We start from the raw sequence: 57,671 nt of genomic DNA on the forward strand, positions 1-57,671 counted from the left end.
CTACTTTTTTTTCAAATGCTGGCAGATGCCGGACAGTACGTAAACCGTTGCTCCCTTTAAGCGTGACGGCTTCATCTGATAGACAAATCGGACAGCATTGCTTTGAGGCCATAGGCACCGCTTCAATCTGTATTTCATCTGCATTCATCGGCAAAATCTGGTGAATCTGTAACTCTGGTATGTTAAGCATTTCACTGATATACTGGATTTGCATCTGTCTATTCCTTTTGTTGTTTGGTAGGACTTACAACAATACTGGATTGGCAGATGTTTTTCCATTTTCAACCGTAGTTCATACCGTCAAGCACTGATTTCTGTTTTGAGCCTGTTTTTTTGCTTTTTATTTATTTTTCGACAAAATGCTACTTTATTCCATTCAAGGCGTATTAGTTATGGACATATAAACTTACAACAGGATCGAAGGGAGTCATCTTCATTTGAAAATCACTAAAAAAAGAATCGGAATTATGACGTTGGCTGTAGGAATTATCGCAGCTAGCCTAGCAAGTGCACCAGCACCTGCTCGTGCAGATGTCGTATGGGATCATTGGCAAAAAGCGGAGTCGCTTCGAGCAAGTGGGAATAAAGCTGAAGCTGTACCGCATTGGCAATTTCTGGCTAATTACTATGCAGGCGCCGGAGAGTGGGAGAATGCAGCTTTATTTTATGGAAACTTGGCCGCCTACTACGATGCAATTGGTGATTACGATCAAGCGATTAGCTTTTACGAATCAGAAAATGAATATTGGGTGAAAGCTGGAAAGGATTGGGGGGCTGTTAAGCTTCAGCGAGCCGATCAAATTCGAACAACGGTCGAATTGTATAGACTGGATCGTAATGAGTCGACGGTACAGCAGTTAGCCCTGCCGAAGAACAGTCAACTGGCTAAGTTTGAACCTACATACGGTACTTATCTTGGGGTGTACTCCGAACAGGATCCTAAGGTGGGTAATATTTTCACGAAGATGGAAACGGAATATGGCAAAAAACACGCGATTTATTTGGCTTATGCACATTGGGGTCAAGGATTCCCTGCTATGTATGCGAAGAGAGCAAAAGATGCGGGTGGCGCTTTACAAATCGCTTGGGAACCTGACGATGGTTTAGATCCTGTTACTGATAGCGCCTATTTGCGAAAATGGGCACAAGATGCTAAGGCGGCAGGCATCCCGATCTTCTTGCGTTTTGCTGGGGAAATGAATGGTGCTTGGGTTAAATGGCACGGAAACCCTGCCCAATATATTGCGAAATTCCGTATGCTGCACGATGTATTTGCTGCTGAAGCTCCGAATGTCGCGATGGTTTGGAGTCCTGGCGATGTACCGGCGAATGATATTGACCCTTATTATCCGGGAGATGCTTATGTAGATTGGGTTGGGGTTAGCTTATATATTGAGCCTTATGAAAATGGGGATCCGTCTCTGCCTTCCATGATTTCTACGAGCAATGTAGAGAGGTTAACGAGGCTTTATAACACCTATTCGGACCGTAAACCGTTAATGCTAAGTGAAACGGGTGTCCCGCATTATGCGCACTCGGCAGGCGAGGATTTCACGGAATGGGCGAAGCTTAATCTGCAGCGATTATATGAGATTATGCCTTATAAATATCCAAGATTGAAGGCGATCACTTACTTTAACGTCGATCAAAAGATGGAAAACGCGAAAAACGACTACTCACTTTCCACTTCATCTGAAATCCAAAATTACTACAGCAAGCTGATTGCTAATCCTTATTTGCTATCCAATGTAACAGACGCAGCTAAACCTACTGATCATCTGGGTTATGTACCCGTAGATGCGAATCATCAGGTTTTTACGAAACAAACCAAGTTAATCCCTTTTGTCAAAATTCCTGACGTTTACATTGGCAAAGTAGAGTACCTCTTAAACGGACAAGTGATTGCCTCTCAATCAGATTTGCCTTACGGTCTGGAGCTGCGAGCCGGTGATGTTCCGGAGGGTTCTGTTATTCAGATCAGGGTTTATAATAAATCCGGTAAACAGACAGCTTTGCGTACCTTCGGTTTATCCTCGCAAGTATCTGTTGAAATTGATGGGAAAGAGCAGAAATTTGAGCAAGCACCTGTCATTGTAAAAGGATTAACATTCACACCGCTTCGTGCGATTTTCGAAGCGATGGGTGCAACGGTGGATTATGAGGCAGCAACTCGAACAGTTACAGCCAAAAAAGGAAGTACCACATTACGCCTAACTCTTGATGAGAAAACGGTGTATGTGAACGGCCAGGCTGTTCAGTTAGATGAGCCGGCACAGCTGGTTAACGGTTATACACTCGCGCCTGCTCGATTCGTCGGGGAAACATTTGGCGGCAAAGTCGCGTGGGATGGCACAAGCAGAACGGTTACGATTACTAACAAATAGAAAATATCTTCAAAAATAGTAGCTGTTTCATCGCCTGAGAAGAAAGTCAGAGCGTTGGAGCAGCTTTTTTCCTATGTATTAGGAAGATGTAGATAACCATGTTGTATTCTAGAATAGGGATTCATTCATACGGTAACCTCAATTAGTTGGAGATGGGGGAGGCTGCAGCGCTATGTTCAAAACAAGCAGGTGAATTTCTAAATAAATAGACATTAATAATAATTTAGTTAAACGCGTAACTGATAAATCAATTTAATGGTAAAAAGGTAGCGCTATCATATTGTAATATTGGATATTATGTCTTATAATCTAGTTAAACGTGTAACTAAAGAGGGTTGAGGAATGAAAAAACCAACAATTAAAGATGTAGCCAAAGTCGCAGGCGTTTCAGCAGCCGCAGTATCCTATGCATTAAACGGCCGAACGGATAAAGTCTCCAATGAGACGATCGAGCGAATTAAGAAAATTATTGAAACCTTAAACTACATACCGGATTTCTCGGCAAGAAGTTTAGTAAAGAACCAATCCAAGTTGATTGGTATCGTGATTCCACAGACAGAATCTCATAAGCAGCTTATACTTGAAAACCCTTTCTACAGCGAAATGATAAGCGGCATTGAGGGCAAGCTTCGCGAGTATGGGTACCACCTCTTGTTATCTGGTGTTAACCAAGGGGAGAGTTATCTGGATTTATCCGTTCAACGTAATCTGGATGGTGCCATTATGATGGGGATTTATCCGGAACAGTTTTATGACGGCTTCAAGAAAATTAATATTCCGATTGTCCTGATCGACAGTTACATTAACGACAGTTATTTCAAGCGAATCGGCATTGATGACGAATATGGCGGATATTTAGCGACGAAGTATCTGATTGATAAAGGTCACTCCAATATTGGACTCGTGACCGGAGCGATTCGTAAAGATGGTGTTGTCGAGAAGCGTTTCCTCGGCTACAAACGTGCGATTCGTGAAGCGAATTTCTTTTATAATCCAGACTATGTATTTGAAGAATCCATGAGTTATGAACATGGTATGGCTGCAGGTCAGCTCATCGCAAACAAGTTTCCCGAAATTACCGCAGTATTTGCTACGGGGGACATGGTCGCATTCGGAGCGATTCGGAGCTTGATGGACATGGGGAAAAAAGTTCCGGAAGACATCTCCGTTATTGGGTTTGATGATATCACGATGTCGAAGATGTTTATCCCGCCTTTAACAACAATCCGGCAAAATATCACCGAAAAAGGGGCTATTGCGGCCGAGCATCTCATCAACATGATTCAAGGCGGCGCCCAGCAAGAAGCGAATGAAATCATGCTGCCGCTAACGATTGTGGAGAGAGCAACAGTTAGAGCCAAGGAATAATTAACACGTAGGAACCGGAAAAGGAGAACGTCATGGTCGGACAAAAGAGATTTTCCAAAGCAGTTGTCATTATTGGATTTTTATTGCCAAGTTTAGCGGGATTGCTTCTGTTCCAACTCATCCCGATGCTGTCATCGGCGGTCATCTCCTTTACGAATTGGGATTTGTTAACCCCGGCGAAGTTCGTTGGGGTGGATAATTACACAGAAGCTTTGCAGGATGAGAAAACGCTTACATCACTTAAGAATATTCTTCAGTACATCCTTGGTTATTTACCCTCTGTTCTTGCTTTTGGTTTACTGTTCGCGGTTTTACTGAATAGGAAGCTAAGGGGAATTAAGCTCTATCGGATCTTCATCTTTGTACCCGTCATCACCTCATGGGTAGCTGTTTCCATCGTATGGCGCTGGCTGTTGAATGGACAGAGCGGACTCATTAACTACCTGCTGTCGCTAATCGGAATTCAAGGACCTGTATGGCTGCAGGACTTTGTATGGGCAATGCCTTCGATTATTGCAGTGAGTGTATGGAAGGATATCGGTTATGTGACCGTCATTCTTCTTGCGGGACTGCAGGATATTTCGGACGATTATTACGAAGCGGCGACGATTGATGGCGCAGGCGGGTTTCAGCAGTTTTTCCGTGTAACACTGCCGCTGCTTACGCCTAGCATCTTTTTCGTGCTTGTCATATCGCTCATCAATGGCTTCCAGCTTTTTGATCAGGTGCTAGTCATGACAGGCGGCGGTCCAGCTGGGCAAACGAGCACGCTTGTGCAGCAAATTTATGGGAATGCTTTTCAAAGCTATAAAATGGGCTTTGCCTCTGCGCAATCATGGATCTTATTCGTCATTATTTTCGCCGTCACCATCGTTCAGCAGCAGCTTCAGAAAAGGTGGGTTACCTATGACAGATAAATATATGCCGTATCGGAACTTGCTTTCACACCTTATTTTGATTGTGGCGGCTGTCGTTCTCATGTTTCCTTTCGTTTGGATGCTGTCGGGTTCCTTTAAGGATAACTTGGAAGTCGTCCGAATGCCGCCTAATTTAATACCGGATACATTTAAATTCAGCAACTACGTCGAGATTACGAAATACTTTCCGATCTATCGCTTTTTGGGCAACAGTGTAGGTGTTTCCTTAGTGACGACCGCTGCGCAGATCGTTGTGTGTGCGATGGCTGCATTTGTTTTTGCTAAAATACCGTTCCGAGGCAGGGAGACTTTATTCGTTCTCTATTTGATCACGATGATGATTCCCATGCAGGTGACGATGACGCCACTCTTTATCGTGTTTCAAAAACTGCACCTGACGAATACGTATCTCGGTCTCATTTTGCCAGGAATCTTCAGCGCTTACGGGACTTTCCTGCTTCGACAACACATCATGACCATTCCTGATCCATTGATTGAAGCAGCCAGAATAGATGGAGCTTCTTATGTGAGAGTATTTATGAGCATCATTCTTCCGCTTAGCAAACCTGCTCTTGCGACGCTAGCCATTTTTGCTTTCATGGCATCGTGGAACAATTTTTTATGGCCGCTTATTATTACGAGCGATAAGGAGTTGATGACACTTCCGATTGGACTAAGCAAGCTGCAAGGCAGATGGGCGACGGAGTGGAACATTTTGATGGCGGGGAATGTAATCAGCTTTATACCGATTTTCATTGTGTTTTTATTCGCGTCGAAATACTTCATTAAGGGAATGACCATGAGTGGGGTTAAAGGATAATGAGAGGGGTGATGGAAGTCGTTTGAGAAGCAAGTGATGAAACAGAAAAGGGTAAGTTAACTAAAGAAAATTCATAAGAAGAGAGGGTTTAAAGATGGTTACTAAAAAAACAGGTTGGGTCGTAACGTTAGGTGTGGTTGTTTCTCTTGCAGCTACGGGGTGTGGAACGGATACGAAAAAAGAAGCTACGCCGACGTCAAAACAAGAGCCTACAGCAGCTGCTACGGCAGCAGCAACACCAGAGACAAAGAAGGAACCGGTTACCCTTAAGTTCATGCAGTATACCGCAAGCGGTTCTCAAGAGCAGACGCTAGGCGATATGGTGAAAGCGTTCGAGTCGGCCAATCCTGACGTGAAGGTCAAAGTGGATATCGTCGATTACAACAACTACTACACGAAGCTCAATACACAGCTCGCATCGGGGGATGCGCCTGACGTATTTGAGGTCGGTTACGAAAACTTCGTCTCTTATGCCGCCAAAAATACACTAAAAGACTTGACGCCGATCATTGCGAAGGACACGACGTTCAAGCCGGAAATCTACAAAGGTCTTGCCTATGACTCATTCAAGTATAGCGGTAAGCAATACGGAGTCGTAGAGTCATTTTCAGACGTAGTTCTTTTCTATAATAAGGACTTGTTTGACAAAAAGCAAGTTGAGTATCCGAAGGCGGATTGGACGTGGAAACAAGAATTAGAAGCGGCTCAAAAGCTCACCGACGCCAAAAGCGGCGTATGGGGAACCTATTCGCCAATTCAATTCTATGAGTTTTACAAAACCATTGCTCAGAACGGCGGAGGTATCTGGAGTGCAGATGGCAAACCTACTGTAAACAGCAAAGAAAATATCGAAGCCCTGAACTGGATGCTGGATAAAGCGAAAAAGTATAAAGTGTCTCCAGCGCTTAACGACGATACTTTTAACCAGCCAGATGCTGACTTAAACGCATTTAAAGCAGGTAAGATTGCTATGTTGCGTGGCGGAATTTGGAACTTTGGCCGTTTTGCGGATGCTCCGTTCAAATGGGATATTGCACTGGAGCCTGGTAACACGAAGAAAGCACATCATTTTTTTGCGGATGGCCTTGTTGTTTCTGATAAAACGAAAAATGCCGAAGCGGCCTGGAAGTTTATCAAATTCATGTCTTCCGATCCTTCTGTTGTCAGCAAACGAATTGAGAAAGGCTGGAGTGTACCGGCTGTTTCGGATGAAAAAGTCATGGAGGCTTATTTCAAACAAACGCCGCCAGCTTCGAAGAAAATCGTACTTGAAGCATTGAATTCACTTGTACTGACGCCAGTAGGTCCAATTCCGGATAAATGGAACGATTTGACCAAAGCGATCGGCGACGAGCTGGACAAAGCGAAATTGAAATCCGATTACACAGCGGAAAAAGCGCTCAATGAAGCGCAAGCTAAGATTGAAAAATTAGTAACTAAATAGCATAGTGCGGACATAGAGTCGGCAGGGAAGGGGCATTGTTGCGGCAACGGCCCCTTTCTCATTCATACACGGATGGAGTAGGAGGATTTATGGTGCAAACAATAGATTCAAATCAGAATGTTAAATACTTTTTAGATGAACATACGGGCCAGGTTACAATTTCGGGGCAGCTTGCCACTTTTCGAGATATTGCATTTTTGAGTTATGCGCTAATTCAGCGAGGTGAAGCGGAGCGTGTATTGCCTGTACTGCGTTTGATGAACAGTGATCAATTTAAGGGTAAGTTGGCACTAACGGATGCGGCGCTCCGGATATGGGCTTTCGGTGAATATCTCAAGGTAACGGAAGATCAGGATTTCAAATTGGAGATAGAAGGGATTATCGAGGATACCACCTTACTACTAGACAGCAATTGGCAAAAACCGCAGCCTCATTGGCTGCAGCACGGGAACGAAGGCATTTATTTGAGCCATTTAGCGATGTACTTCTCTGCGGTTCAAGCGAATATTCAGAACGGGGTTGGCGAGCGGGGTGTGCGTTTACTGAAGGCGATTCGTGAACTCGTCTTTGCCAGCTTCATTAAAGAGGGCCGAGTCATTAGCGAATTGGGTGATACAGCAATTCATGGGGATATCCTCACAGCAGCAATTCCATTCGGTATGCTGGGTATTGAAGACCGCATTTTAATCGAAGCGTTGTATAAATTGGAAGAAACACTCGTAAGTAAAGGGGTAAGATTTAAAGCTGGAGACACCTTTTATGGAGGCTGTGAGCGATCTGATCTTACCTGCCTGTTAGCGTGGTACTACGCTAAAAAAGGGGACACAGTTCGAGCAAAAGAACTGTTAACTCATGTAGAATCGCTTCGGAAGGAAAATGCGAAGCTGTATGAAGTAGAAGCTTCTACAGCCAAGGAGCCTTTATTGCTGGCTTATTGGTGTGAACATGCAGGGGAACCACCCGTCAGTACATGGGGTGGCGTACTGTTGGAGCTAGCACAGGCTGCGCTTATTTCAAGTGATGTCCGTAGTGAAAGCTTGGACAGCGTCACTCTGGTGCATCAACCAACGGGTTACGATGACCCTTACGTCATCCTGCCTTACGAGCGGTTTCCTCGTCATCCCGAAGCGGGGGATTCGGTGCTTGTGCGCCTCCTGACTCAGCCTTTTCAGGCGAGTCAAGTAGTGACTGTGCAGGCCGCCGTTAATGGCATTCCGGCGGCCGAAGCCGTGACCGCCGTCATGAAAGTGACAGACGGCGGGGAAAAGGTCTGGGAAGCGCAGCTTGGCCCTTACCTCACAGGTGACGAGGTCAGCTATGCTTTTGCGCTTCAGAGCGGAAGCAAGTCGCTGAGTTCAGCGACTTACAGCTTTCAAGTGCGGGCATGGACGGCGCTGGAGCGCGTCCATGAACTGTGCGAGAAGACGGATGGCTTCGTCGTCGAATTGGGTTACGGTGCGGAAGCCACTCGCACCGCACAGCTATCTTTCCGCTCCGACGAGAGCGGCGCTATCAAGCTGACGTTCGCCGCAGACGGCGAACGCTTGCAGGGCGCGCCGGCGCAGCAGGCGGCGCTGGCGGTTGGACGCGCACGGCTGGAAGCCGAGGTGCGCGGAGGCAAGCTTGCGCTCGCGCTGCGCAGCACGGAGGGCGTGCTGATGGAGGGCTTCGCCGCCGAAGGGAAGCCGCTTATCGAGGCTTTAACCGACGGCTCGGGAAGCCTGCATAAGCTTCGCTTGAATTTGCGTACGAGACCGGAGCATCGCTGGTTCGGCATGGGGGAACGCTTTTCCCATTATGAATATTCGGGTCATGAAGTCGATCAATATGTGTACAATCAGTATCGGGATCAAGGTTTGAAGACTTACATGCCTGTTCCTTTTGCCATATCTTCTGGCGGCTATGCGATTTTCGTGGACACGGCTCTTTACTCGACCTTCCGCTTTCATACGCGCTTATCTGATCTTGTTGAAGTGGAAGCGGACGTGTCGCAGGCAAATCAACAGCTGGTTGCCTATTTATTTGCGGAGGATCCGCTCGCGATGGTCGGACAGTTTACCCAGTTATCAGGCAAACCTGTATTGCCGCCGAAGTGGTCGTTTGGACCATGGATGTCGAGCAATAACTGGGATTCCCAGGCTGAGGTTTTGAAACAGGCCGAGCTAACAGCGAAGTATCAGATCCCGTCCACGGTGTTAGTTATAGAGCAATGGAGTGACGAGGCGACGTTCTATATTTTTAACGATGCGCAGTACACTGTCAAAGACGGTAATCAACCGTTTCGCTATGAGGAATTCCAGTTCCCGGAATGGGGCAGATGGCCGAATCCGAAGGGAATGGTTGAAGAGCTGCATGAGCAGGGTTTGAAGGTGCTGTTATGGCAAATACCCATTCATAAACATATGTATGGCGTGGCTCACGGTCAGCGCGATCAGGATGAAATTACACTGCTTGAGCAAGGTTACGGTGTGAAAACGGCAGATGGGGAACCGTATACATTGCCTTATAACTGGTTCAAGGATTGTCATATTCTTGACTTTACGAATCCAGAAGCGGCGAAATGGTGGTTTAATAAACGCCAATACCTCGCAGATGAAATCGGTGTGGATGGTTTTAAAACCGATGGCGGCGAGTTCGTGTTCGGTCACGATTTGCAGTTCTATGACGGCTCTACAGGACGCGAAATGCGCAATCTGTATCCGAATTTGTACGTGGGCAGCTATTACGATTTCATCCAGAAATATGCCAAAGACGGAGGCATTACCTTTAGCCGGGCGGGCTATACTGGAGCGCAGAGTTACCCAATGCACTGGGCTGGCGACGAGCGCTCGACCTTCCAAGCCTTCCGCTCTTCGATGATTGCCGGGTTATCCAGCAGTATGTCGGGCATCCCGTTCTGGGGCTGGGATTTGGGTGGCTTTCATGGCGACATTCCGACGGCGGAGCTGTTTATAAGATCCGCCCAAATGGCCGCGTTTTGCCCGGTGATGCAGTATCATGCCGAAACGAAAGGCGAGTTCAACCAAGACCGAACGCCGTGGAACATTGCTGAACGAACAAATCAGCCTCTTGTTATCGATTTATACAAAAGGTACGCGGACATTCGGATGAACTTATTGCCTTACATCTATGATCAAGCGATTCGTACCAGCCGAACGGGGCTGCCTATGATGCGTGCAATGTCCCTTCAATTTCCATCTGATCCGCATTGCACCGAAATGATTAGTGAGTACATGTTCGGAGAATGCTTGCTGGTCGCGCCCGTTACGGAGGAGGGTCATGGTGCTAAAGAGATTTATTTCCCGGAAGGGTCCTGGTTATCTTTGTTCGATCAGGAAGAGGTCCAAGGTCCTTGCCTAATGAAAGTTGCTGCACCTTTGGAAACCATCCCTGTTTATCAGAAACAGGATAGTGTCATTGCGCTAAATTTGGCTGAGAATTTTTCACTTGGCGATCATGTGGGCAATAGCGTAAACAGCTATGAGCATTTATGTTTCCGAGTTTATGTTGTGGGTGAACTGCAGGCAGAGTTTGAGGATGACCTAGGCAATCGTGTGAACATTTCAGCAAAAAGAGTCAGTGGTCAGGTTCGTTTGCACTGGTCAAGCAGTCCTAGTCATAATCAAGCAATAACCTTTATTTTACATCAACCGGATGGTGTATCCACCGTTTCAAGTTCAGAAACGGAACTGTCACCAGTCGATCATATGGAACATCTGCTTCCTGGTCATTATTTGAATAGACACAAGAATCTACTTATAACTGTCCAGGAACCGGCAGGAAGTCTGGTGATAGCGCAGTGATTTTGTTCGGGTTCCCTCACTGTGGAGATTACACAAAGTCGTACCTTACTTGGAGCAGTGGCTTACCCGCTCGTGTTAGGTTTCAATGTGTTGAACTGAGTCAAGCCCGATTATCCATGCGCGAGGTTTCCTCTGAACTGTGGGAGCAAGCTCTGCACGAGACCTGTCAATACGTCAAACAGCAACTGATGCCTGGTGAAGAATATGTGTTTATCGGTCACTGCTGGGGCAGCTTGCTTGCCTTTGAGGCCAGTCATCGCTTGAAAGCAGAAGGAATCGCTGAGCCACGGCACTTATTTCTATCTGGCTGCAGTGCCCCTCATCTTATTCGGCCTCGCGGTTTACCGAATGGCATGCAGGGGGAAGTATCCGCGTTTGGCTGCCAGCCTGTGGACGAATATCGTACGCCATTTAATCGAGAGCCGCTTCGTGCTAGATTCAGTGTTTTTACAGGTAAGAAGGATGAGCATGCGTTAGTTGATCATTTGTCGGAGTGGAGTCGTTATACGGCGAAAATATGCGATGTGCACGTTTGTGAAGGCGATCATCGTTACTGGCAATCGGATCCAAACAAATGGCTGCAGCTCGCACAGACGATTGTGGAAAGGGAATATCTGATTTAATCTTACGGCGGTCGCGATTGAATAGGATTCGTGGCCGCCTAATATTGAAAGGGGGGGATGCTTGGAGCAGTGCATACTAGGTCAGGAAAAATAGTTGTTGGAGCTTTTAAGTCATTCATGTTCATGCTTGGCAAACAAATTTCGGTACGAAAGGGGAAACTTTTATGAATGTAAGGAAATTATTAGGCCCATTCCGATTTTCTCTCTCTTTTTTGCTCTGTTTCTGTCTCTTCGTCCCCTCTATTTATGCCATTGACGGTGTTTATCATGCGCCATACGGAATTGATGATCTGTACGAGATTCAAGCGACGGAACGGAGTCCAAGAGATCCCGTTGCAGGCGACACTGTGTATATCAAGATAACAACGTGGCCCATTGAATCAGGACAAACGGCTTGGGTGACCTGGACGAAAAATGGTGTCAATCAAGCGGCTGTCGGAGCAGCTTTCAAATACAATAGCGGCAACAACACCTATTGGGAAGCGAACCTTGGCACTTTTGCAAAAGGGGATGTGATCAGCTATACCGTTCATGGCAACAAGGATGGCGCGAATGAGAAGATTGGTGGACCTTTTACTTTTACTGTAACGGGGTGGGAATCCGTAAGCAGTGTCAGCTCCATCACGAATAACACGAACCGTGTTGTGCTGAATGCGGTGCCGAATACAGGCACATTGACGCCAAAGATCAACCTTTCCTTTACTGCGGATGATGTCCTCCGCGTACAGGTTTCTCCAACCGGAACTGGAACGTTAAGCAGCGGGCTTAGTAATTACACGGTTTCGGATACCGCTTCAACCACTTGGCTGACAACTTCCAAGCTGAAGGTGAAGGTGGATAAGAATCCTTTTAAGCTTAGTGTGTATAAGCCTGATGGAACGACGCTGATTGCCAGTCAATATGACAGCACCACAAATCGCAACATTGCCTGGTTAACCAATGGCAGTACCATTATCGACAAAGTAGAGGATCATTTCTATTCACCGGGTTCCGAGGAGTTTTTTGGCTTTGGCGAGCATTACAACAACTTCCGCAAACGCGGATATGATGTGGACACCTATGTATTCAATCAGTATAAGAATCAAAATGACCGCACCTACATGGCAATTCCTTTCATGCTTAACAGCAGTGGATATGGCATCTTCGTAAATTCAACCTATTATTCCAAGTTCCGCTTGGCAACCGAACGCACCGATATGTTCAGCTTTACGGCTGATACAGGGGGGAGTGCCGCCTCGACGCTGGATTATTATTTCATTTACGGAAATGATTTGAAAAATGTGGTGGGTAACTACACTAACATTACCGGTAAGCCAACAGCGCTGCCGAAATGGGCCTTCGGGTTATGGATGTCGGCTAACGAGTGGGATCGTCAAACCAAGGTGAATACAGCTATCAATAATGCGAATACCAACAATATTCCGGCAACGGCTGTAGTGCTTGAACAGTGGAGTGATGAGAATACGTTTTATATTTTCAATGATGCTACTTATACGCCTAAAACGGGCAGCGCTGCGCATGCCTATTCCGATTTCACCTTCCCGACAACAGGGAGATGGACGGATCCAAAAGCGATGGCAGACAATGTGCATAACAATGGGATGAAGCTGGTGCTCTGGCAGGTCCCTATTCAGAAATGGACTTCAACGCCATATACCCAGAAAGATAATGATGAAGCTTATATGACGGCTCAGAATTATGCCGTTGGCAACGGCAGCGGAGGCCAGTACCGGATCCCTTCAGGACAATGGTTCGAGAACAGTTTGCTGCTTGATTTTACGAATACAGCCGCCAAAAACTGGTGGATGTCTAAACGCGCTTATCTGTTTGATGGTGTGGGTATCGACGGCTTCAAAACAGATGGCGGGGAAATGGTATGGGGTCGCTCAAATACCTTCTCAAACGGTAAGAAAGGCAATGAAATGCGCAATCAATACCCAAATGAGTATGTGAAAGCCTATAACGAGTACGCGCGCTCGAAGAAAGCTGATGCGGTCTCCTTTAGCCGCTCCGGCACGCAAGGCGCACAGGCGAATCAAATATTCTGGTCCGGTGACCAAGAGTCGACATTTGGCGCATTTCAACAAGCTGTGAATGCAGGGCTTACAGCAAGTATGTCTGGCGTACCTTATTGGAGCTGGGATATGGCTGGGTTCACAGGCACTTATCCAACGGCGGAGTTGTACAAACGGGCTACCGAAATGGCTGCTTTTGCACCAGTCATGCAGTTTCATTCCGAGTCTAACGGCAGCTCTGGTATCAACGAGGAACGTTCTCCATGGAATGCGCAAGCGCGTACAGGCGACAATACGATCATTAGCCATTTTGCCAAATATACGAATACGCGCATGAATTTGCTTCCTTATATTTATAGCGAAGCGAAAATGGCAAGTGATACTGGCGTTCCCATGATGCGCGCCATGGCGCTTGAATATGGGGCGGACACGAACACGTACGGTTTGACGCAGCAGTATATGTTCGGGGGTAATTTGCTTGTTGCTCCTGTTATGAATCAGGGAGAAACAAACAAGAGTATTTATCTTCCGCAGGGGGATTGGATCGATTTCTGGTTCGGTGCTCAACGTCCTGGAGGTCGAACAATCAGCTACACGGCCGGCATCGACGATCTCCCGGTTTTTGTGAAGTCTGGCAGCATTCTTCCTTTGAATTTGAACGCGCAATATCAAGTTGGCGGGACCATTGGCAACAGCTTAACGAACTATACGAATCTGACGTTCCGCATTTATCCGCTTGGGACAACAACGTATGACTGGAATGATGATATTGGCGGTTCGGTGAGAACCATAACGTCTACAGAGCAATATGGGTTGAATACAGAAACCGTGACTGTTCCAGCGATTAATTCTACCAAGACATTGCAAGTGTTTACGACGAAGCCTTCCTCTGTAACGGTGGGTGGTTCTGCGATGACAGAGTACAGTACTTTAACCGCCTTAACAGGAGCGTCGACAGGCTGGTACTATGACACTATACAGAAATTCACTTACGTCAAGCTTGGTTCAAGTGCATCTGTTCAATCCGTTGTGCTAAATGGCGTCAATAAGGTGGAATATGAAGCGGAATTCGGCCTGCAAAGCGGCGTTTCAACGAACACGAACCATACGGGTTATACAGGTACAGGATTTGTGGACGGCTTTGAGACACTTGGAGACAATGTAGCTTTTGATGTTTCTGTCAAAGCCGCAGGTACTTATACGATGAAGGTTCGGTATTCATCCGGTGCAGGCAATGGCTCAAGAGCCATCTATGTGAATAATACAAAAGTGACGGACCTTGCTTTACCGCAAACAACAAACTGGGATACATGGGGGACTGCTACGGTTAGTGTCTCGCTGAGTGCTGGTCTCAACACGGTGAAAGTCAGCTATGATGCAACCAGTTCACTCGGCATTAATCTCGATAACATAGCAATCGTAGAGCAATAAAAAATCGGGAGGGCAAATCCCTCCCTTAATTTCCAATCGAAAGGGAGTATCATTAATGAGTCTACCAAACAAAGAAATTCCACGTATCCTTGCTTTTTTTACAGTGTTTACGTTGTTTGGTTCAACCCTTACCTTGCTTCCTGTTTCGCCTGCACATGCCTATGTCAGCAGCCTAGGGAATCTCATTTCTTCGAGTGTCACCGGAGATACCTTGACGCTAACCGTTGATAACGGTGCGGAGCCGAGTGATGACCTTTTAATAGTTCAAGCGGTGCAAAACGGTATTTTGAAGGTGGATTATCGTCCAAACAGCATAGCGCCGAGCGCACAGACGCCGATGCTCGATCCTAACAAAACTTGGTCAGCTGTAGGAGCTACGATTAATACGACAGCCAATCCAATGACCATCACGACCTCCAATATGAAGATTGAAATTACCAAGAACCCGGTGCGAATGACGGTCAAAAAGGCTGATGGCACTACGCTATTCTGGGAACCAACAGGCGGAGGGGTATTCTCAGACGGTGTGCGTTTCCTTCATGCCACAGGGGATAATATGTATGGCATCCGGAGCTTCAATGCTTTTGATAGCGGGGGTGACCTGCTGCGGAATTCGTCCAATCATGCCGCCCATGCAGGTGAGCAGGGAGATTCCGGTGGTCCGCTTATTTGGAGTACGGCAGGATATGGATTATTAGTCGATAGCGATGGCGGCTACCCCTATACAGATAGCACAACCGGTCAAATGGAGTTTTATTATGGCGGGACCCCTCCTGAGGGACGTCGTTATGTGAAACAAAACGTGGAGTATTATATTATGCTCGGAAACCCCAAGGAAATTATGACTGACGTAGGGGAAATCACGGGGAAACCGCCTATGCTGCCTAAGTGGTCGCTTGGTTTCATGAACTTTGAGTGGGATACGAATCAAACGGAATTTACGAATAATGTGGATACGTATCGTGCCAAGAATATCCCCATAGATGCTTACGCCTTCGACTATGACTGGAAAAAGTACGGGGAAACCAACTATGGTGAATTTGCGTGGAATACGACTAATTTCCCTTCTGCTTCAACGACTTCTTTAAAGTCAACAATGGATGCTAAGGGCATCAAAATGATCGGAATTACGAAACCCCGCATCGTTACGAAGGATGCTTCTGCGAATGTGACGACCCAAGGGACGGACGCGACAAACGGTGGTTACTTTTATCCGGGCCATAACGAGTATCAAGATTATTTCATTCCCGTAACTGTACGCAGTATCGACCCTTATAATGCTAGCGAACGTTCCTGGTTTTGGAGTCATTCCATTGATGCGCTTAATAAAGGGATCGTTGGTTGGTGGAATGACGAGACGGATAAAGTATCTTCGGGTGGAGCGTCATATTGGTTTGGCAATTTCACAACAGGCCACATGTCTCAGACGATGTACGAAGGGGGGCGGGCTTACACGAGTGGAGCGCAGCGTGTGTGGCAAACGGCTAGAACTTTCTACCCAGGTGCCCAGCGGTATGCGACTACGCTTTGGTCTGGCGATATTGGCATTCAATACAATAAAGGCGAACGGATCAACTGGGCTGCCGGGATGCAGGAACAAAGGGCAGTTATGCTATCCTCCGTGAACAATGGCCAGGTGAAATGGGGCATGGATACCGGCGGATTCAATCAGCAGGATGGCACGACGAACAATCCGAATCCCGATTTATACGCTCGGTGGATGCAGTTCAGTGCCCTGACGCCTGTTTTCCGAGTTCATGGGAACAACCATCAGCAGCGCCAGCCATGGTACTTCGGATCGACGGCAGAGGAAGCTTCCAAAGAAGCTATTCAGCTGCGGTATTCCTTGATTCCTTATATGTATGCCTACGAGAGAAGTGCTTACGAGAATGGGAATGGGCTCGTTCAACCATTGATGCAAGCCTATCCGACAGATGCGGCCGTCAAAAATTACACGGATGCTTGGATGTTTGGTGACTGGCTGCTGGCTGCACCTGTGGTAGATAAACAACAGACGAGTAAGGATATCTATTTACCGTCTGGGTCATGGATTGACTATGCGCGAGGCAATGCCATAACTGGCGGTCAAACCATCCGATATTCGGTTAATCCGGACACGTTGACAGATATGCCTCTCTTTATTAAAAAAGGTGCCATTATTCCAACACAGAAAGTACAGGATTACGTAGGGCAGACTTCCGTCACTTCCGTTGATGTGGATGTGTTTCCGGATACGAAGCAGTCGAGTTTTACGTACTACGATGATGATGGCGCCAGTTATAACTATGAGAGCGGCACTTATTTTAAGCAAAATATGACTGCGCAGGATAATGGGTCAGGCTCGTTAAGTTTTACATTAGGAGCGAAGAGCGGCAGTTACACGCCGGCTCTCCAATCCTATATCGTTAAGCTGCACGGTTCTGCTGGAACTTCTGTTACGAATAACAGCACTGCTATGACATCTTATGCAAGCTTGGAAGCATTAAAAGCTGCCGCTGGGGAAGGTTGGGCGACTGGGAAGGACATCTATGGGGATGTCACCTATGTGAAAGTGACGGCAGGTACAGCTTCTTTTAAATCTATTGCTGTTACAGGTGTTGCTGCCGTGAGCGCTATTTCTTCGCAGTACGAAGCTGAGGATGCATCGCTTTCTGGCAATTCGGTTGCAGCAAAGGCGTCTATAAACACCAATCATACCGGATATACGGGAACTGGATTTGTAGATGGTTTGGGTAATGATGGCGCTGGGGTCACCTTCTATCCAAAGTTGAAAACTGGCGGTGACTATACTGTTTCTTTACGTTATGCGAATGCTTCAGGCACGGATAAGACTGTCAGTATTTTTGTTAATGGAAAAAGAGTGAAGTCCACCTCGCTCGCTAATCTCGCAAATTGGGACACTTGGTCTACGCAATCCGAGACACTGCCTTTGACGGCAGGTGTGAATGTTGTGACCTACAAATATTACTCCGATGCGGGAGATACGGGCAATGTTAACATCGACAACATCTCGGTGCCCTTTGCGCCAATTGTCGGTAAGTATGAAGCAGAAAGTGCTGAGCTCACTGGCGGCAGCTCATTGAACACGAACCATTGGTACTACAGTGGTACGGCTTTTGTAGACGGTTTGAGTGCCGTAGGCGCTCAGGTGAAATACAACGTGAATGTCCCTAGCGCAGGAAGCTATCAGGTTGCCCTGCGATATGCGAATGGCAGTGCTGCGACGAAAACGTTGAGTACTTATATCAATGGAGCTAAGCTTGGGCAAACCAGTTTTACAAGCCCTGGTACTAATTGGAACGTTTGGCAGGATAATGTGCAAACGGTGACGTTGAATGCAGGGGCAAACACAATTTCGTTGGCATATGACGCCGCTGACAGCGGGAACATCAACTTAGATCGTCTGCTTCTTTCAACTTCGGCAGCGGGAACGCCGGTTTCTGAGCAGAATCTGCTAGACAATCCCGGTTTCGAGCGTGATACGAGTCAAACCAATAACTGGATGGAGTGGCATCCAGGCACGCAAGCTGTTGCTTATGGCGTTGATAGCGGCTCAACCACCAATCCGCCTGAATCTCCGTGGTCGGGTGATAAGCGGGCCTACTTCTTTGCAGCAGGTGCCTATCAACAAAGCATCCATCAAACTATTAGTGTTCCTGTTAATAATGTAAAATACAAATTTGAAGCCTGGGTCCGCATGAAGAATACGACGCCGACGACGGCAAGAGCTGAAATTCAAAACTATGGCGGATCAGCTATTTATGCGAACATCAGTAACAGCGGTGTTTGGAAATACATCAGCGTAAGTGATATTATGGTGACCAATGGCCAGATCGATGTTGGATTTTACGTGGATTCACCTGGTGGAACTACGCTTCACATGGATGATGTCCGCGTGACCAAACAATAAACAAAACAACCAGCTCTCCCGTTAATGGGGGGCTGGTTGTTTGTTATGATAATCCATCTATTTGGAGTGGATTAAACGTTTTGAAGTGCTTGCTGAACTTCTTGCACAATGGATAACGCCGCGGTGCGGGCGCTTGAGAAAGCTCGTTCTGCAAGCTCTCCCTTACCTGTACAGCCGTCTCCGCAGAAGTAGAAAGGCACGTTTTCCACACGTATCGGCAGTAGATTATTGGAAGCAATGTTTTTCACGCTGGAAACCATCGCTTTCTTGGAAACCCGTTTCACGGCTGTGACATCGCGCCAGCCTGGATAATGTTTATCAAATAAGGCTTCCATTTGGAGGTTCTTCTCTTCCAGGTATGCTTTGCGCTGCTCCTCGTTATCGAAGCGGTCGCTTAAGTATGCGATACCTTGCAGCAGCTGACCGCCTTCTGGTATTAGTGTGTGATCCGTCGCGGAAACATCGCTGATGAATAGCTTGTTATCCATGTCGCTGATGTAGCTGAAGGGTCTAGCGACAACACGGCTTAATCCAACGTCGTACACCATGACTTCGGTTGCGGTATTGGATTCATATGGAGCTAGGAACGGCTCCCATGCAGTACCTTTCAGAAGCTTGACGACTTGCTGAACCGGCATGGCGAAAATCACTTTGTCAAAGGCGACTTCACGGTGTTTGGTTTGCAATACAAATTTGCGATCCGCATATCGCAGGCTCTCCACGCCTTCTTGAAGGGCAATCTCCCATTTGCCAGACGTTGTCAGCTTTTGCTTAAGTTGATTCGTAATGACGGCCCAGCTTCCCAATATATAATTAACTGGCTTCGAGGAAAGGAACAAGTTGTGATAGTACTCGCTGATTACCGCTCCGGAGACGTTGCGAGCATCCTCAGGCGTAATGAAGAAGTTGGAGCAAACCAGATGCTCCCATAACTCTTTAACATCCTCGTCTGCATTGGATTCTGCCAAATAATCTGCAAGCGTTGCGTAGTTTTTTAGGTTGTGAATATTCGCGATAATAGCGGTAATTTCACCGACGAATCTTACTTTTTGCATGGTGCTGAGCAAATCAGTTTTTAAAAGGTTAATCGCATCGAGCGGTGCTGGCGTAAGCTGATTATTTTTCGCATAAAAAACTTTGCGTTTATCTACTTGCTTAGAAGAAAAAGATAGTCCAAGCTCACGTTCCATGTTTGTTAATGTATGACGATCAATCCCATAGATGGCATGTGCGCCATAATTGAGTGTAAATCCTGCTTTTTCGTAAGTAAAAGCACGTCCTCCAAGCTGCGGGCTGCGCTCGAAAAGGATACCTTCGACATGCGGATTCTCAGATAAATAAGCGGCCGCTGTTAATCCAGCCAGGCCTCCGCCAATAATAGCTACTTTCATTTTGTGTTCCTCCTTGGGGACTGGTTCTACCTGTAGGGATGCGTAAGGCTCCGCGGAGCGTATACCTACCCAAAGCCAGGCTAAGTTGTTTTTCATCATGGAGAGTAAATCGGCTTCTTCTTGATTGCACCAAGTACGGACCGTTCCCGTATACATGCAAACGAGCAGTTCGATTTTTCTTGGTTCAGGAAGCCAATGTAATAAACTTTCAGATAATACGTTTAATTGCTGCTGTTCTTCCGTTTTTACGGTTTCATTTTGCAAGGATAATGCTTGTAAGCTTCGGACTAGTCGTGGTGAGGAATGAATGTTGGACGATAAGTCTAAAAATAAGCGATTAATATGTCCTTCTAAGGACTGAACCTTGGACGGAGGCTGCTTCACCCATTCTTGAATCAATTGAATTTGTTTACTGTAAAGTGCTGAAATGATAGCATCTTTACTTTTAAAATAATGATAAAACGTTCCCTTTGATGATCCCGTCGCTGCGATGATATCGTCTACGGACACATTCTCATAGCCTTTTTCCATAAACATGGTTAAAGCGACTTCCATCATCACATCACGCTTTTTGCGGGTGGAGGCTCTCATGAATTGGCTCATCCGCTCACTCCATTCCAACCATCGATTTACTCCTATTATATGCAAAAATAGACTTTCAGTCTACATATTAATTGACCATCCGCATAAATTTTGAATAAGGAAAAAACAATCTAAATAATTGTTTCCCGTGTGATGTTGCTACCAGCGGTCTATACTTCAGAATAGAACCACATGAGAGGATGAAATATATACTTGAAAAATGAAGATTTAGGATGGGATTCCTTTTTTGAAAAAGCTTTCGAACCTTACCGAAACGAAGGATACCAGGTTGGACGGGTGTCCTTGGAACATAAACATATGTATCGCGTTCAGACGGAAGTCGGGGAAGCGCTAGCCGAGGTATCGGGTAAAATGCGGCATCTTGCTTTCCGGCGCGAAGACTACCCAGCTGTAGGCGATTGGGTCGTACTGTCCATCAGGGGAGAAGAACAGCGAGCAACGATCCATGCTGTATTGCCGCGTAAAAGTAAGTTTTCCCGCAAAGTAGCTGGTCAAGTCACCGAAGAACAAATTGTTGCCTCGAATGTAGATACAGTGTTTCTATTCACAGCGCTCAATCTAGATTTTAATGTACGCCGTATTGAGCGTTATATGGTGTTAGCTTGGGAGAGCGGAGCAAATCCGGTAATTGTTCTAAGTAAAGCGGATTTATGTGAGGATCCGGAAGCGCTGGCCGCTGAGGTCGCGGCTGTTGCGGTGGGTGTGCCCATTCATATTATTAGCTCAGCAGAAAATCGCGGACTGGATGCGCTTGCTGCTTACATTTCTCCTGGCCAAACTGTCGCTCTTCTTGGCTCGTCAGGAGTGGGTAAATCAACCTTGGTGAATCGCATCTATGGGAAGGATATTCTGGACACAGGGGATATCCGTTCTGGGGATGACAAAGGGAAGCATACGACGACCCACCGCGAGCTCATTACGCTGCCTGGTGGAGGCATATTGATTGATACGCCAGGGATGCGTGAACTCCAGCTGTGGGACGTTTCGGAGGGGCTAAGCACGTCATTTCAAGATATCGAAGAACTTGCACAAATGTGCTATTTTCAGGATTGTAAGCATGAGAATGAACCGAAATGCGCTGTGAATCAGGCGTTAGATGAAGGAACTTTGGCTCTTGAACGATTTCATAACTACTTAAAATTACAAAAGGAACTCGCTTATTTGGCGCGCAAAGAAGATAAAGGGCTTCAAGCAGCTGAGAAAGCGAAATGGAAAAAGCTGCGCCAATCCTTAAAAAGTCAGCCTAACCGTTAAGGCGCCGCTTTGCAAGACAAATCCTACCGCTAGCAGCATTGTTAACCTTATCCTTACTTCCCTATTATTAATAGAATGAAACCCATTCAATCTAGATCCATCTCATCATCAATGAGGTGTTTCTTTTTTTTGCAAATATTCCATTTAAAATTGTAGATTGGATTGGATTTTTTCGTTCTTATCCGATAAAATTAAATGTAGTAGTTTCACGAAAGAGGGGGACAAGCCGAACAATGAGTGATTGTATTTTCTGTAAAATTATTGCGGGGGAACTTCCCTCTAAGAAAGTCTATGAGGACGAACAGATTGTTGCTTTCCATGATATTCAGCCAGCTTCTCCGATTCATGCTCTTATTATTCCTAAGAAGCATATTGCTTCACTCGCTGATGCGGGAGAAGAGGATTGGAATATAATCGGTCAAATTCAGCGTGTGGCTGCGCAAATTGCTAGAGAACTAGACGTGGAAGAATCAGGTTATCGGGTTATAACTAATATTGGAGCTAACGCGGGGCAAATTGTTCACCATCTTCATTATCATCTTATGGCTGGGGCGCGTTTATCGCCATTAGGCGTGCACAATTAAGCTTCCTTTCTCGAAACGAAAGGTTTGCGATTGACACCCTAATTACTATGACCTATAATGAGATTTGATGAACCGTTTTGTCTTAGATGGTCTGTTCGGAGGGAGGGAAAACTGTTGTCAGAAACTCGAGTTCGTAAGAACGAAACTATAGATGCTGCACTTCGTCGCTTTAAGCGTTCCATCGCTAAGGATGGCATTCTTGCAGAAGTTAAAAAACGTAAACATTATGACAAGCCTAGCGTTAAGCGTAAGCTTAAATCTGAGGCTGCTCGTAAGAGAAAGTTCTAGGAGGCAACATGAGCTTAAGCGATCGATTGAACGAAGATATGAAGCAAGCGATGAAGAGTCAGGACAAGTTCAAACTCTCCGTAATTCGAATGGTAAGATCTACCATTAAGAATTCAGAGATTGATCTGAAAAGAGCCTTAGATGACAATGAAGTGCTTGACGTTCTAACTCGTGAAATCAAACAGCGTAAGGATTCCCTCCAAGAATTTACGAAGGCCGGCAGAGATGATTTGGCCGAGAGCCTGAAGGCAGAACTTGTTATTCTAGCTGAGTACATGCCGCAACAGCTTTCTGAGGAAGAAGTGAAAGCCATTGTACAGCAGACCATCCAGCAAATTGGTGCTTCTTCCAAAGCGGATATGGGCAAAGTGATGACGGCATTGATGCCTCAGGTCAAAGGACGCGCTGATGGTAAACTTATCAATCAGTTAGTTCAACAATTATTAGGTTAATAACAAATATGTTAGAAAAGACCGAGTGGGTTAAGTCCTCTCGGTCTTTTGTTGTTTCTTGAGCAAAAACGAAACAGTTTGTGTATTGCAGCGTACATATTAGTGATAAGGAAGATTCAAGGAAAGGAGTGAAAGATGATGTTTGTAGAAAACTTATCTGCCTTTCTGACTCATCCCGTAACAGCGACGGTATTATTAGTGGTTGGGATCATTGGAATTGCATTGGAACTGCTTTTTTTCAGCAGTGGATTGCTCGCTTTAGCGGGGGTAGCTGGCTTTGCACTCTATTTTCTTGGGTTTTATTTAGCTGGTTTTGCTGGTTTCGGTGACATGGCTGTTTTCGGAATCGGGTTACTTCTTCTTATCCTAGAATTGGTCGTTCCGAGTTTTGGGATTCTAAGTGTGTTAGGTGCAATATGTCTATTTGGTGGGGTTCTGATGGCTTCTTCAGATCCCACGCAAGCCGCGATAATGCTAGGTATCGCCTTGTTGTTAGCAATCGTTGCAATCTCCTTCGCGATCAAAACCTTTAAGCACCGCGGTATTTGGAACCGTTTCATACTTAAGGAGCAGCTAACAACGAACAAAGGATTTACGTCCAACCCAGATCGATCCTATTTGATTGGAATGACGGGAGAAGCGATTACTCCGCTGCGCCCGGCAGGAACGGCAATCATTCACGGTGAGCGTGTGGATGTGGTGACGAATGGCAGCTTTATTCCCAACGGAAGGAGTATAATCGTTCTGGATGTAGAAGGAGTTCGCGTTGTAGTACGAGAGTCGGATACGAAGTAAAGCGGAGAGACTTTGAACTACGCGTCCAAAGATCCCAAAGCGGAGAGACTTTGAACTACGTTCAAAGATCCCTATATTAGGAGGAAAAAAATGAATTTAGAACCAGGATTATATTTGGTGTTGGTTGCGGCCATCATTATTATTGCGCTTTCGGTATTGCTGAGTGTTGTACCTGTCATGCTTTGGATTTCGGCGCTTGCTTCCGGAGTAAGAATTAGCATTATTACTTTAATTGCCATGAGGCTTCGCCGCGTGACTCCGAGCAGGATTGTTAATCCGATGATTAAGGCTACTAAAGCGGGTATTGATTTAAGTGTCAATCAGCTTGAAAGCCACTTTCTTGCAGGCGGTAACGTTGACCGGGTTGTCAATGCTTTAATTGCTGCTCACCGAGCGAAGATTCACTTGGAGTTTGAGCGTGCAGCGGCTATTGATCTAGCGGGGCGGGATGTGTTGTTAGCGGTTCAAATGAGTGTAAATCCACGTGTCATTGAGACACCTAATGTTTCTGCAGTGGCTAAGAACGGCATTGAAGTAAAAGTTATTGCCAGGGTTACGGTTCGAGCCAACATTGACCGGCTTGTAGGGGGCGCGGGCGAGGAAACGATCATCGCACGTGTAGGTGAGGGGATTGTTACTACAGTGGGTTCCAGTGACTCTCACAAAGATGTTCTAGAGAATCCGGATTTAATTTCTCGAACAGTTCTGGGTAAAGGATTGGATGCCGGAACGGCTTTTGAAATATTATCGATTGATATTGCAGATGTGGATGTAGGTAAAAATATTGGCGCCCATTTACAAACGGAACAGGCCGAAGCCGATAAGCGAATCGCACAGGCTAAAGCCGAGGAAAGACGTGCTATGGCTGTTGCTGCCGAGCAAGAAATGAAAGCCAGAGTCGTAGAAATGCGTGCGAAGGTTGTCGAATCGGAGTCGCAAGTACCACTTGCGATGGCTGAAGCACTTCGAAATGGTAAACTAGGTGTCATGGACTATATGAATCTTAAAAATATCGATGCTGATACACAAATGCGTTCTTCCCTTGGCAAAATTAATGATGGCAAGAGTGAGAAAGAATAGTAGTTTTGAAGAGGTGATCAGATGGAACAGCTCATTGGAATTTTGTTAAAGAACTGGTATCTGGTTATTGCAGTACTTGCCTTTTTTTATCAAATTCGAAGTAAGAGCCGGCGAACGAATCAGGAAACCAAGGCGAGGCCAGGAATGCCATCCTTTGGTGATACCCCTAGTGGCGCTACGCGACCGGTAGCAGCGAAGAAACCCGAGCAGAAGGGGTGTGGTTCGACCTTGCAATCGGGACGCGTGCAAGGCGAGTTTGGCCGTTCTAACAAAGCCAAGGCAGTCTCGACTATGCCTAATCAGAAAGCATCTCCATTCGGCTCGCCTACACAGGTTATTCAGGAAAACTCGCCTATTTATGCAGATGCGATTTCTACGCAAAGTCCATTTCCAGAACAACCGAGTCAAGATCAGCTCCTGCAAGGAATTTTGTGGGCAGAAATTCTAGGCCCGCCTAGGTCTAAGAAGCCTTATCGCCGATAAAGTATGTAAGAACGCCCTCTCGATGGATCGAGAGGGTGTTCTTTGTGTTACAGGTTTTTCACATAAAACTGGCTCTCTCCGCATAATTTGGTAGAAAGTCTCTGCGCTTTTTCTGTATTCATGATCATCTAGTTAGAGGGGGTACTCCCAGCTATGCGTCGCTTGACCCGCAAATGGAACCAGTTCACGGCCAAAATCCTTGATCTTCCTCAGGATGTGGTACAGGACTTGCCGCGAATTACGATGATCGGCAACGTACAGCTTTATGTAGAGAATCATCGGGGTGTACTTCATTTTTCAAGTGAAAATTTAAAGCTCGAATTAACGAAAGGAACGCTCGAAGTGTTCGGAAAGCAATTAGTCATTCGAGCTATTCTTTCAGAAGAAGTGTTTATTGAAGGCTTGATCGATCATGTGAAATATGAACCATAGATGAATGAATGGACTGAGAACAGGAGGCTGAGTCATGAAACAATCCCTTTTCATTGCTCGTTTGCGAGGTTATGTGCGCATCCAAATACGAGGTGAAGGTTCTGAGCGATTAATTAATCCCATGATGGAGAAGGGCTTCTCCATATGGGATATTCAAGCAGGAGATGGGGGAAAGCTTGAGCTTTTTATCCTGATCAAAGACTTTTTCAAACTTAGACCGCTCCTGAAACGGACAGGCTGCCGGGTGCATGTTACCGAAAGGCACGGGCTGCCTTTTTTTATGGACAGACTGGGCCGGAGAAAGGTTTTTTTTGCAGGCATGACTGCTTTCATCATAGGTCTCTACTTATTGACTTCGCTCGTATGGCAAGTTAGTGTGGAAGGGAACGATCGTATCTCTGAGGCAGAAATTTTACAAGCTGCATCCAAACAGGGCATACATACGTTCCAATGGAAGTTTAAGTTGAAGAAAGCTGAGGAATTATCGCGCGAAATTCAAGGCATGCTGCCGCATGCGGCTTGGGTTGGTGTCGAAATTCGAGGTACGCATATTACGATCAAGGTTGTTGAGGCAACCATTCCTGACAAGGGACCACTCATGAATCCTCGGAATTTGGTTGCTGCCAAAAACGCGCTCGTTACCGAGATTTTATCAGATAAAGGCAAACCTATGGTGAAGCCGAATACGTATGTGCGAAAAGGGGACGTGCTGATCTCCGGAACCATTGGCGATGAACAAAATAGCCAAGTAGTCGTTGCAAGTGGTAAAGTAAGGGGCATCGTTTGGTATACCTCCCGAATCGAAACTCCGCTAACGAAAACCTATAGGGTATATTCAGGTGAAGCTATGACTCGCAACTATCTTGTATTTGGGACAAGGGCCCTGCAAGTAAGCGGTTATGGCAAGCAGAAATTCGAGCAGTTCGAAACAATTCCGGAGCGTAAAACGCTGGCTTGGCGGTCTTTTTCACTTCCCCTCGGTTGGCTTCATGAAAAGGTGTTGGAGGTTCATATTGTAGAGGAACCTATTGATCCAGTGATTGCTAAAAAGACGGGATTAGAGCAGGCAAAAGCTAAATTACTTGCAGCCGAAGGAGCAGATGCTAGAATTGTCGGCGAAAAAATTTTGCATGAAAAAACAGAGAATGGTAAAATTTATATAGACGTGCATTTTGAAGTCGAAGAAAATATCGCCGAAGAACAACCAATTGTGATACGAGGAGAATGAGGCCTGTTGGTAGAATACGCGCAATCTGTGAAAATTACATTAAAAAATCCGGTTGAAGGACTGGCCTTGTTCGGACCGCAAGATAAATTCTTGCATGTCATCGAACGGGAGATTCCTGCACAAATCTATACACGTGAAGCCGAAATAACGATACAAGGGTCTGCTGCGGAAGTGAACTCACTTCAGCAGCTTTTTGAGGTTCTCTTACAGCTTATCCGTAATAATTATACGTTGACAGAGCGGGATGTTTTGTATGCGGTTGAACTTGCGAAGCAGATGAAAACCGACCAATTGCTTGATTTGTTCAAAGGTGAAATTACGACTACACATAAGGGTAAGCCAATACGTGTCAAAACGATCGGGCAACGGAAGTATGTCGAGACGATTAAGAAGAAAGATATCGTCTTCGGCATTGGACCCGCAGGAACTGGTAAAACCTATTTGGCTGTTGTACTTGCCGTGACGAGGCTTAAGGAAGGTGCCGTCAAAAGGATTGTATTAACACGTCCTGCTGTTGAGGCAGGAGAAAGTCTAGGCTTTTTGCCAGGGGACTTGCAGGAAAAAGTTGACCCCTATTTACGCCCATTGTATGATGCTCTTAATGATGTCCTGGGACCTGAGCAGGTAGCCAAGTCATTAGAACGAGGACTTATTGAGATTGCACCTCTGGCTTATATGCGCGGGAGAACATTAGATGATTCTTTCATCATTCTGGATGAGGCGCAAAATACAACGCCTGAACAAATGAAAATGTTTCTGACAAGACTTGGTTTCGGTTCCAAAATGGTGATTACCGGTGACGTTACGCAAATTGATTTGCCTCGTGGCAAATCGTCCGGTCTCGTGGAAGCAAACCGCATTCTCAGCGGTATCGAGGAACTTGGCTTTATTTATTTTGATGAGCAGGATGTGGTTCGACATTCACTTGTTCAGAAAATCATTGTTGCGTACAATGCTGAAAATGATAAATAACTGAGCAAGGTTGTTAGGCAGAGAGGAATGACCTTCCGTGAAGAAAAATGAAGTGCAAATGAGAGGCAAATTTCATTACCAGCTGAACGGATGGAAATACAGTGCAGGTATACGGGTACTGTTGTTTCTCTTGCTGGCTTTAATTTTTTATATGTCCCTTTACGTCAAGCTTGTGCCTCAAGTTTATGATATTGTGTTAGGAACGACGAGTGAAAAAACCATTTATGCGCCTAGACAAATCGAAAATGCAGTTGCTACTGAACAAGCGAAAGAAGATGCGGCTAAGCGCGTCCAACCCGTTTATCGCATTGTAAATCTCAAAAATGATACGCTTATTGATGTTATTTATGATAAATTATTGCAAATTAATGCGGATGAAGAAGTGAAATTTGATGACAAAGTCAGCATTTATCGCCGTGTTATTCCGCAGCTAATCAGCGATACGCAAAATCAATCTATTAAATCACTTCGTATCAGCGGTCAATATAACGATTTATTACTTGAACAAATTGGGCAGGGGCTTGCCGAACAGAATTACCCGCTGCCGGAGGAAACTTATTTTAAGCTTCCAAGGTTGACCAAGGATGACTTAGCGGCCATGCGTCCTGTGACGAAAGACATCGTTAACAAGTTGATGAATGATCAAATCTTGGATGCGCAGACGGCCCGAGCTAAAGTCGCTGAGCTGGTGAATACATCTAACCTGACGAAGAATACTTCCCGTGAAATGCTTACCGAAATCGCGAGAGCCCTCATAACGCCGAATAAATTTTTTGATCAAAAGGGTACCGAGGATGCCAAAGGACAAGCTAGAGAGAGTGTGAAACCGGTATACATCAATAAGAATGATGTTCTCGTTAAAGTCGGGGATGTCATAACGGAAGAGATATACGCTAGGCTGGATAAACTAGAGCTTTTGAAGGACAAAGCGAATTACTTGCCGCAATTAGGGCTCTGTATTCTTTCGGCGCTCTTGTCTTTCGCTATTTATATGTTTGTCCGACAAAGCACTTTGCCGATCAAGTACAATAATTCTCAGCTCGTGATGCTCATTCTTATATTTCTTATCAATGTTATTGGAATGAAATTGATCTCTCTCGTTCAAAATCTAGATTATCCTTATATTGGTTATCTAGCTCCGACCGCGTTAGGAAGTATCCTGATTGCCATTTTACTGGATGCTCCGCTAGCGTTCATTGCATCGGTCTTATTCTCCTTAATGGCTAGTATTATCTTTAACACGGAGCATGTGCTGCTTTTTGACTACCGTTTCGGATTAGTTAGCTTGGCTATTTGTTTTACTGCAGTGTTTACGATTCAAAGGGCAAGCCAACGGGCTACCATTCTAAAAGCAGGTCTCATGATTGCCTTCTTCTCCATGTTGACGATTACATCGATGCTGTTGATGGAAGATCATTTTCAAAAGAAAGAGGCCCTTCTGTCGCTTTCTTTCGCGGCTGCAGGCGGATTGTTAACGGTCGTATTCGTTATTGGGCTGCTGCCTTTTTTCGAAGTCGCATTCGGTATTCTATCACCGCTCAAATTGGTGGAGCTCTCTAATCCGAATCATCCGTTGCTGCGCAAGCTGCTTACGGAGACGCCAGGGACCTATCATCACAGTGTCATGGTGGGCAATTTATCGGAAGCTGCTGCTGAATCCATCGGAGCCGACGGGCTGCTGTGCCGAGTTGGTTCTTATTATCACGATATTGGCAAGACCAAGCGCCCAAGCTACTTTATTGAAAATCAAACGAATATTGAGAATCCGCATGATCGAATTGATCCCAATTTAAGTAAGTCCATCATCATAGCGCACCCTCGTGATGGTGTTGAAATGCTTAAGGATTATAAAATGCCTAAGCCGTTGCGTGACATTGCCGAGCAGCATCACGGAACGACGCTTTTGCACTATTTCTATCATAAAGCAATAAAACAAGCCGAGGATGAGGGCAGTGAGAAAGAAATCCGCGAAGAGGATTTTCGCTATCCAGGGCCCAAAGCCCAATCCAAAGAAGCCGCCATTGTGGGTATAGCGGATAGTGTCGAGGCTGCTGTTCGATCACTTCGTAATCCGACGCTAGAACAAATCGATTCTATGGTGCACAAAATTATTAAGTCCCGATTGGATGACGGCCAATTTAATGAGTGTGATCTTACGCTCAAAGAGCTCGATAAGATTGCCAAAACATTAAACGAAACCTTGCTAGGAATCTTCCACTCCAGGATAGAATATCCAAGTGAGCTAGCTCCAAAGAAGTCAGGGGCTTGATGATATCTATGATCAATTAAAGGAGGGCACAGTATGGCAAGTATGGATTTAACGTTAGAGTGGAGCAGTGAGCAGGAAGTGAAAGAAATCACGCCTGCTTTTATAGAAAAGCTTGAAGAGCTGCTGCGTTTAGCAGGCAAGCTTGAAGGCGTTACAGAGGGGGAAGTTGCCCTTACATTCGTAGACGATGAAGCGATTCAAGAGCTTAATAAACAGTACCGTGACTTAGATAAACCAACCGATGTTCTTTCGTTTGCAATGAGTGAGTTCGGAGATGATGAAATTCAGATCAACTACGAGGATAATGGAGATGGCGACTTAGAAGATCTTCAAGACGGTGAGACGGTGTCTGAAGGGTTTATTGAGCCATTAGGCGATATTATTATTTCGGTTCCACGTGCGATTGCTCAGGCCGAAGATTATGGACATTCCGTTGAGCGTGAGCTCGGATTTCTATTCGTTCATGGGTTCCTTCATTTGATCGGCTATGATCACCAAAGTGAAGCGGAAGAAAAGATTATGTTTGCTAAGCAGGAGGACATTTTGCAGAAGGCAGGTTTGACCCGCTAATGTCGGACGGCTTCCGTAAATGGCGCAGGAGCTTCCGGTATGCCTATGAAGGAATCAAATATGCTTTAGATACGCAGCGCAATATGAAATTCCATTTTTGCGTTGCTTTTCTTGTTTTGTTGGCAGCGCTTTTTATCCATCTGCCCAAAACGGACATTTTATTTATTCTGCTTGCAGTAACGCTAATGATTGTTACTGAGCTCATCAATACGGCTGTGGAGAAAACAGTGGATTTGGCTATGCCAGATCGCCATCCGTTAGCCAAAATTGCGAAGGACGTCGCCGCGGCGTCCGTATTGGTGTCTGCAGGTTTTGCAGTGATTGTTGGCATGATAGTATTCTATGAGCCGATTGATCACTTACTGCGAAATTCCAGAATGCAGGATAATCCTGTATCCGCAGGAACGATATGGGTCCTTATTGCCCTTGTTGTATTGACAGTTATCGTGATTGAAACGCGTTTCTCGGATAGAGGGAAATTAGTACGACCTAGTTTATTGACGGCAATTGCCTTTGCGATTTCTACTGTCATTACGATTTTCGTCTCCCAAACAATTGTTGCACTGCTTGCATACACGCTCTCTGCCCTTATTTTTATTATGCTGTATGACAAAAGAAAGCGGCCATTTCCAGCACTAATTCTTGGAGCGCTCATTGGCATCATGGTGACAATCCTCGCTTTTTCCTGCCTTAACATGCTATAACGTTAATATAAAATGAAAGTAGGTTGATGATTATGAATCAACAAGAACTCATTCAACACGCGAAAGAAGCGATGAAAAGAGCATATACGCCTTATTCAAATTTTCAAGTTGGTGCGGCGCTTCTGGACGCGAACGGTCAAGTGCATTATGGATGTAATGTAGAAAATGCCGCATATGGACCGACCAACTGCGCTGAGCGAACAGCATTGTTCCGTGCAATCGCGGATGGTCATAAGGCAGGTTCCTTTCAAGCAATAGCGGTTATGGGGGACACGGAAGGCCCAATTACCCCATGTGGTGTATGCCGCCAGGTATTGGTAGAACTATGTCCACCGGATATGCCCGTTTATCTTGGCAATATGAAAGGTGATTTTGCAGAAACGACTGTGTCTGCCTTATTGCCGGGTGCTTTCACAACGAAAGATTTGCATGCAAATGGAGGATAACTAGAAGTGGCTAAAAAAGAATTTAAATCAGGCTTTGTCGCTATCATTGGACGTCCGAACGTAGGGAAATCAACACTGATGAACCAAATTATCGGACAAAAAATTGCTATCATGTCAGATAAGCCTCAGACAACAAGAAACAAAATCCATGGGGTTTATACATCCAATAACGGCCAAATTGTTTTCCTGGATACGCCTGGTATTCATAAACCGACTTCCAAACTAGGCGATTATATGAGTAAAGTGGCGCATGGGACGCTTGGGGAAGTGGATGCGGTCCTGTTTTTGGTTGATGTTGCCGAGGGGATTGGCGGCGGTGACCGCTATATTATCGAGCAGCTAAAGCATGTTGAAACGCCCGTCATTCTGGTGTTAAACAAAATAGACCTTGTTCAGCCTGAAGCGCTGCTGGCGATTATTACAAATTACAAAGATTTGTATAACTTTGCTGAAATTGTGCCGGTTTCTGCCCTTAAAGGTAACAATGTTACAACACTGTTGGAACAAATTGTTCGCTACTTGCCAGAAGGTCCGCAGTACTACCCAGCCGACCAAATTACGGATCACCCGGAACAATTCGTATGTGCTGAACTCGTGCGGGAGAAAATCTTGCACTTGACGCGAGAAGAAATTCCGCATTCCATTGCCGTCCAGATTGAAGACATGCGTGTCGAGTCCAATGGTGTAGTCCATATTTCAGCCGTCATATTCGTGGAGCGAGATTCGCAAAAAGGTATTGTCATTGGCAAACAAGGAAGTTTACTGAAAGAAATCGGCAGGCAGGCTCGCCGTGATATCGAGACACTGCTTGGTTCCAAAACTTTCTTGGAGCTATGGGTTAAAGTGAAGAAAGACTGGAGAAATCAAGACAGAGTTCTGCGTGATCTTGGCTTCCGTCACGACTAACAGATTTTTCCCTAACAGTTCCAGTTTTTTTATCGCATAGAGAAGCTTCCTCTGAGCATCCTAAGAACATCACGTTCAATGGGGAGGATGCTGAACATGAAAGATTTTTCGTGGACGTATTTTTCAAAGACCGGTGATGTAGATGCCTATCTGCTGTACAAACAAGTTTCCGGAGAACCTGGTATGGACACGGATGTACAGGAAGAGGATCAAAGTAACGAAGAGCCGCTCGAAGGTCTGAATATGTAAATTCATATTCATTAGCTCCTATGTTCAGAGCGGCATTCATGGGGGAAGTCATTTGCTGCGCAGCGTACAGGGGATTGTACTCCGTAGTATGGACTATGGAGAGGGAAACAAGATTATTAGTTTATTCACCCCCGAGTTGGGTAAGGTTGGTGTCATGGCTCGGGGCGCTAAGAAAGTGAAAAGTCGACATGCCGCCGTTACGCAGCTTTTTACGTACGGCGATTTTGTTTTTTTCAAACAAAGAGGTCAGATGGGGTCTCTGAATAGTGCTGAGATTATCGAAGCCCATCATGCTTTGCGGGAAGATTTACATATGTCTGCGCATGCTTCCTATTTGGTGGAGATGACAGACCGAATGCTTGGTGACGAAGAAGGCAGCACTTATATATTTGAGCAGCTGAAAGCTGGATTAATGGCGATTGAAGAGGGCAAGGACATGCAGATCGTCGTTCACCTCTATGAAATGAAGATGTTTGATCTTGCCGGTTATCTTCCAGTGACAGATGCTTGTGTCTCCTGTGGAGAAACGTCGGGGATTACGACCTTTAGCCCTGCAATGGGCGGGACTTTATGTGCTCGCTGTCGATACAAAGATGCTGCGGCTATTCCTATTGGTGAAGGAGCGCTTAAGCTTCTGAAAATATTTCCTCGCATGGATATGCGCAGACTTGGTGCTGTACAAGTAAAGGAAGAGACAAAGGCGCAGCTAAAGACCTGTATGCGAGCATATATGGATATCCATGTTGGTGTTCAGTGGAAATCCAGAGGCTTTATTGAGCAAATGGAAAAATACAATATATAGTGCTATTGTCTAATTTGACATGTGATTTCGGCTTTGATATGATGTGGTGGAAATCACCTCGCCCTTGTGCTGTCCGCATATCGGTGAGGTTTTTCTCATGTTTTTCGTTCTGTTCTCGTCTACTTTACATACTAATGTCTAATGTAGGGCCTCGTCCCTGCTGAAAGGGGCTAAGGGAAATGGACCACCCACTACCTACTCGTGTATATGTTGTTTCGGATTCTGTTGGGGAAACGGGAGAATCTGTCGTTCGTGCCGCTGCGATGCAGTTTCATCCTGTACCGGTTGAAATTATGCGAGCTCCATTTATCCACGATTTTGAAGGAATAGATAAAGTCATCAATGCGATTAGAATACACGGCGGAATTGTCGTGTTTACTTTGGTTATTCCTGAATTGCGTGATGATCTGATTGCCAAGGCGAAGCAATACGATATCCCGCATATCGACTTGCTTGGACCTGTTGTTGCTACCTTAGGGCAAGCATTACGTCAAGAACCGCGCAGGCAACCGGGAATGATTCATCCCCTCGATGAGGATTATTTCAAGAAAGTTGAAGCTGTTGAATTCGCAGTCAAATATGATGACGGTCGAGATTTTAGCGGTATACAAAAAGCAGACATTATTTTATTGGGCGTCTCTCGTACGTCCAAAACACCCTTATCTATGTACTTGGCGCACAAAAGATTTAAAGTCGCTAATGTTCCATTGGTACCTGAAATGCAGCCGCCTGCAGCTATTTATACGGTTCCGAAGGATAAGATCATTGGACTGCGGATCGACCCTGATAAATTGAATGTCATTCGCCAAGAACGGCTGCGGACACTAGGGCTTGCAGAAAATGCAACCTACGCCAATGTAGAACGTATTAAAATAGAACTGGCTTTTGCTGACAAAATTATGAGCAAAATCGGTTGTGTTATCTTTGATGTTTCCAACCGTGCCGTTGAGGAAACAGCAAGTTTAATCATGGACCATATCGAACGAGTGCAGTAAGGTTTTATGTTATTCCTTGCAGGATTTTTTACAAGTCCATCGTATATAATAGTACGGTGAGATTTCGTATAGAGAGCAGGGCTGAAGTGTATGCGAGCGAGAAGTATTATCGTTGATGCCGATGCTTGTCCGGTAAAATCCGAAATTGAGCAAGCAGGTAGGCAGTTTGGTGTACAAGTTGTGCTAGTTGCTTCTTTCGATCATCGGATGAAGGAGAACCCTGGCGTCAAGGTCGTTCAAGTGGACCGTTCCGATCAGTCTGTCGATTTATATATTGCCAATCAGATTCGGCAAGGTGATATTTTGGTGACACAAGATTTTGGACTCGCCGCCTTAGGATTGGCTAAGGGATCTATTTGCTTAACGAATCGAGGGCAGGAATATACCGATAGTTCGATTGATTTTCTATTGGATCGTCGCCACGTATCGGCGAAAATGCGCAGAAGCGGAAAGCATTCGAAGGGACCAAAACCTTTTACGGAAGCAGATCGTCAAAATTTTCTACATGGTTTGACAAAACTTTTGAAAAATTTGCAGGAAATCGAAAACAAGTAGCGAATAGTAATTAGTCGGAAAAGCGACCTGAATTGTAGGTGGATTAAAAATGAGGTACGGACGCATACCTGAAGAGGTCATTGAGGCTGTACTTAAGCGCCATGACATTGTTGATGTCATAGGTAGGCACGTACATTTGAGCAAGCAAGGGCATTATATGAAGGGGCTATGCCCATTCCATTCTGAGAAAAGTCCTTCATTCACTGTCACGCCAGAAAAACAAATTTATCGTTGTTTTGGTTGTAATGTGGGCGGGAATTTGATTCGATTCGTAATGGAAATCGAAGGACTTAGTTTCTCCGAGGCCGTTAGCAAGCTGGCTGAAGAAGCCGATATCCCCATCACATGGGAAGAAGCAACTGAGGAGCAAACTGAGCAGCAGCAAGAGAAAGCAACCTTGTTAAAAGCTTATGATTTTACTGCAAAATTGTATCATTATATTCTTGGCAATACGGAACAAGGCAAAGTGGCTAAAGGATATTTGGCCTCAAGAGGAATATCGGATAAGCTGATCGATACCTTCCAAATTGGTTATGCGCCAGCCATGTGGGATACACTCGTTCAACAGCTAGATAAGCGAGAGTTCGACTTAGCCCTAATGGAGAAGGGCGGCTTAATCTCTGCCAAACACGAGAGTAACGGCTATGTGGATAAATTCCGGGAACGCATCATGTTCCCTATTTGCGACTCTACTGGCAAAGTTATCGCATTCGGGGGCAGATCGATGGGCGATGCGCAGCCCAAATATTTAAATAGTCCGGAATCTATTCTTTTTAATAAAAGTCGGACGATGTACAACCTGCATCTAGCTAGACCCAATATGCGTAAGCTTCAACAAGCTGTTCTCTTTGAAGGCTACGTGGATGTCATAAAAGCATGGGAAGCGGGAATTAGTAATGGTGTCGCCACGATGGGGACAGCATTAACGAAGGAACATGCTGCTCTGCTGAATCGCAATGCTGACCAAATCGTTGTTTGTTACGATGGGGATAACGCGGGACAATCAGCTGCTTTCAAAAGCATTCCTATTCTGGAAGAGACAGGCAGCCGAGTCACGGTAGCCATGCTGCCAGATGGCAAAGATCCAGATGATTATGTTAGAAATTACGGTTTTGACCGATTCGTACGGGAGATTATTGAGCCAGCCGTACCATCGATGAAATATAAGCTATTGTACATCCGTAAAAATTTTAAGTTGCATGAGGACGGTGACAGACTTCGTTATCTGCAATCCGCTGTGAAATTAATCAGTCAGCTTCAATCTCCGATGGAACGTGAACATTATTTGAAACAGTTGGCTTCTGAATTCCCGGAATCTTCGTATGAAGCGATGAAGTTAGACCTTCACGAAATCTTGCTGCAATCGGAAAAAAACCGACCAGAGGGGGATAATAAACCAATTCTGTGGAATAATGTTATGAATAATGGGAGAACAGCGGAACGAACACTCAAAAAATCACCTTCGCTTTTACCCGCTTATCATAATGCAGAACGGTTAATATTAGCGGTAATGATGCATGACCGTGAGGTCTGCTCACAAGTGGAAGCACAATTAGGTGATCAATTCAATGTTGAAGCTCACGCAGTCTTAGCTGCTTATTTATATGCTTACTACGCTCAGAATGCTGAGCCGGATGCAAGCCGATACATTGCCATGCTGCAAGACGAACAGCTGGAGAGCTTGGCTAGTTCCATTGTTATGATGGGTGCTGGTCATGGAATGAACGAACAAGTGATTGACGACTATATTCGCCAAATTCGCAAAGTTCCAATGCAAGAAGAAGTTGAACGTAAGAAAGAAGAACGAGTTCGCGCTGAACGCGCGGGCGATCATCTAAGAGCTGCACAAATTGCTACTGAAATTATTGCCCTAGAAAAACGATTGAAGTCAACTTAGAATTACTGCAATGACTAGGGAGGAGGGAGTCCGTACCATGGCGAATGATCAGCGTACAGAACTAGAGACAGAATTGACCCTGGACCAGGTGAAAGACCAGCTTATTGAGCAGGGGAAAAAGCGGTCCTCACTAACTTACAAGGATATTATGGAGAAATTAGCTCCCTTTGATCAAGATCCTGAACAAATCGATGAGTTTTTCGAACAGCTTTCGGAGCAAGGGATCGACGTAGGGAACGAATCCGATGAGGATTCCATGAATCCAGAAGAAAATGAGCGCGATGAATTTAACTTCGATGATGATCTGGCTTTACCGCCAGGGATTAAGATTAATGATCCAGTTCGGATGTATTTGAAGGAAATTGGTCGAGTACCGCTTCTTTCCGCGGAAGATGAAGTAGGGTTAGCCAAACGGATTGAAAATGGGGACGAAGAAGCGAAGAGACGTTTAGCAGAAGCTAACCTTAGACTCGTCGTCAGTATCGCCAAAAGATATGTAGGTCGTGGCATGCTGTTCCTAGATTTGATCCAAGAAGGAAATATGGGGCTTATTAAAGCTGTTGAAAAGTTTGACCATACCAAAGGATATAAGTTTAGTACGTATGCAACTTGGTGGATTCGTCAAGCGATTACCCGTGCCATTGCTGACCAAGCGAGAACGATTCGTATTCCGGTACATATGGTCGAAACGATTAATAAACTGATCCGTGTTTCCCGTCAATTGCTGCAAGAATTGGGGCGTGAACCTACGCCGGAAGAGATTGCCAAAGAGATGGATTTGAGCACAGATAAAGTTCGTGAAATCATGAAGATTGCACAAGAGCCTGTGTCGTTGGAAACACCGATTGGTGAAGAAGACGATTCCCACTTGGGAGATTTCATTGAGGATCAAGAAGCGTTGGCTCCAGCTGATGCTGCCGCGTATGAGCTTCTGAAGGAACAGCTTGAGGACGTTCTAGATACGTTGACGGAAAGAGAAGAGAATGTACTTCGCTTGCGTTTTGGCTTGGATGATGGACGTACACGTACACTTGAAGAAGTAGGCAAAGTATTCGGTGTTACACGTGAACGGATTCGTCAGATCGAAGCTAAAGCTTTGCGGAAGCTGAGACACCCTAGCCGCAGCAAACGATTAAAGGATTTCTTGGAATAAAGACGCTGTGAGAGGGCCCTGCCATATTCGGCGGGGTCTTTTTTTATTGTAAAACTACTACTAAAGGCTGAGCATGAAATCACCGATAAAGAAGCTAGGAAGGTGAGCGAATTAATGGATGCAGAGAAACGAAAATTAATTGTAAGGGAAATCCATCATTGGCGCAGAAGCAAATTGCTCCCAGAGCATTATTGCGATTTTCTAATGAATTTGTATGTGGATGAATCAACACCTAAACCTGCTTCATTAATGGGGGTATCCGCATCCTCGGTAGCAAACAGTAATTGGAAAATATGGTTGGTCATTATGGCGGTGATTGCCGCTCTGACCTTATCTGCTCTTAATTTTAACTCTTTTGGATTGCCAATGCAAATTGGAATTTCCACGCTTTTTGTCATCATTTGTTATGCTTTTGCATACAGGCAGAACCAGAAGGCACCTGTTGTTTCTTATTTGCTTTGCGGTGTTTCTTCGATTGCTTTGCTTTTTCTTGGTTTGTATTTATTAGATTTCTATGATGTGAGTTCTGCTAATGCTTATATTGGTTATTTAGCTTTTTGTAGCAGTGTCTGGTTGTTTAATGGATTAGTAGGCCGTATGGCCATTTTCCAGATATGCGGTTGGCTGGGGCTAGTTGGTACGTACGGGTGGCTATTGCTGCACAAGCTGAACAGTCCTGGATGGTTCTCACTTGAAATTAGTTGGATTCCGGTTAGTATTGTACTTATATGGATGGCTTGGCTTGCGCATCATACGAATAAGCAGGCAGCTAGTGTGCTTCTGTTAGTTGGAATTATCGTTTGGTTTGCACCTGAAGCGATGACGTTTCTAACAGATGTAAATATGAGCTCTCGTCTTATTCAATTATCGTTTACGGGAAAGTTAGTTTCTGCAGGCGTAGCATTATTTTTGCTGCGTAAAAAATGGGTAGAGTGGGTAATGTAACATATGGTGAAATTATCGAAAAGATTGCAAATGATAGCAGATCGAGTTCCTTTAGGATCAAAAGTAGCGGACATTGGTTCCGATCATGCCCTATTGCCAACGTATTTGGCACAACAGGGTATTATTTTGTTTGCTGTGGCCGGCGAGGTGAATCCAGGGCCATTTGAAGCAGCAACACGGCAAGTTCTTGAAAGTGGATTGTCCAAGAAAATTAGTGTTCGTTCCGGTGATGGACTCGCTGTTATCGAGACAGGAGAAGTGAACGTCATTACGATCGCCGGAATGGGCGGAAGTTTGATGGCTAGTATTTTGGAAGCCGGAAAGCATAAGCTCCAAGGCGTTTCTCATCTCATTTTGCAGCCTAATGTTGGTGAAGATCATGTGCGGCGTTGGTTGCTGGAGCAAGGCTGGAAGCTGGAGTCCGAAACGATTCTAGAAGAAGATGGTAAGATTTATGAGATATTGACAGCCATAGCAGTACCTGATGAGGAAAAACGGACATTGGAGGCTCTTTACAATGAACGTCAACTGCCAGGTGAAGTGAGGGTTTCGAAGGAACGCTTGCTCCAAATGGGGCCATACTTCATCAGCGAGGCTCCAGAAGTATGGTTCACCAAGTGGGAAAGCGAACTGAAAAAGCTCGCCATGATTAAAGGGCAGCTCCAGCTATCTTCCGCTGAAGCATCTGCAGCGAAGGCGGAGCAGGTCAGTCAAGAAATAAAGGAAATAAAGGAGGTACTCGCTTGTTTGCAAAAGGTCAAACCGTAATCCAACTGTTTGAGCAGCTGGCGCCTAAGCATTATGCGATGCCTGATGATAAAATAGGTTTACAGCTAGGGTCTTTGCAGAAGGAAATCCAGAAAGTCCTAGTTGCTTTGGATGTCACTAATGAAGTAGTTGAAGAAGCGATTCAGCAAGGTGCTAATCTTATTATTGCTCATCATGCGATTATTTTCAGACCGCTCGCTCATTTGCAAACAGATACGCCTGCTGGTCGTTTATATGAAAAATTAATCAAGCACGACATCGCTGTCTATATCGCTCATACGAATTTGGATGTGGCGGAGGGCGGCGTGAACGATATGATGGCCGATAAGCTCGGTTTAACCGAGCTTACTCATCTAGAGGATGTGCACACGGAGAAGCTACAGAAGTTGGTTGTTTTCGTCCCTGAGACGCATCACCAGGCTGTGCTGGATGCCCTATTCACCGCGGGAGCGGGGGGAATCGGGCAGTACAGCCACTGCAGCTTCAACATCCCCGGAACGGGGACGTTCCTGCCGCAGGAAGGGACGCACCCGTTTATCGGGGAAGCAGGCAAGTTTGAACGCGTACAGGAAGTACGCGTTGAGACCATCGTAACCGCCAGCGTCCAGCGCAAGGCGGTTCAGGCTCTATTGAAGGCACACCCCTATGAGGAGGTGGCCTATGACCTCTATCCGATGGACCTCAAGGGTAGAGTGTTCGGTCTGGGCCGCGTGGGCAAGCTGCCCGCGGCTGCGACGCTTCGCGAGCTGACGGAGCTCGCGAAGCAGGTGTTCGACGTGCCGGCGGTGCGCGTCGTCGGCGATTTGGAACGGCCCATCCGCAAGGTGGCCGTTCTGGGGGGCTCTGGCGGCCGCTACATGCGGCACGCCTTGTTTGCCGGCGCCGATGTGCTGGTCACCGGCGACATTGACTACCACACCGCGCACGATGCGCTCGCGGCGGGGTTGACTTTGATCGACGTTGGCCATAACGTCGAGAAGATCATGAAGCGCGGCGTGGCGGATTATCTCGCCGCGCAGTTGGTTAAGACGGACACGCAGGTGCTGGCATCCGAGGTGAATACCGAACCATTCCAGTTCCTGTAGGGATGGTGATTTATTAACTTGCTGAGTTGCAATTGGTATTAGAGGAAACGAACAGCAGTTGTATTTCGAAGGCATTCCTAGTATACTAGCAAATGCGCCGGAAAGTTTGACAGACAATCGCTGGCTGTGGGTAAGCCACAGCGAGAGGAAAGTCCGGGCTCCATAAGGCAGGGTGCTGGATAACGTCCAGTCAACGCGAGTTGAAGGATAGGGCCACAGAAATGGACCGCCGATGGTTTCCCGCAAGGGATTCACAGGCAAGGGTGGAACCGTGGTGTAAGAGACCACGAGGTTCTATGGTGACATAGATCCTGGTAAACCCCACTTGGAGCAAGACCTAGAGGAACGCAAGCCGCTTTCGAGGCGGCAGTCTTAGCCTGAGACGCGTTCGGGTTGGTCGCTTGAGCTGTGCAGCAATGTATGGCCTAGATAGATGATTGTCACTTCAATGGTGGCAGGGGACAGACGCCCGCTATGACCACTGGAAGTACAGAACCCGGCTTACGGCAAACTTTCCATACTGTCGGTTACCCGCAAGGCTTAGGCTTTGCGGGTATTTAATTTGTCTGGAAGAAAGTTAAGAGTCTCCAGAAGCTTCTATTTTCCCAAAAATGGCTAAAGACACGGAATAAGAGTCCCTACAAGAGACTCTTATTTAACTTTAGAGAAGGAGCAGCGGGACTTGTACTTACTTCAGAAAATCCGTATTTAAGAATACTTGGAGAGGCTCCGGATCCCGCGGATCGTAGAATTGTCCATGTACGTTCCACGCCAAATATCATAAAAGTGGATATTAACTAAAAAAAGGTTGATCAGCTCAGAGGCTGACCAACCTTTTTTTTAATAGGCATACTTTTTCGTAATAAGATGCAATTGACGAGATAAGCTTTGTGGAAAGAAAGAAACCTGCTTTGAGCTTTGTTCAGCCATATTCACAGCTTTCACAACATCAATTAAACCAAAGCCGAAATATTTATCTCTTCCTTTAGTACCAAGATCTTGTGCAGATTGTTTAATAATTTCGTAAACTTCCGTGTTTTTCAAATTAGGATTTGCCGATCGAACCAAGGCTGCCAACGCCGTGACATGAGGGCTAGCCATTGATGTACCTGACAACGCGGCATATTGGTTGTTAGGATACGTACTTGCGATACTGACACCTGGAGCCGTTACAGCAATATAGTCGCCATAATTTGAAAAAGGTGCTTTGTTATTCTGAGAATCACTCGCGGCTACAGCTAACACTTCGGGATAAGCAGCTGGATAACCAGGTCTTTCTGTATTGTCGTTACCGCTCGCCGCGATGAGTGCCACATCTTTATTGTAAGCATAACGGATGGCGTCGTGCAGAAAGCTTGAATCCGCGTAATTGCCAAGGCTTAGATTAATGACCTTAGCGCCATGGTCGGCAGCCCATATGATACCTTGAGCGACTGAATAGGTACTGCCTGCTCCAGTTTGGTCTAAAACTTTGACCGGTAATACTTTGTTATACCATGTCATACCTGCTACTCCAAGATTGTTGTTAACTAATGCAGAGATAACTCCAGTAACATGTGTGCCATGTCCGACATCATCCTGTGGGTTGTCATTGTCACTAATCACGTTATAGCCAGGTAAAAGCTTATTATTCAGATCAGGGTGCTTCAAGTCAGCTCCTGTGTCAACAACGGCGACAATTACATCTTTCGAACCGCGAGTTAATTGCCAGCCCTGAACGGTCTCGATGAGGGGCAGGTTCCATTGATACTTACTGTATAAATTATCATTAGGCATAAAATTAGTCGTTATATCTGTCGCTGACGATGACGATGTTCCTGAATCGGTTTGACTGGAACTGGAATCATCTTTATTCGAAGCTTCTTCTTGATCGTCATAATAATCATTTGTTAAATAGAGGAAATGAGGCTCCACATAGAGGACATCCCATTTCTTGAAATAAGCCATTAATGCTTTGGCTTCCATGCTCTCCGTACGGAATACATACGTATAACCAAGTTTTTGGGCGGAAATGGCTTTTATTTCGTTTTTGATTTGTGTTAGCTGAGTCTCCGTTGGATCCTGCTTGAAGCGGACCACAACTTCATTTTGATGATAGTGGCTTGTTCCTTGATTATCTTCAGGATGATCGACGACTTTATCTTGTAAAGTGTCCGTATCCACAGACTCGACTTTCCATCGATTTTCGCTAGGGTATGGCTCTAGGCGCAAGTTTTTCATTTGGTGATCTGTTACTTGATAAAGAACATCCTGATGAATAACACCTATTAGCGAGTTGTCTCTATTGGTTGAAGGGGTGCCCTGAACGAAATAAACATGCTGCGCAGCACCGAATTTAGGGGATTGATAATGTTTTCCTTCATCGACAGCTATTTTAGCTTCCTTTAAATAGGAGGTGGCCTGTTCTTTATAAGAACTCGGCATTTCACCTACAGTAATCCCTTTTTCCAGTGGTTGACTTTGCTTTGACCAAATAAGCACATCCATTTTTTCATGCTCTTTTTTCATTTCGCTCAGCACGTTTAATACGGGCTCTCCGCTATCAATCTTGCTAAGCATTCGCGCATAATCGATGGAACATTGGCTTCTACATAGATCATCCGTCAGTTTAACATCCTGTTCAAGAAGAGATAACTTTGCAGTGGTTTCGTACTTTGTACTGTACACTTCAGGTCCAGGTGGGTTCTCTTTATTTGAATGTTGAGGGAAAAGGATAATGCCTAAACCAAGAACTAAAGTCATAGATGACAGGTAACGCCACATAAACAGCTCCTCCTTCTAAACTTGCTTAGTATTCCGCTGACGAAACGAATTACCTTTGACTAGGGTGAGGCGCGGAGGATTGTTTTATACATGGAAACTGGAGTTTTACATATACCACTTCGGGTTAATTTATGGTAGGATAGGAATAGCGCAATTATAGGAGGTCTTCATAAATGGCTGTTTTTAATGTGAAAAATATTTGTGATTCAACGCGTACGAAGTTAAAAGAAACGACTGCCAAAATGGAGCTGTTTCTGAATCAAAATTCGCTCGCACAGTTAAATGTGGAGAATGATCCGGCTATGGATGAGTTTTACCGCGGTTATTTGCAGGATACTCGTCATTTATTAGTATTTTGTGAAGTGGCCTATGAGAAATTAGGCGTTAGCTTGAGACGTCCTACTTTTAATGTGGATTTTTCGGAAAAAGTACTGTATGAGGTTTATCATACATGCGTCAATACATTTTTCTACCCTAAAAATGAATGCTATTCCGAAGATGGTCGCTATGCTTATACAGGACAAGATGCTATTCGTTTCCGCAAAAAGCCATCACGTGAAGTGCGTGATTTGACGATTGAGCTGTCCAAAGTATTCGAGGAACTTCGTGAAGATTTGTCTTACTATGAAACAGACTACATCACACAACGTCGTATGCAAGGCGAAAAAGTATAATTTTAATCGAAATGGCAAATACAAGAAGGGATGCGACTATAAGCGCATCCTTTTTCTTTTAAAAGGAGACATGGTGCATGGAGCGTGAGCAATTAATCAACAGCAGTATCTCGATTATTAAGCTAAATCAGCACCCTAGCGGGGGTTATGCAGCTTCACCGTTATTTCCGCCTTACTCTTACAGTTGGCTCAGAGATGGAACTTTTATCGCAAATGCGATGGACCGCTCGATGGAAACCGAAAGTGCTGAGCTTTTCTACCGTTGGGTACATCTTGTTTTGAAGGACAAGCGTTCACGCGTGGATGCATTAATTCGTAAACAGGAAGCCAAAGAGTGGATCGACCGCTCCGAATTTTTTGGAACGCGCTATCATTTAGATGGTCGTGATGACTTATCTGAGTGGGGACATTTTCAACTGGATGGTTATGGAGCGTGGCTTTGGGGTCTTACGGAACATATTCGTATAACAGGTCATACTTCGCTATTGAAAGAATTGCGGGAGAGTATTGAGATAACCGTTGATTATTTGATGACGTTCTGGCATTTTCCGAATTTTGATTGCTGGGAAGAGTTTCCCGATTATGTTCATCCGGCTACACTAGCATGTGTTTATGGCGGTTTAAAGGCACTTGGTGAACTAGAGAATCGTCCTCCATTACTAGAGAAAGCGGACTTGATTAAAAAGTTTATTATGGATCACGCGGTCTATGAGGGGCGTTTCGTTAAATCCATTCATTGCTTAGGAGAAGTATGGCAGCCGGCTTTAAATGGCGTGGATGCAAGTTTGCTTTGGCTGGCAGTCCCGTTCGGCGTCTGTGAGGTTAATGATCCTATTATGTTGAAGACTGTACAAGCTATTGAAGCTGATCTCAAGCATGGTGGCATCCAAAGATATGTCGAGGATCGCTACTATGGAGGCGGAGAATGGCTGTTGCTGACCGCATGGTACGGATGGTACCAAGCGGAGCTAGGTCATCGTGAAGAGGCTCAGCGATGCTTAGATTGGGTAACAAGTAAAGCAGATAAGTTGGGTCGATTGCCGGAACAAGTGGCAGAAAGTCTTAGAGATCCCTCATCCCACCCGGAATGGATCGCCAAATGGGGAGAGCCAGCGCTGCCGCTGTTATGGTCTCAAGCGATGTTCTTGGTGCTTTCTGACAGCTTAAAATAAGCATAGTTCACCCTGATAGCGGGCAAATTGTTAAAGGGGTGATGATTATGCCGGATGTTAAATGTGCAGTTGCCAATTGCGAATACTGGGCGCAAGGCAACAACTGTAGTGCAGGAACGATTATGATTGAAGTCGATCAGCATGCTGCCGCCAACTATAATGAAGAGTTTGCAGGGGAATCATTTGATACGGATCATCAAGATGCAGCAAACAAAGTAGCGAATACTTGCTGCCACACTTTCAAAGCTAAGAACAAACATTAAGGTGCGTAACATGGAGGCAGCATGAATAAAGACGATGTCCCTCTGGATCATGCCACCAAGGAGCGGTTCCAAAAAGATCAGCTCCGCATTGAAAGCGGATTGAACCATAAGGAAGAATACGCAGCCGAAATTACTGCGCCTACCCGAAGAATCAACTATGCCGAACAGTATAAGGCCAAAAAGACAGAGAAGCCAGAAACCCACTCCGATGTGTCTGATGAAGAAGTTGCGGAATTGGTAGAGGCTGTCACGCGTAACAAAGCAGTAGGCTATGTCGCTCTGTTCGTTGCCTTGGCTTCTCTTTTTGTATGGCCTGTGTTGTTAGGTATATCGGGTATTGTGCTTGGCGTAATTGCGTTTCTTATGGGGAATAAGAGACTGGGGTCTTGGTCAATCGCGCTTGGTTTTATTGCCGTCGCCGCCTATTTATTGTTAGTACCCTATTATGCTTGACCGATTACAAGCAAGCCGAGAGATCGGCTTGTTTTTGTTTTTTTGAAAAAAATCGCGTAAATTCGCGTTTCAAAGGGATAAATAGCGGGTAGAGACTCATTAAGGCATCGTTTTAATGCGTATACTCTCATTTGCTCGTACTATTTGGCTTCAGGAGTCATATTCGCACCTTTGAATGATTACAGTATTATTATATAATGAAAAGTGATAATTCAAAATTCAAATCGAAATTAAGGGAGGTGTACCTACTCTCCTTGGTGCGGTAATCGTGCTTGATAGGGGATAGGTAAGGTATTGGAAGATCCTTTGCCCGGAACGTTAATCAGTTTTCTGTTAATGTTTGGACTGGTCATATTAAATGGTTTTTTTGTCGCAGCTGAATTCGCGATGGTCAAAGTTAGAGGTAGTCGCATTGATTCACTTGTTGGAGAAGGACGCCGCAATGCGAAATTTGCACAAGGAATCATGAATAATCTCGACGCCTACTTAGGTGCTTGTCAGCTCGGGATTACACTTACTTCGTTGGGACTTGGTTATGTCGGGGAACCGACGTTCGCCAAAATTCTGGAACCGTTATTCGCTCCTTTGAATTTGCCAGATTCGGTGTTCCACACGATTACCTTCATTATTGCTTTCTCCTTAATGACCACATTGCATATTACATTAGGCGAACAGTTCCCTAAGACGTATGCGATTCGTAAAGCTGAACAAATAACTCTGCTATCTGCAGGACCCATGGTTTTTTTCTATAAAGTGATGTATCCATTTATTTGGTTGTTGAATGGTATTTCGAACTGGATGTTACGACGTGCGGGAATCGAGCCTGCGACTGAACATGAATCGGCGCATACGGAGGATGAAATTCGTGTCCTTATGAAAGAAAGTCACAAAAATGGACTTATAGATAATACAGAGCTCACGCTTGTTGATAATATATTTGGATTTGCAGAGACAACAGCCCGAGAAATTATGATCCCAAGAACCGAAATGGAATGTTTGTATGCCGGACTTTCCTATTCTGAGAATCTTGCGATTGCCATTAAGGAAATGCGTACGCGCTACCCGGTCTGTGATCCGGACAAAGACAATATTATTGGCTTCGTTCACATTAAGGATTTGCTCAAGCCGGATGCGAACCTGAAAGGGATTAAGAAAATTATCCGACCGATAACGACCGTTCCAGATTCGATTCTTATCAGTGATTTGTTGAAAATGATGCAGAAAAGAAAAAGCCAGATGGCACTGCTTATTGATGAGTACGGTGGAACATCAGGTCTTGTAACACTCGAAGACATTATGGAAGAAATTGTTGGAGAAATTCAAGATGAATTTGATGAAGAGCGTCCAACGATCGAAATCAAGGATGAAAACACGTATTCCATTGACGGTTTGCTATTAATTGATGAAGTGAATGATTATTTCGGACTTGAAATTGAATCGGATGATTATGATACAATCGGTGGATGGATTTACTCGAAAACAGAGATACCGCCAAGCAAGAACCAGCAAGTAAGCTACAACGACGAGTTTTTATTTATCGTGGAAGAGACAGATCATCTTCGGATTTCTCGTGTCATGGTAAGAAAATTGTCGGATGAGAGTGAGCTGCTGCAGCAAAACATTTCTTGAGATGGATGAGAGACTGTCAAATGACGGTCTCTTTTTTTATAATTCCTTCTAAATTGGGGATAGTCGTCAGGGCATAAAACGTGTACAATGAAGACAATGATGAATGATAGAAACGAGGTCTGACGGATGAACAGCACGAACAGCATTGACCCTAGAGTAATGAAAGAATTGCTCCAGCTTCAGCTGCTTAATAAAATGAGTTTGCTATCCGGTGAAACCGCGACATCAAGTACGGACGATACAGGCGATTTTAGTGCGCTGCTCGACACGATTATGGGACAATCTGGTGGAACTGGCGTTACAAGCCAAGACACTTTATCTTCCATGCTGGGTAACACGACAAACAGTTTGCCAAGTTCTTTGGGCGCTTTGAATAGAGCTTATACACCGCTGCAAACAGTGAGCAAAGCATCCTCAGTTTCTCAGTATGAAGGTTTTATCCAAGAGGCAAGCCAAAAATACGGTGTGGATACTTCGCTAATTAAGGGAGTTATTCAGCAAGAATCCGAATTCAATCACCAGGCCGTATCGCCGTCAGGTGCCAAAGGTTTAATGCAGCTTATGGATGGGACAGGCAGCGGCTTCGGTGTGACGAATCCGTTTGATCCTAAGCAAAATGTGGATGCAGGGACTCATTTCCTTAGCAATTTAATCAAGAAGTACGATGGAAATGAAGGGGTTGCTCTCGCAGCTTACAATGCTGGGCCTGGACGAGTTGACCGATTAGGCATCAAAACTGATCAGGATCTGGCTAACAAACTGCATTTACTTCCAAAGGAAACGCAAGGCTACATCTCTAAAGTGATGGGTCACAGGCAGAATTTTTCGTTATAATCATTAACTAGTTAGCTGATTTCCGCATGTTTATGCGGAGGTCAGCTTTTTGTGTTACCGGTGTATGCTTGAGTTATGCCCTATTTTAGGCTTTAATGATGTAAGGAATTCAAATTGATTGTGCGCGGCAGCAAGAGCGTGAAAAAGGGGAATGAGCAAAAATGCTTTATTTGGACTATGCGGCGACAACGCCAGTTTATGAAGAAGTCATTGATACGATAGCCGAAGTAATGAAGGAGCATTATGGAAATCCATCTTCGATTCATCGATTAGGGATACAAGCGGAGAAGCTGCTAAACAGCTCCAAAGAGGTGATTGCAGGTGCATTAGGTGTGCTACCTGCTGAAATTATATGTACATCTGGCGGAACGGAAAGTAATAATTTGGCAATTAAAGGTGCCGTTTACAGTTATCAAAACCGCGGAAAGCATCTCATTACTACGCAAATCGAACATTCCTCCGTGAAGGAAGTTTTTCTCGAACTGGAAAATGAGGGCTTTCGTGTTACTTATTTACCTGTAAATAGCAGTGGGAGTGTTGAGCTAGAGACCTTACAAGCAGCAATAACAGATGATACCATCCTTGTCAGTGTGATGTATGTTAATAATGAAGTAGGGACGATTCAGCCTATCCAAGAAATTGGCCGGTGGTTAGCTCAATATCCAAAGGTGTTATTTCATGTTGATGCCGTTCAAGGCATTGCAAAGCTTCCTTTTCACCCTAAAGAGTGGGGTGTTGACTTATGCAGTGCATCAGCTCATAAATTCAGAGGCCCTAAGGGAGTTGGGTTTCTGTACCGCAGAGCGGGTGTACAGCTCAAACCACAGCTTCTAGGAGGCGGTCAAGAAAATGGCATTCGCTCAGGCACGGAAAATGTCCCACTCATTGTAGGAATGGCCAAAGCGCTCCGGCTTTCCGTAGACAACCTTGCAGCGAAAACAGAGCATAAGTATCGGTTAAGACGCATAATTGTTGATGGTATCTCATCGATCCCTGAGCTTACCCTTACCGGATCCGATCAGGACGAGGAGATGGCTCCCCATATTGTTCATTTTGCTTTCGCGGGAATGAAGGCGGAGGTTGTTGTTCATGCTCTCGAGCAGCGGCACATCTACATTTCTACGAAATCAGCCTGTGCTTCAGAGGAATCAGATCCAAGCACAGTAATGCTTGCTCTAGGCTGCAGTCGTGAGAGAGCTGTTAGTGGACTAAGAGTTAGCTTTTCTGACGAACATCAAGAGAAAGACGCACAGCTATTCATTGCCGCATTGCGAGAGGTCGTGAAGGAACTTGCTCCCATGCTCAGCAAATCATCAGTCAGAAGGGGGACGAGAAGATGAAACCGGATTGTTTAATTTTGCGCTTTGGCGAGTTGACGCTGAAAGGGAAAAATCGTAAGCGTTTTGAGCGAAGTGTCATGACGCAAATTCGCAAAGTTTTAAGCTCTTTTCCTGATTTAAGGTATATTCCTGAGTTTGGACGCGTATATGTGGAGCTAGGGGGAGCAGCTTATGAAGAAGCTTCAGCGGCTTTGCAACGCGTTTTTGGACTTGCATCTTTTAGTCCTGCCTATCATGCTCCTATGGAGGTCGAAGCCATTCAAGAGATGGCGCTGCGTATGATGCAGGCATTGCCTAAACAACCAGCAACTTTTAAAGTGACCGTTCGCAGAGTGAACAAATCATTCCCCCATGATTCACAGCGAATGAATTATTTGGTTGGAGGCTATGTGCTCCAAGCATCACCGGGTCTTCAGGTGGATGTTCATAATCCTGAGGTTGAGCTGCGGGTGGAAATTCGCGAAGAGCAAGTACTCATGTATGTAGAGGTAATTGAGGGGGCAGGAGGATTCCCGTCTGGAACGAGTGGGAAAGCGCTGCTGATGCTGTCAGGGGGAATTGATAGTCCGGTTGCCGGTTGGTTGGCGATGCGCAAGGGACTTTCCATCGAGGCCGTTCATTTTCATAGTTATCCTTATACCAGCGAGCGTGCGAAGGATAAAGTGATTGAACTGGCACACCAGCTGTCTGCTTATACGGATTCCTTGAAGCTTCATTTGGTTCCATTTACGGATGTACAGACATCTATCCACCGTGAGTATCAAGATAATTTATTAGTAACGCTTATACGTAGAGCGATGTATCGCATTGCCGAACAGATTGCAGACCGAGAAGGTCTAAGTGCGTTAGTGACCGGCGAAAGCTTAGGCCAGGTGGCTAGTCAAACGCTGCCAAGCCTAAATGTCATAGGGCGCGTTGTAACGCTGCCGCTTTTACAGCCGCTCATGATGATGGACAAGCAAGAGATTATTCGAATTGCCGAATCCATAGGCACGTTCCCGATCTCCATTTTGCCTTATGAGGATTGCTGTTCCTTATTTCTTCCTCCATCCCCAAGTACAAATCCTAACTTACGTATGGTTGAGAAAATCGAGAACAGCATGGACTTCTTACCTGAATTAATTGAGAAAGCTGTCTTAGAAACAGAAACCATTGAAATTGTTCATGGACAAATGAAGAAGGTGTCGGACTTAATATAGGGATCTTTGAGTGTAGCTCAAAGTCTCTCCGCTTATAACTCTATTCGCCGCTATGATTCGCAGCTATCGTCACCTGCTCGCCATGCATCCTGGGAGGTTGTAAAGCATGATTGATGCGCTCATTTTGTTTTTACAAATTATGTTGATCAATATTGTGCTTAGCGGTGATAATGCCGTGGTCATTGCATTGGCTAGCAAAAATTTGCCGCTTGCCCAGCGTAAGCTTGCGATATGGTGGGGAGCTTTCGGGGCTATTGCCTTGCGGTTAATTCTGACTTTAGTTGCAGTTAGCCTTCTCGATATCCCATACATTCAAGCCGGGGGATCCCTTCTTCTCTTCTGGATTGCCATAAAGCTTCTTACGGATGATGACAGCCATGCCAATGTGAAAGAAGCCTCAACGCTTGGAAAAGCGATATGGACGATTGTTGTAGCGGATTTCGTGATGAGTTTGGATAATGTTCTTGCGATTGCGGCTAAAGGGAATGGGAACAATACCGTTATCATTCTTGGTATAGGACTTAGCATCCCCATCATTATATGGGGAAGTACGCTAGTGATGGATCTACTGCATAGATTTCCAATTCTCGTATTTATGGGGGCAGGCATTCTCGGTTATACAGCGGGGGAAATGTTCGTTAAAGATGAGAAAATGATTGATTGGCTGCTGCATGATTATGAATCGCTGCAAGTATGGATCCCTATTGTGGCGGCTTCGCTCGTTATTATGATCGGCTTAACCTTCAAATGGGTGCGATTACTGCCATTTAATGCAAGAAATGAATAGAGGATTTGGAAAACCGCCAAGCTGAAGCTATCAGCGAAGCGGTTTGTTTTTTTATGTTAGAAATTGAAACTTTTTTCCAATTATGTCGTCTAGATATGAAGTAGGTTATGCATAGAAGGGAGTTCATAGCGTGAAATTTAGTTCGTTTAAGACACGTACATTTCGTCTCACCTGTTTTCTAGTATGTTCGATTCTTGCTTTATGTTTCCAAGCTTTGGTTCCCATCTCTAGTGTAGTTCATGCAGATGACGCGATGATTGAGATTCAATCTGAAGTCGGATTCGGAGCTTCTAATGTCAAACAGGGGCGTTGGACGCCTGTTACCATGACACTTCGTAATCAAGGGGCTGATTTATCCGGCGATCTCGTGGTCATGGTAGCCAATCCGAATCGGAGTAAGGATTTTAGTTATGTGCAGCATGTCGAGCTTCCAAAAGGCAGCACGAAAGTGGTAACTATGCTCTTACCGGGTTACGCGTATACCAAAAGCAATAATACGATAGCCTTTTATGAAAAATCATTGAAAAACGGAAAGAAAAAAGCTTTAGATGGCAAGACCTACCTGGAATCCTTCCATTTACCTAAAGAGACTTTACAGGTTGGTGTTCTCGCCCGAGATGTAGATACACTGAACTTCCTTTCGCTGCTCGGTCAGTCAGGCAAGAAGCTCAATGTTCTTCATCTTAAACAAGCAGATATTCCGCGTGAGGCTTTGGGTTTAGATGGCTTAGATGTTCTCGCCTTGAACGATTTCGCCTCGGATACACTGACAGGAGAACAAGTACAAGCCATTCTGCAATGGACAAAAAGGGGAGGAACCCTCCTTCTAGCTGGCGGAGCTGGCTATCCGAAAACTGCTGCCCCTTTCGCAGAAGCTTCTCCTGTGACATATCAAGGTACAACGACAGTGACAGAGCTTCCTGAGCTCGCTAAGGTGGGGGAGAAGGAGCTGATTCTCACACAGCCGTTCACACTTTCACAAGCAAAGCTGGTTAAAGGAGGGGGATCGGTTGTTACTGACGGAGCGCTGCCTATATATGCGAGAGGTGCATATGGGAGCGGGTTCGTGACTTACGTGGCGTATGATTTATCTCTAAATCCACTTGCCTCATGGAACGGGAATGCTAGAGTATGGGAGCAAATGCTGTCAGGACCGCTAGCGTCTGCGAATGCTTTTAATTTAAACCAGATGAGGTACGGCAATGATCCCTACTATGAGTTGGATCGGGCATTAGAATACTTCCCATCTTTGCAGCCGCCTAAATTGGCTATTCTAGCCTTGGTTTTACTGCTTTATGCGATTGTAGTAGGGCCGTTATTATATCTGATTTTACGTCGATTAGATCGAAGAGAATGGGCTTGGTTCGTCATTCCAATTGTTGCTATCATGACAAGCATTGGAATCTTTCAATTTGGGGCGTCCAATCGCGGGAGTACAATGGCTCAAACGTTTCATACGATTACATTAAATGGCTCAGGCTCTGGGATAAAGCAGTCCACATTATCTGTATTTTTACCCAAAGGAGGCAGTATGGAGCTTAAATTCCCAGGGAAAATAGCCGTATCTCCTTTTATGCAAGGTGAAGTTTATCCTAGCTTACAGCTGCATGATCGAAGTGAACTTGTTATAAGACAAGATCAGGAGGCAGCAATTGTAGGATTTCAGGATATCCCATACGCCTCGATCAGCAAATTGGCAATAGATGAAGAGAAGCCGGTTCAGTTAGGGATGCTTGACTACAGCATATCTGAGTTATCTGCCAAAGAAGCGAAAGGGCAAATAACGAATAATACCAAGAAGGATTTAACAGACGTATCTGTGTTGGTGAATCAGTCGTTTGTCAAAATCGGTTCCGTTAAGGCTGGAGCTTCAGCCAGCTTTGATACAGCGAATGGTTTCGGAATTTCCAATAGTCCCGATGTTGCGCAGCTTGCATTTCCAAATCCCACAGTGAATACCGGTTATGACACGGGCTTGCATCAGCGTTCCATGTTAAATGCGTATTTACATCGCAAGGTCACGCTTTCAGGAGGATTTGATCCGATGATTATCGGGTGGGTAAAGGAACGGACTTCCTTAAGCCTTTCATCAAGCGGCAGCATACCAACTGAGGAGTTAACGCTTATAGCCCAGGACATGAAGATTAATTATGTGACACCTGAGGGCAAAATTGTGATTCCAAGCACAGTGATGGTACCTGAATTACTTGATAATCATTTGAAAATGAGCGCCATTCAATTCCAAAACGGTCCTTTCATGCAAATGGGCAGCGGAGATGTTACGCTCAGTTATCAATCACCATTCATTGCGGGTGCCAGCTATCAAACGATGGAAATGACGGGAAATCCCAATCCGGACGTTACTTTGGATTTATGGAATTCACAGTCCAAGACTTGGGAGCCATTAACTTTAAAATCATTCCAGTCCTGGGAGGGAGACAAGCTGCAGCCATATTTGCTTGAAGGGAAATCGATTCGTTTGAAAGTAACCACAATACAAAATAATACCATTTTCCGAATCCCTGCAGTTTCTCTGGAAGGATCGGTGAAACGATGATTACGACGAAGGAATTAACGAGAAAATATGGCAACTTCACGGCACTTGATTCATTGACCATGCAAATCGATAAGGGAACCGTATTTGGTTTTGTAGGTCCTAACGGAGCAGGTAAATCAACAACGATGTCCATCCTAGCAACTCTTTTAAGTCCGACATCGGGCACAGCCTTGGTTGGTGGATATGATGTTACGGAGAAGCCGAGAGAGGTTCGAAAGCTGATTGGGTATATGCCGGATTTTTTTGGCGTGTATGACAATTTTAAAGCGACAGAGTATCTGGACTTCTATGGAGCAAGTTACGGTATTCCTAGAGCCAAACGATTGAAGCTGATCCCTCAGCTACTAGACCTTGTCAATTTATCGGAAAAAGCAGACTTCTATGTGGATTCATTGTCAAGAGGAATGAAACAGCGTCTTTGCTTAGCTAGATGCTTGGTGCATGAGCCGGAGGTGCTTATTCTCGATGAACCGGCTTCTGGACTTGATCCTAGAGCTCGAATCGAGATGAGAGAAATACTCAAAGAGCTCAAAGCGATGGGTAAAACAATCATTATTTCATCACATATTTTGCCAGAGCTGGCTGAAATGGTGGATGAAATCGGAGTTATTGAATATGGGAAGCTTATCGCGAAAGGGAAAGTCTCTGATATTCAAAGCCGGATGAAAGCCAATCGTGTACTTCAAGTACGCATGGTGAATAGGACGGAAGAAGCATTGGCATTCCTTGAACAACAACCGCATGTCACCCTTGTGTTTAACGATGAGAAAGGTTTGCACGTTCATTTTGGCGGTACGGATGAGGATCAGTCTCTTTTACTTGCACGATTGGTTGAAAAAGGCTTTCCTATCCTGTCATTTAGCGAAGCTTTGACGAATTTGGAAGATGTATTCCTGGAAATAACGAAAGGAGGCGGAGCGCACGATGAACAGCAAGTTAAATTGGATTAATCCTGTCATGGAAAAAGAATTTCGCTTGCGCATGCGGACCATTCGATCTCCGATCTCCATCCTGGTTTATCTGATAGCCATTGGGCTGTTTGCCCTTGGATTTGCTTATATAAACATGAGTAACCAGCAGGCAGGAGTACTTAATGCAGCGAGAAGCAGTGAACTATTTTACTTTCTAAGCGGAGCACAGCTTGTCTTGATCGCTTTTATGACACCAGGATTAACAGCTGGGGTTGTAAGCGGAGAACGTGAAAAACAGACATTAAACATGCTTCTTACGACGCAACAGAGCTCGGGGACGATTATTCTCAGTAAGCTGTTTGCTTCCCTAAGTTTCATGCTGCTGACGGTAGTGGCTACAATGCCGCTGTACAGTATTGTTTTCTTATATGGCGGCGTTTCTCCAAATCAAGTTCTTTCTGTATTTGTTTTTTATGTATTTGTTATGCTTCTCTTCGGTGCTGTGGGGATTTTCTTCTCTACAATCCTAAAGAAGACGGTAGTTTCTGTGATAGCGACGTATGGCTTTGTACTCTTTGTTTTTGGATTTACAGCTCTTGCTGGACTTTTCTTCGGAAATTTAGGAAGACAAGGGATGAATGAGGAAATACTTGGTTATTTCCTGAGTTTTAACCCGATGGCTGTCCTTGCAAGTTTGATGGTTCCTGATTTTGCCAAGAATCTGTTTAAAGGGCATACGCTGCTGCAAATGTGGCATATTTTCGTTGGCAGCTACACGGTTCTCTTGCTGGTCCTGATCTGGCTTAGTGTGAGGTATTTAAGGCCGATTATGAAACGGAAGAAATAAAGATCAGAGAGGAGCTGTCAGCACTTGAAATTTGCATCGTTGGATTCGCTGCTAAAACCAGTTCGAATGCGATTGTTAAAAGCAAAGGGACTGGACTATTTTATTCGCAGTTTGACAATGGGTTTAGAGCTTGCTTGCATGTGGATGGTGTGTGGACGGCTCTTCCTGGTTAGTGGATATCGGTACGGAGCGTTGATCAGCTTGGTAATAATCGTTGGGATCGGGCTCATTTGGTGGTTGTTACATCGGCCTAATGAAATGGATGCGGCAAGGCTGCTTGATCAGCATGGGTTGGAAGATCGGATAGTAACAGCTCTCATTCATCAGGATCAAACTTCTTTGGTGGCTTCTCTTCAAAGGCAGGATGCCCTTGAGAAAGGGAATCTTTTTGTAGAGGAAAAGTTGAATAAGGTTGTTTCCATGAGGGTGCCTAGAAGTAGGTGGTTGCCAGGAGCTTGCGCGTTGATTGTATTGATTTTGCTGTTCCTTCTGCCTAATCCTAAAGATTCGATTCTACGTGATGAGGTAAAAGATAGAGCATGGGTAGAAGCGCAGAAAAAACAAGTGGATGAGCTTGTTAAACAATTGGCATCAAAGCCGTCTCCGCTGCCGATCATGAGG

48 protein-coding genes, 1 other RNA gene and 1 pseudogene (1 of these 50 running past the window's edge) are annotated in these 57,671 nt (G+C 45.2%); 47 read left to right on the top strand and 3 right to left on the bottom strand.

The genetic code is table 11. The annotated features are described in order from the left end of the window. Nucleotides 1-214 (bottom strand): annotated as a pseudogene (locus G519_RS51620) (ISL3 family transposase); the annotation flags it as partial. A gap of 223 nt (nucleotides 215-437) precedes the next feature. On the opposite strand from G519_RS51620, the gene G519_RS43505 reads away from it, so the two are divergent. The 9 genes from G519_RS43505 (at nucleotide 438) to G519_RS0117905 (ending at nucleotide 18,715) form a co-directional block, all read left to right on the top strand. Continuing rightward, complete coding sequence (locus G519_RS43505) at nucleotides 438-2,384, top strand: stalk domain-containing protein (protein WP_051253482.1); 1,947 nt, start codon at nucleotides 438-440, stop codon at nucleotides 2,382-2,384. 342 nt (nucleotides 2,385-2,726) lie between these two features. Continuing rightward, a complete protein-coding gene (locus G519_RS0117865) occupies nucleotides 2,727-3,752 on the top strand; it encodes a LacI family DNA-binding transcriptional regulator (protein ID WP_029195870.1) in 1,026 nt (341 codons plus the stop codon). A 32-nt stretch (nucleotides 3,753-3,784) separates the two neighbouring features. Continuing rightward, nucleotides 3,785-4,669, top strand: a complete 885-nt coding sequence (locus G519_RS0117870; protein ID WP_029195871.1) for a carbohydrate ABC transporter permease — start codon at nucleotides 3,785-3,787, stop codon at nucleotides 4,667-4,669. Next, nucleotides 4,659-5,489 (top strand): carbohydrate ABC transporter permease, encoded by an 831-nt coding sequence (locus G519_RS0117875; RefSeq protein WP_051253483.1) that lies wholly within the window; start codon nucleotides 4,659-4,661, stop codon nucleotides 5,487-5,489. Before G519_RS0117870 ends, G519_RS0117875 begins: the two co-directional genes overlap by 11 nt. 94 nt (nucleotides 5,490-5,583) lie before the next feature. Further along, nucleotides 5,584-6,933 (top strand): ABC transporter substrate-binding protein, encoded by a 1,350-nt coding sequence (locus G519_RS0117880; RefSeq protein ID WP_051253484.1) that lies wholly within the window; start codon nucleotides 5,584-5,586, stop codon nucleotides 6,931-6,933. Between the two features lie 89 nt (nucleotides 6,934-7,022). Next, nucleotides 7,023-10,736 (top strand): glycoside hydrolase family 31 protein, encoded by a 3,714-nt coding sequence (locus tag G519_RS43510; protein WP_051253485.1) that lies wholly within the window; start codon nucleotides 7,023-7,025, stop codon nucleotides 10,734-10,736. Further along, on the top strand, nucleotides 10,733-11,359 hold the full coding sequence (locus G519_RS0117890) for a thioesterase II family protein (protein WP_029195874.1): 627 nt from the start codon (nucleotides 10,733-10,735) through the stop codon (nucleotides 11,357-11,359). Before G519_RS43510 ends, G519_RS0117890 begins: the two co-directional genes overlap by 4 nt. 164 nt (nucleotides 11,360-11,523) lie before the next feature. After that, nucleotides 11,524-14,805 carry a TIM-barrel domain-containing protein gene (locus tag G519_RS0117900; RefSeq protein WP_029195875.1) on the top strand — a complete coding sequence of 1,094 codons (3,282 nt, stop codon included), beginning with the start codon at nucleotides 11,524-11,526 and terminating at the stop codon, nucleotides 14,803-14,805. A gap of 55 nt (nucleotides 14,806-14,860) precedes the next feature. Further along, nucleotides 14,861-18,715 (top strand): TIM-barrel domain-containing protein, encoded by a 3,855-nt coding sequence (locus G519_RS0117905; protein ID WP_029195876.1) that lies wholly within the window; start codon nucleotides 14,861-14,863, stop codon nucleotides 18,713-18,715. A 71-nt stretch (nucleotides 18,716-18,786) separates the two neighbouring features. On the opposite strand, the gene G519_RS0117910 is transcribed toward G519_RS0117905, so the two are convergent. Further along, nucleotides 18,787-20,709 carry an FAD-dependent oxidoreductase gene (locus G519_RS0117910; protein ID WP_029195877.1) on the bottom strand — a complete coding sequence of 641 codons (1,923 nt, stop codon included), beginning with the start codon at nucleotides 20,707-20,709 and terminating at the stop codon, nucleotides 18,787-18,789. Between the two features lie 192 nt (nucleotides 20,710-20,901). Between G519_RS0117910 and rsgA the strand changes: the two genes are divergently transcribed. The 25 genes from rsgA to rnpB all read left to right on the top strand — a co-directional run bounded on the left by rsgA (nucleotide 20,902) and on the right by rnpB (nucleotide 42,140). After that, on the top strand, nucleotides 20,902-21,963 hold the full coding sequence (gene rsgA, locus G519_RS0117915) for a ribosome small subunit-dependent GTPase A (protein WP_029195878.1): 1,062 nt from the start codon (nucleotides 20,902-20,904) through the stop codon (nucleotides 21,961-21,963). A gap of 233 nt (nucleotides 21,964-22,196) precedes the next feature. Then, complete coding sequence (locus G519_RS0117920) at nucleotides 22,197-22,547, top strand: histidine triad nucleotide-binding protein (RefSeq protein ID WP_029195879.1); 351 nt, start codon at nucleotides 22,197-22,199, stop codon at nucleotides 22,545-22,547. A gap of 114 nt (nucleotides 22,548-22,661) precedes the next feature. Beyond that, a complete protein-coding gene (rpsU, locus tag G519_RS0117925) occupies nucleotides 22,662-22,835 on the top strand; it encodes a 30S ribosomal protein S21 (protein ID WP_029195880.1) in 174 nt (57 codons plus the stop codon). Between the two features lie 8 nt (nucleotides 22,836-22,843). Then, nucleotides 22,844-23,287: a GatB/YqeY domain-containing protein gene (locus tag G519_RS0117930; protein WP_029195881.1), complete on the top strand. Its 444-nt coding sequence runs from the start codon at nucleotides 22,844-22,846 to the stop codon at nucleotides 23,285-23,287. 135 nt (nucleotides 23,288-23,422) lie between these two features. Then, nucleotides 23,423-24,082, top strand: a complete 660-nt coding sequence (locus G519_RS43515) for an NfeD family protein (RefSeq protein WP_084160221.1) — start codon at nucleotides 23,423-23,425, stop codon at nucleotides 24,080-24,082. 90 nt (nucleotides 24,083-24,172) lie between these two features. Next, complete coding sequence (floA, locus tag G519_RS0117940; protein ID WP_036633322.1) at nucleotides 24,173-25,162, top strand: flotillin-like protein FloA; 990 nt, start codon at nucleotides 24,173-24,175, stop codon at nucleotides 25,160-25,162. 21 nt (nucleotides 25,163-25,183) lie between these two features. Next, nucleotides 25,184-25,645, top strand: a complete 462-nt coding sequence (locus tag G519_RS0117945) for a hypothetical protein (RefSeq protein WP_029195883.1) — start codon at nucleotides 25,184-25,186, stop codon at nucleotides 25,643-25,645. Between the two features lie 153 nt (nucleotides 25,646-25,798). Continuing rightward, complete coding sequence (yqfC, locus tag G519_RS0117950) at nucleotides 25,799-26,077, top strand: sporulation protein YqfC (protein WP_029195884.1); 279 nt, start codon at nucleotides 25,799-25,801, stop codon at nucleotides 26,075-26,077. Between the two features lie 34 nt (nucleotides 26,078-26,111). Beyond that, nucleotides 26,112-27,305: a sporulation protein YqfD gene (gene yqfD, locus G519_RS0117955; protein WP_029195885.1), complete on the top strand. Its 1,194-nt coding sequence runs from the start codon at nucleotides 26,112-26,114 to the stop codon at nucleotides 27,303-27,305. Nucleotides 27,306-27,311: 6 nt separating this feature from the next. Further along, the gene (locus tag G519_RS0117960) at nucleotides 27,312-28,277 is read left to right on the top strand and encodes a PhoH family protein (protein ID WP_029195886.1); all 966 of its coding nucleotides are present in this window, start codon (nucleotides 27,312-27,314) and stop codon (nucleotides 28,275-28,277) included. 58 nt (nucleotides 28,278-28,335) lie between these two features. Further along, nucleotides 28,336-30,546: an HD family phosphohydrolase gene (locus G519_RS0117965; protein ID WP_036633340.1), complete on the top strand. Its 2,211-nt coding sequence runs from the start codon at nucleotides 28,336-28,338 to the stop codon at nucleotides 30,544-30,546. 42 nt (nucleotides 30,547-30,588) lie between these two features. Next, nucleotides 30,589-31,116, top strand: coding sequence for an rRNA maturation RNase YbeY (gene ybeY, locus G519_RS0117970; protein WP_029195888.1), 528 nt, complete (start codon nucleotides 30,589-30,591; stop codon nucleotides 31,114-31,116). Beyond that, nucleotides 31,116-31,820, top strand: a complete 705-nt coding sequence (locus G519_RS0117975; protein WP_029195889.1) for a diacylglycerol kinase — start codon at nucleotides 31,116-31,118, stop codon at nucleotides 31,818-31,820. The genes ybeY and G519_RS0117975 overlap by 1 nt, the downstream gene beginning before the upstream one ends. 32 nt (nucleotides 31,821-31,852) lie before the next feature. Continuing rightward, nucleotides 31,853-32,266 (top strand): cytidine deaminase, encoded by a 414-nt coding sequence (gene cdd, locus G519_RS0117980; RefSeq protein ID WP_029195890.1) that lies wholly within the window; start codon nucleotides 31,853-31,855, stop codon nucleotides 32,264-32,266. A gap of 6 nt (nucleotides 32,267-32,272) precedes the next feature. Beyond that, nucleotides 32,273-33,172, top strand: a complete 900-nt coding sequence (gene era / locus G519_RS0117985; RefSeq protein ID WP_029195891.1) for a GTPase Era — start codon at nucleotides 32,273-32,275, stop codon at nucleotides 33,170-33,172. Between the two features lie 96 nt (nucleotides 33,173-33,268). Continuing rightward, nucleotides 33,269-33,421, top strand: a complete 153-nt coding sequence (locus G519_RS49055; protein WP_082562144.1) for a YqzL family protein — start codon at nucleotides 33,269-33,271, stop codon at nucleotides 33,419-33,421. Nucleotides 33,422-33,473: 52 nt separating this feature from the next. Beyond that, on the top strand, nucleotides 33,474-34,223 hold the full coding sequence (gene recO / locus G519_RS0117995) for a DNA repair protein RecO (protein WP_029195892.1): 750 nt from the start codon (nucleotides 33,474-33,476) through the stop codon (nucleotides 34,221-34,223). Nucleotides 34,224-34,402: 179 nt separating this feature from the next. Next, on the top strand, nucleotides 34,403-35,218 hold the full coding sequence (locus tag G519_RS0118000; protein WP_029195893.1) for a pyruvate, water dikinase regulatory protein: 816 nt from the start codon (nucleotides 34,403-34,405) through the stop codon (nucleotides 35,216-35,218). A gap of 90 nt (nucleotides 35,219-35,308) precedes the next feature. Next, nucleotides 35,309-35,773, top strand: a complete 465-nt coding sequence (locus G519_RS0118005; protein WP_029195894.1) for a YaiI/YqxD family protein — start codon at nucleotides 35,309-35,311, stop codon at nucleotides 35,771-35,773. A 49-nt stretch (nucleotides 35,774-35,822) separates the two neighbouring features. Next, on the top strand, nucleotides 35,823-37,670 hold the full coding sequence (gene dnaG, locus G519_RS0118010) for a DNA primase (protein ID WP_029195895.1): 1,848 nt from the start codon (nucleotides 35,823-35,825) through the stop codon (nucleotides 37,668-37,670). A 37-nt stretch (nucleotides 37,671-37,707) separates the two neighbouring features. Further along, entirely contained in the window at nucleotides 37,708-38,823 is a 1,116-nt protein-coding gene (gene rpoD, locus G519_RS0118015) for an RNA polymerase sigma factor RpoD (RefSeq protein ID WP_028558036.1), read from the top strand. A 102-nt stretch (nucleotides 38,824-38,925) separates the two neighbouring features. Next, the gene (locus G519_RS0118020; protein WP_127527915.1) at nucleotides 38,926-39,768 is read left to right on the top strand and encodes a hypothetical protein; all 843 of its coding nucleotides are present in this window, start codon (nucleotides 38,926-38,928) and stop codon (nucleotides 39,766-39,768) included. A gap of 3 nt (nucleotides 39,769-39,771) precedes the next feature. Then, on the top strand, nucleotides 39,772-40,536 hold the full coding sequence (locus tag G519_RS0118025; protein WP_029195897.1) for a tRNA (adenine(22)-N(1))-methyltransferase: 765 nt from the start codon (nucleotides 39,772-39,774) through the stop codon (nucleotides 40,534-40,536). Then, nucleotides 40,512-41,621, top strand: coding sequence for a Nif3-like dinuclear metal center hexameric protein (locus G519_RS0118030; protein WP_029195898.1), 1,110 nt, complete (start codon nucleotides 40,512-40,514; stop codon nucleotides 41,619-41,621). The genes G519_RS0118025 and G519_RS0118030 overlap by 25 nt, the downstream gene beginning before the upstream one ends. Nucleotides 41,622-41,722: 101 nt before the next feature. Next, an RNA gene (gene rnpB, locus G519_RS47650) (RNase P RNA component class A) lies at nucleotides 41,723-42,140 on the top strand. A 321-nt stretch (nucleotides 42,141-42,461) separates the two neighbouring features. On the opposite strand, the gene G519_RS43520 is transcribed toward rnpB, so the two are convergent. Next, on the bottom strand, nucleotides 42,462-44,384 hold the full coding sequence (locus G519_RS43520; RefSeq protein ID WP_036633323.1) for a S8 family peptidase: 1,923 nt from the start codon (nucleotides 44,382-44,384) through the stop codon (nucleotides 42,462-42,464). Nucleotides 44,385-44,557: 173 nt separating this feature from the next. On the opposite strand from G519_RS43520, the gene G519_RS0118040 reads away from it, so the two are divergent. The 13 genes from G519_RS0118040 to G519_RS47645 form a co-directional block, all read left to right on the top strand. Then, complete coding sequence (locus G519_RS0118040; protein ID WP_029195899.1) at nucleotides 44,558-45,058, top strand: YpuI family protein; 501 nt, start codon at nucleotides 44,558-44,560, stop codon at nucleotides 45,056-45,058. Between the two features lie 77 nt (nucleotides 45,059-45,135). Continuing rightward, complete coding sequence (locus tag G519_RS0118045; protein ID WP_029195900.1) at nucleotides 45,136-46,230, top strand: glycoside hydrolase family 15 protein; 1,095 nt, start codon at nucleotides 45,136-45,138, stop codon at nucleotides 46,228-46,230. A 47-nt stretch (nucleotides 46,231-46,277) separates the two neighbouring features. Then, nucleotides 46,278-46,493 carry a DUF1540 domain-containing protein gene (locus G519_RS0118050; protein WP_029195901.1) on the top strand — a complete coding sequence of 72 codons (216 nt, stop codon included), beginning with the start codon at nucleotides 46,278-46,280 and terminating at the stop codon, nucleotides 46,491-46,493. A 21-nt stretch (nucleotides 46,494-46,514) separates the two neighbouring features. Then, nucleotides 46,515-46,946, top strand: coding sequence for a hypothetical protein (locus G519_RS47640; RefSeq protein WP_051253487.1), 432 nt, complete (start codon nucleotides 46,515-46,517; stop codon nucleotides 46,944-46,946). A gap of 336 nt (nucleotides 46,947-47,282) precedes the next feature. Continuing rightward, the gene (locus tag G519_RS0118060; protein ID WP_036633343.1) at nucleotides 47,283-48,575 is read left to right on the top strand and encodes a hemolysin family protein; all 1,293 of its coding nucleotides are present in this window, start codon (nucleotides 47,283-47,285) and stop codon (nucleotides 48,573-48,575) included. Between the two features lie 126 nt (nucleotides 48,576-48,701). Then, nucleotides 48,702-49,409: a lytic transglycosylase domain-containing protein gene (locus G519_RS0118065; RefSeq protein WP_029195903.1), complete on the top strand. Its 708-nt coding sequence runs from the start codon at nucleotides 48,702-48,704 to the stop codon at nucleotides 49,407-49,409. A gap of 161 nt (nucleotides 49,410-49,570) precedes the next feature. Next, nucleotides 49,571-50,749 carry a cysteine desulfurase family protein gene (locus G519_RS0118070; RefSeq protein WP_029195904.1) on the top strand — a complete coding sequence of 393 codons (1,179 nt, stop codon included), beginning with the start codon at nucleotides 49,571-49,573 and terminating at the stop codon, nucleotides 50,747-50,749. Then, entirely contained in the window at nucleotides 50,746-51,948 is a 1,203-nt protein-coding gene (thiI, locus tag G519_RS0118075) for a tRNA uracil 4-sulfurtransferase ThiI (protein ID WP_029195905.1), read from the top strand. The genes G519_RS0118070 and thiI overlap by 4 nt, the downstream gene beginning before the upstream one ends. A 106-nt stretch (nucleotides 51,949-52,054) precedes the next feature. Continuing rightward, a complete protein-coding gene (locus tag G519_RS0118080) occupies nucleotides 52,055-52,735 on the top strand; it encodes a TerC family protein (protein WP_029195906.1) in 681 nt (226 codons plus the stop codon). Nucleotides 52,736-52,865: 130 nt separating this feature from the next. After that, nucleotides 52,866-55,292, top strand: a complete 2,427-nt coding sequence (locus G519_RS0118085) for a hypothetical protein (protein ID WP_029195907.1) — start codon at nucleotides 52,866-52,868, stop codon at nucleotides 55,290-55,292. Further along, nucleotides 55,289-56,242: an ABC transporter ATP-binding protein gene (locus G519_RS0118090; RefSeq protein WP_029195908.1), complete on the top strand. Its 954-nt coding sequence runs from the start codon at nucleotides 55,289-55,291 to the stop codon at nucleotides 56,240-56,242. Before G519_RS0118085 ends, G519_RS0118090 begins: the two co-directional genes overlap by 4 nt. Next, nucleotides 56,217-57,050 (top strand): ABC transporter permease, encoded by an 834-nt coding sequence (locus G519_RS0118095; RefSeq protein ID WP_029195909.1) that lies wholly within the window; start codon nucleotides 56,217-56,219, stop codon nucleotides 57,048-57,050. Before G519_RS0118090 ends, G519_RS0118095 begins: the two co-directional genes overlap by 26 nt. Before the next feature lie 24 nt (nucleotides 57,051-57,074). Beyond that, nucleotides 57,075-57,671, top strand: the 5' portion of a protein-coding gene (locus tag G519_RS47645; RefSeq protein WP_029195910.1) for a coiled-coil domain-containing protein. The gene runs 1,104 nt beyond the window's last position; the window shows 597 of its 1,701 coding nt (coding positions 1-597); it begins with the start codon at nucleotides 57,075-57,077; the stop codon falls past the right edge of the window.

Source organism: Paenibacillus alginolyticus DSM 5050 = NBRC 15375, from assembly GCF_000422905.1.
Classification (GTDB): domain Bacteria; phylum Bacillota; class Bacilli; order Paenibacillales; family NBRC-103111; genus Paenibacillus_E; species Paenibacillus_E alginolyticus.

Excerpts from the sequence above, each read along its gene's own strand:
- G519_RS0117865 (WP_029195870.1), top strand. The coding sequence starts at position 2,727 with ATGAAAAAACCAACAATTAAAGATGTAGCCAAAGTCGCAGGCGTTTCA.
- G519_RS0117870 (WP_029195871.1), top strand. The coding sequence starts at position 3,785 with ATGGTCGGACAAAAGAGATTTTCCAAAGCAGTTGTCATTATTGGATTT.
- G519_RS0117875 (WP_051253483.1), top strand. The coding sequence starts at position 4,659 with ATGACAGATAAATATATGCCGTATCGGAACTTGCTTTCACACCTTATT.
- G519_RS0117880 (WP_051253484.1), top strand. The coding sequence starts at position 5,584 with ATGGTTACTAAAAAAACAGGTTGGGTCGTAACGTTAGGTGTGGTTGTT.
- G519_RS43510 (WP_051253485.1), top strand. The coding sequence starts at position 7,023 with ATGGTGCAAACAATAGATTCAAATCAGAATGTTAAATACTTTTTAGAT.
- G519_RS0117900 (WP_029195875.1), top strand. The coding sequence starts at position 11,524 with ATGAATGTAAGGAAATTATTAGGCCCATTCCGATTTTCTCTCTCTTTT.
- G519_RS0117905 (WP_029195876.1), top strand. The coding sequence starts at position 14,861 with ATGAGTCTACCAAACAAAGAAATTCCACGTATCCTTGCTTTTTTTACA.
- G519_RS0117910 (WP_029195877.1), bottom strand. The coding sequence starts at position 20,709 with ATGAGCCAATTCATGAGAGCCTCCACCCGCAAAAAGCGTGATGTGATG.
- G519_RS0117920 (WP_029195879.1), top strand. The coding sequence starts at position 22,197 with ATGAGTGATTGTATTTTCTGTAAAATTATTGCGGGGGAACTTCCCTCT.
- G519_RS0117930 (WP_029195881.1), top strand. The coding sequence starts at position 22,844 with ATGAGCTTAAGCGATCGATTGAACGAAGATATGAAGCAAGCGATGAAG.
- G519_RS43515 (WP_084160221.1), top strand. The coding sequence starts at position 23,423 with ATGATGTTTGTAGAAAACTTATCTGCCTTTCTGACTCATCCCGTAACA.
- floA (WP_036633322.1), top strand. The coding sequence starts at position 24,173 with ATGAATTTAGAACCAGGATTATATTTGGTGTTGGTTGCGGCCATCATT.
- G519_RS0117945 (WP_029195883.1), top strand. The coding sequence starts at position 25,184 with ATGGAACAGCTCATTGGAATTTTGTTAAAGAACTGGTATCTGGTTATT.
- yqfC (WP_029195884.1), top strand. The coding sequence starts at position 25,799 with ATGCGTCGCTTGACCCGCAAATGGAACCAGTTCACGGCCAAAATCCTT.
- yqfD (WP_029195885.1), top strand. The coding sequence starts at position 26,112 with ATGAAACAATCCCTTTTCATTGCTCGTTTGCGAGGTTATGTGCGCATC.
- G519_RS0117965 (WP_036633340.1), top strand. The coding sequence starts at position 28,336 with ATGAGAGGCAAATTTCATTACCAGCTGAACGGATGGAAATACAGTGCA.
- ybeY (WP_029195888.1), top strand. The coding sequence starts at position 30,589 with ATGGATTTAACGTTAGAGTGGAGCAGTGAGCAGGAAGTGAAAGAAATC.
- G519_RS0117975 (WP_029195889.1), top strand. The coding sequence starts at position 31,116 with ATGTCGGACGGCTTCCGTAAATGGCGCAGGAGCTTCCGGTATGCCTAT.
- cdd (WP_029195890.1), top strand. The coding sequence starts at position 31,853 with ATGAATCAACAAGAACTCATTCAACACGCGAAAGAAGCGATGAAAAGA.
- G519_RS49055 (WP_082562144.1), top strand. The coding sequence starts at position 33,269 with ATGAAAGATTTTTCGTGGACGTATTTTTCAAAGACCGGTGATGTAGAT.
- G519_RS0118000 (WP_029195893.1), top strand. The coding sequence starts at position 34,403 with ATGGACCACCCACTACCTACTCGTGTATATGTTGTTTCGGATTCTGTT.
- G519_RS0118005 (WP_029195894.1), top strand. The coding sequence starts at position 35,309 with ATGCGAGCGAGAAGTATTATCGTTGATGCCGATGCTTGTCCGGTAAAA.
- dnaG (WP_029195895.1), top strand. The coding sequence starts at position 35,823 with ATGAGGTACGGACGCATACCTGAAGAGGTCATTGAGGCTGTACTTAAG.
- rpoD (WP_028558036.1), top strand. The coding sequence starts at position 37,708 with ATGGCGAATGATCAGCGTACAGAACTAGAGACAGAATTGACCCTGGAC.
- G519_RS0118025 (WP_029195897.1), top strand. The coding sequence starts at position 39,772 with ATGGTGAAATTATCGAAAAGATTGCAAATGATAGCAGATCGAGTTCCT.
- G519_RS43520 (WP_036633323.1), bottom strand. The coding sequence starts at position 44,384 with ATGTGGCGTTACCTGTCATCTATGACTTTAGTTCTTGGTTTAGGCATT.
- G519_RS0118040 (WP_029195899.1), top strand. The coding sequence starts at position 44,558 with ATGGCTGTTTTTAATGTGAAAAATATTTGTGATTCAACGCGTACGAAG.
- G519_RS0118045 (WP_029195900.1), top strand. The coding sequence starts at position 45,136 with ATGGAGCGTGAGCAATTAATCAACAGCAGTATCTCGATTATTAAGCTA.
- G519_RS0118050 (WP_029195901.1), top strand. The coding sequence starts at position 46,278 with ATGCCGGATGTTAAATGTGCAGTTGCCAATTGCGAATACTGGGCGCAA.
- G519_RS47640 (WP_051253487.1), top strand. The coding sequence starts at position 46,515 with ATGAATAAAGACGATGTCCCTCTGGATCATGCCACCAAGGAGCGGTTC.
- G519_RS0118060 (WP_036633343.1), top strand. The coding sequence starts at position 47,283 with ATGTTTGGACTGGTCATATTAAATGGTTTTTTTGTCGCAGCTGAATTC.
- G519_RS0118065 (WP_029195903.1), top strand. The coding sequence starts at position 48,702 with ATGAACAGCACGAACAGCATTGACCCTAGAGTAATGAAAGAATTGCTC.
- G519_RS0118070 (WP_029195904.1), top strand. The coding sequence starts at position 49,571 with ATGCTTTATTTGGACTATGCGGCGACAACGCCAGTTTATGAAGAAGTC.
- thiI (WP_029195905.1), top strand. The coding sequence starts at position 50,746 with ATGAAACCGGATTGTTTAATTTTGCGCTTTGGCGAGTTGACGCTGAAA.
- G519_RS0118080 (WP_029195906.1), top strand. The coding sequence starts at position 52,055 with ATGATTGATGCGCTCATTTTGTTTTTACAAATTATGTTGATCAATATT.
- G519_RS0118090 (WP_029195908.1), top strand. The coding sequence starts at position 55,289 with ATGATTACGACGAAGGAATTAACGAGAAAATATGGCAACTTCACGGCA.
- G519_RS0118095 (WP_029195909.1), top strand. The coding sequence starts at position 56,217 with ATGAACAGCAAGTTAAATTGGATTAATCCTGTCATGGAAAAAGAATTT.